The 57,002-nt window shown below is 68.8% G+C and carries 49 protein-coding genes, 2 tRNA genes and 1 riboswitch (1 of these 52 running past the window's edge); of the genes, 30 read left to right on the top strand and 21 right to left on the bottom strand.

Annotated features, from left to right (window positions below; all coding sequences use genetic code 11):
- From MCHT01_RS02765 to MCHT01_RS02750, 4 genes are all read right to left on the bottom strand, one after another.
- Positions 1-876, bottom strand: partial view of a 2-hydroxyacid dehydrogenase gene (locus MCHT01_RS02765; RefSeq protein ID WP_067062085.1) — the 5' portion only. It extends 108 nt beyond the left edge of the window; the window shows 876 of its 984 coding nt (coding positions 1-876); the start codon lies at positions 874-876; its stop codon lies off the left edge, out of view.
- A 207-nt stretch (positions 877-1,083) separates the two neighbouring features.
- The gene (locus MCHT01_RS02760) at positions 1,084-1,536 is read right to left on the bottom strand and encodes an acyl-CoA thioesterase (protein ID WP_067062082.1); all 453 of its coding nucleotides are present in this window, start codon (positions 1,534-1,536) and stop codon (positions 1,084-1,086) included.
- Positions 1,537-1,726: 190 nt separating this feature from the next.
- On the bottom strand, positions 1,727-4,033 hold the full coding sequence (locus MCHT01_RS02755; RefSeq protein ID WP_067062079.1) for an ATP-binding protein: 2,307 nt from the start codon (positions 4,031-4,033) through the stop codon (positions 1,727-1,729).
- A gap of 418 nt (positions 4,034-4,451) precedes the next feature.
- Positions 4,452-5,444: a histone deacetylase family protein gene (locus MCHT01_RS02750; protein WP_067062076.1), complete on the bottom strand. Its 993-nt coding sequence runs from the start codon at positions 5,442-5,444 to the stop codon at positions 4,452-4,454.
- Between the two features lie 301 nt (positions 5,445-5,745).
- Here MCHT01_RS02750 and phaP point away from each other — a divergent pair, with 301 nt between their 5' ends.
- Positions 5,746-6,300 carry a TIGR01841 family phasin gene (gene phaP, locus MCHT01_RS02745; protein ID WP_067062074.1) on the top strand — a complete coding sequence of 185 codons (555 nt, stop codon included), beginning with the start codon at positions 5,746-5,748 and terminating at the stop codon, positions 6,298-6,300.
- 257 nt (positions 6,301-6,557) lie between these two features.
- Here phaP and MCHT01_RS02740 read toward each other — a convergent pair whose 3' ends face one another.
- Positions 6,558-7,289, bottom strand: a complete 732-nt coding sequence (locus MCHT01_RS02740; RefSeq protein ID WP_084451696.1) for a TetR/AcrR family transcriptional regulator — start codon at positions 7,287-7,289, stop codon at positions 6,558-6,560.
- Positions 7,290-7,514: 225 nt separating this feature from the next.
- Here MCHT01_RS02740 and MCHT01_RS02735 point away from each other — a divergent pair, with 225 nt between their 5' ends.
- Complete coding sequence (locus tag MCHT01_RS02735; protein WP_067062068.1) at positions 7,515-9,053, top strand: methyl-accepting chemotaxis protein; 1,539 nt, start codon at positions 7,515-7,517, stop codon at positions 9,051-9,053.
- 127 nt (positions 9,054-9,180) lie between these two features.
- A complete protein-coding gene (locus MCHT01_RS02730; protein WP_067062066.1) occupies positions 9,181-9,750 on the top strand; it encodes a YdeI/OmpD-associated family protein in 570 nt (189 codons plus the stop codon).
- Between the two features lie 57 nt (positions 9,751-9,807).
- Here the strand turns inward: MCHT01_RS02730 and MCHT01_RS02725 are convergent, their stop codons facing one another.
- Positions 9,808-10,767: a patatin-like phospholipase family protein gene (locus tag MCHT01_RS02725; protein WP_245643138.1), complete on the bottom strand. Its 960-nt coding sequence runs from the start codon at positions 10,765-10,767 to the stop codon at positions 9,808-9,810.
- A 113-nt stretch (positions 10,768-10,880) separates the two neighbouring features.
- Here MCHT01_RS02725 and MCHT01_RS02720 point away from each other — a divergent pair, with 113 nt between their 5' ends.
- Positions 10,881-13,304 carry a penicillin acylase family protein gene (locus MCHT01_RS02720; RefSeq protein WP_067062063.1) on the top strand — a complete coding sequence of 808 codons (2,424 nt, stop codon included), beginning with the start codon at positions 10,881-10,883 and terminating at the stop codon, positions 13,302-13,304.
- A gap of 207 nt (positions 13,305-13,511) precedes the next feature.
- On the opposite strand, the gene pncB is transcribed toward MCHT01_RS02720, so the two are convergent.
- Complete coding sequence (gene pncB / locus MCHT01_RS02715) at positions 13,512-14,726, bottom strand: nicotinate phosphoribosyltransferase (RefSeq protein ID WP_067062061.1); 1,215 nt, start codon at positions 14,724-14,726, stop codon at positions 13,512-13,514.
- Between the two features lie 222 nt (positions 14,727-14,948).
- Here pncB and MCHT01_RS02710 point away from each other — a divergent pair, with 222 nt between their 5' ends.
- Entirely contained in the window at positions 14,949-15,704 is a 756-nt protein-coding gene (locus MCHT01_RS02710; RefSeq protein ID WP_148661354.1) for a hypothetical protein, read from the top strand.
- 62 nt (positions 15,705-15,766) lie between these two features.
- Here MCHT01_RS02710 and MCHT01_RS02705 read toward each other — a convergent pair whose 3' ends face one another.
- A complete protein-coding gene (locus tag MCHT01_RS02705; RefSeq protein ID WP_067062054.1) occupies positions 15,767-16,192 on the bottom strand; it encodes an Lrp/AsnC family transcriptional regulator in 426 nt (141 codons plus the stop codon).
- A gap of 242 nt (positions 16,193-16,434) precedes the next feature.
- On the opposite strand from MCHT01_RS02705, the gene ocd reads away from it, so the two are divergent.
- From ocd to MCHT01_RS02635, 14 genes are all read left to right on the top strand, one after another.
- Positions 16,435-17,502 carry an ornithine cyclodeaminase gene (gene ocd / locus MCHT01_RS02700; RefSeq protein ID WP_067062052.1) on the top strand — a complete coding sequence of 356 codons (1,068 nt, stop codon included), beginning with the start codon at positions 16,435-16,437 and terminating at the stop codon, positions 17,500-17,502.
- A gap of 169 nt (positions 17,503-17,671) precedes the next feature.
- Positions 17,672-18,229 (top strand): outer membrane beta-barrel protein, encoded by a 558-nt coding sequence (locus MCHT01_RS02695; protein WP_067062050.1) that lies wholly within the window; start codon positions 17,672-17,674, stop codon positions 18,227-18,229.
- A gap of 212 nt (positions 18,230-18,441) precedes the next feature.
- The gene (locus MCHT01_RS02690; protein WP_067062047.1) at positions 18,442-18,996 is read left to right on the top strand and encodes an outer membrane beta-barrel protein; all 555 of its coding nucleotides are present in this window, start codon (positions 18,442-18,444) and stop codon (positions 18,994-18,996) included.
- Positions 18,997-19,056: 60 nt separating this feature from the next.
- Positions 19,057-19,989: a DNA-binding protein YbiB gene (ybiB, locus tag MCHT01_RS02685; protein ID WP_067062044.1), complete on the top strand. Its 933-nt coding sequence runs from the start codon at positions 19,057-19,059 to the stop codon at positions 19,987-19,989.
- A gap of 323 nt (positions 19,990-20,312) precedes the next feature.
- The gene (locus MCHT01_RS02680) at positions 20,313-22,004 is read left to right on the top strand and encodes a nitrite/sulfite reductase (RefSeq protein WP_067062040.1); all 1,692 of its coding nucleotides are present in this window, start codon (positions 20,313-20,315) and stop codon (positions 22,002-22,004) included.
- Complete coding sequence (locus tag MCHT01_RS02675; protein WP_245643137.1) at positions 22,001-22,519, top strand: DUF934 domain-containing protein; 519 nt, start codon at positions 22,001-22,003, stop codon at positions 22,517-22,519. The genes MCHT01_RS02680 and MCHT01_RS02675 overlap by 4 nt, the downstream gene beginning before the upstream one ends.
- Positions 22,520-22,521: 2 nt before the next feature.
- Positions 22,522-23,307 carry a phosphoadenylyl-sulfate reductase gene (locus MCHT01_RS02670; RefSeq protein WP_067062036.1) on the top strand — a complete coding sequence of 262 codons (786 nt, stop codon included), beginning with the start codon at positions 22,522-22,524 and terminating at the stop codon, positions 23,305-23,307.
- A complete protein-coding gene (cysD, locus tag MCHT01_RS02665) occupies positions 23,304-24,263 on the top strand; it encodes a sulfate adenylyltransferase subunit CysD (RefSeq protein WP_067062033.1) in 960 nt (319 codons plus the stop codon). The genes MCHT01_RS02670 and cysD overlap by 4 nt, the downstream gene beginning before the upstream one ends.
- On the top strand, positions 24,263-25,555 hold the full coding sequence (locus MCHT01_RS02660; RefSeq protein WP_067062030.1) for a sulfate adenylyltransferase subunit 1: 1,293 nt from the start codon (positions 24,263-24,265) through the stop codon (positions 25,553-25,555). Before cysD ends, MCHT01_RS02660 begins: the two co-directional genes overlap by 1 nt.
- Positions 25,556-25,606: 51 nt before the next feature.
- Positions 25,607-26,464: a uroporphyrinogen-III C-methyltransferase gene (cobA, locus tag MCHT01_RS02655; RefSeq protein WP_084451692.1), complete on the top strand. Its 858-nt coding sequence runs from the start codon at positions 25,607-25,609 to the stop codon at positions 26,462-26,464.
- A gap of 96 nt (positions 26,465-26,560) precedes the next feature.
- Positions 26,561-26,884: a ferredoxin FdxA gene (gene fdxA, locus MCHT01_RS02650; RefSeq protein WP_067062027.1), complete on the top strand. Its 324-nt coding sequence runs from the start codon at positions 26,561-26,563 to the stop codon at positions 26,882-26,884.
- A 37-nt stretch (positions 26,885-26,921) separates the two neighbouring features.
- Positions 26,922-28,013 (top strand): NAD(P)/FAD-dependent oxidoreductase, encoded by a 1,092-nt coding sequence (locus MCHT01_RS02645; protein WP_439956148.1) that lies wholly within the window; start codon positions 26,922-26,924, stop codon positions 28,011-28,013.
- 112 nt (positions 28,014-28,125) lie between these two features.
- Positions 28,126-28,428 carry a DUF4160 domain-containing protein gene (locus MCHT01_RS27920; RefSeq protein WP_084451690.1) on the top strand — a complete coding sequence of 101 codons (303 nt, stop codon included), beginning with the start codon at positions 28,126-28,128 and terminating at the stop codon, positions 28,426-28,428.
- Positions 28,425-28,898, top strand: coding sequence for a DUF2442 domain-containing protein (locus tag MCHT01_RS02635; protein WP_067062020.1), 474 nt, complete (start codon positions 28,425-28,427; stop codon positions 28,896-28,898). The genes MCHT01_RS27920 and MCHT01_RS02635 overlap by 4 nt, the downstream gene beginning before the upstream one ends.
- A 96-nt stretch (positions 28,899-28,994) precedes the next feature.
- Here MCHT01_RS02635 and MCHT01_RS26645 read toward each other — a convergent pair whose 3' ends face one another.
- Positions 28,995-29,147, bottom strand: coding sequence for a hypothetical protein (locus MCHT01_RS26645; protein ID WP_169806087.1), 153 nt, complete (start codon positions 29,145-29,147; stop codon positions 28,995-28,997).
- A 150-nt stretch (positions 29,148-29,297) separates the two neighbouring features.
- On the opposite strand from MCHT01_RS26645, the gene MCHT01_RS02630 reads away from it, so the two are divergent.
- From MCHT01_RS02630 to MCHT01_RS02615, 4 genes are all read left to right on the top strand, one after another.
- Positions 29,298-29,792, top strand: a complete 495-nt coding sequence (locus MCHT01_RS02630) for a hypothetical protein (protein WP_067062018.1) — start codon at positions 29,298-29,300, stop codon at positions 29,790-29,792.
- 37 nt (positions 29,793-29,829) lie between these two features.
- Positions 29,830-29,927, top strand: a riboswitch (TPP riboswitch).
- An 80-nt stretch (positions 29,928-30,007) separates the two neighbouring features.
- Positions 30,008-32,197 (top strand): TonB-dependent siderophore receptor, encoded by a 2,190-nt coding sequence (locus MCHT01_RS02625; protein WP_067062015.1) that lies wholly within the window; start codon positions 30,008-30,010, stop codon positions 32,195-32,197.
- A 36-nt stretch (positions 32,198-32,233) separates the two neighbouring features.
- Positions 32,234-32,309 (top strand) — tRNA-Asn (locus tag MCHT01_RS02620).
- Between the two features lie 103 nt (positions 32,310-32,412).
- A tRNA-Asn gene (locus tag MCHT01_RS02615) sits at positions 32,413-32,488 on the top strand.
- Between the two features lie 81 nt (positions 32,489-32,569).
- Here the strand turns inward: MCHT01_RS02615 and MCHT01_RS02610 are convergent.
- A complete protein-coding gene (locus tag MCHT01_RS02610) occupies positions 32,570-34,525 on the bottom strand; it encodes an oleate hydratase (protein WP_245643136.1) in 1,956 nt (651 codons plus the stop codon).
- A gap of 218 nt (positions 34,526-34,743) precedes the next feature.
- Between MCHT01_RS02610 and MCHT01_RS25395 the strand changes: the two genes are divergently transcribed.
- From MCHT01_RS25395 to MCHT01_RS02600, 3 genes are all read left to right on the top strand, one after another.
- Positions 34,744-34,923, top strand: coding sequence for a hypothetical protein (locus MCHT01_RS25395; RefSeq protein WP_218017850.1), 180 nt, complete (start codon positions 34,744-34,746; stop codon positions 34,921-34,923).
- A 60-nt stretch (positions 34,924-34,983) separates the two neighbouring features.
- Entirely contained in the window at positions 34,984-35,616 is a 633-nt protein-coding gene (locus MCHT01_RS02605) for a DUF4124 domain-containing protein (RefSeq protein WP_084451688.1), read from the top strand.
- Between the two features lie 73 nt (positions 35,617-35,689).
- Positions 35,690-36,466: a hypothetical protein gene (locus tag MCHT01_RS02600; RefSeq protein ID WP_148661353.1), complete on the top strand. Its 777-nt coding sequence runs from the start codon at positions 35,690-35,692 to the stop codon at positions 36,464-36,466.
- An 11-nt stretch (positions 36,467-36,477) separates the two neighbouring features.
- On the opposite strand, the gene MCHT01_RS02595 is transcribed toward MCHT01_RS02600, so the two are convergent.
- From MCHT01_RS02595 to MCHT01_RS02585, 3 genes are read right to left on the bottom strand one after another with little or no spacing between them, the layout of a single operon-like run.
- On the bottom strand, positions 36,478-37,089 hold the full coding sequence (locus MCHT01_RS02595; RefSeq protein WP_067062004.1) for a hypothetical protein: 612 nt from the start codon (positions 37,087-37,089) through the stop codon (positions 36,478-36,480).
- Positions 37,090-37,120: 31 nt separating this feature from the next.
- Positions 37,121-37,882 carry a YoaK family protein gene (locus tag MCHT01_RS02590; protein WP_067062002.1) on the bottom strand — a complete coding sequence of 254 codons (762 nt, stop codon included), beginning with the start codon at positions 37,880-37,882 and terminating at the stop codon, positions 37,121-37,123.
- Positions 37,883-37,910: 28 nt separating this feature from the next.
- Positions 37,911-38,312: an RT0821/Lpp0805 family surface protein gene (locus MCHT01_RS02585; protein WP_067061999.1), complete on the bottom strand. Its 402-nt coding sequence runs from the start codon at positions 38,310-38,312 to the stop codon at positions 37,911-37,913.
- 135 nt (positions 38,313-38,447) lie between these two features.
- Between MCHT01_RS02585 and MCHT01_RS02580 the strand changes: the two genes are divergently transcribed.
- Both MCHT01_RS02580 and MCHT01_RS02575 read left to right on the top strand, forming a co-directional pair.
- Positions 38,448-39,551, top strand: coding sequence for a linear amide C-N hydrolase (locus tag MCHT01_RS02580; protein WP_067061996.1), 1,104 nt, complete (start codon positions 38,448-38,450; stop codon positions 39,549-39,551).
- A gap of 494 nt (positions 39,552-40,045) precedes the next feature.
- On the top strand, positions 40,046-42,418 hold the full coding sequence (locus tag MCHT01_RS02575; protein WP_084451685.1) for a TonB-dependent receptor plug domain-containing protein: 2,373 nt from the start codon (positions 40,046-40,048) through the stop codon (positions 42,416-42,418).
- A gap of 117 nt (positions 42,419-42,535) precedes the next feature.
- Here MCHT01_RS02575 and MCHT01_RS02570 read toward each other — a convergent pair whose 3' ends face one another.
- From MCHT01_RS02570 to MCHT01_RS02535, 8 genes are all read right to left on the bottom strand, one after another.
- Positions 42,536-42,937 (bottom strand): cold-shock protein, encoded by a 402-nt coding sequence (locus tag MCHT01_RS02570; RefSeq protein ID WP_084451683.1) that lies wholly within the window; start codon positions 42,935-42,937, stop codon positions 42,536-42,538.
- A gap of 290 nt (positions 42,938-43,227) precedes the next feature.
- Positions 43,228-45,267, bottom strand: a complete 2,040-nt coding sequence (locus MCHT01_RS02565) for a S9 family peptidase (protein WP_067061989.1) — start codon at positions 45,265-45,267, stop codon at positions 43,228-43,230.
- Positions 45,268-45,373: 106 nt separating this feature from the next.
- Positions 45,374-46,543, bottom strand: a complete 1,170-nt coding sequence (locus MCHT01_RS02560) for a BMP family ABC transporter substrate-binding protein (RefSeq protein ID WP_067061986.1) — start codon at positions 46,541-46,543, stop codon at positions 45,374-45,376.
- 75 nt (positions 46,544-46,618) lie between these two features.
- Entirely contained in the window at positions 46,619-47,539 is a 921-nt protein-coding gene (locus tag MCHT01_RS02555) for an ABC transporter permease (protein WP_067061983.1), read from the bottom strand.
- Positions 47,539-48,621 (bottom strand): ABC transporter permease, encoded by a 1,083-nt coding sequence (locus MCHT01_RS02550; protein WP_067061980.1) that lies wholly within the window; start codon positions 48,619-48,621, stop codon positions 47,539-47,541. The genes MCHT01_RS02555 and MCHT01_RS02550 overlap by 1 nt, the downstream gene beginning before the upstream one ends.
- On the bottom strand, positions 48,608-50,242 hold the full coding sequence (locus MCHT01_RS02545) for an ABC transporter ATP-binding protein (RefSeq protein WP_067061978.1): 1,635 nt from the start codon (positions 50,240-50,242) through the stop codon (positions 48,608-48,610). Before MCHT01_RS02545 ends, MCHT01_RS02550 begins: the two co-directional genes overlap by 14 nt.
- A gap of 16 nt (positions 50,243-50,258) precedes the next feature.
- Positions 50,259-51,572, bottom strand: a complete 1,314-nt coding sequence (guaD, locus tag MCHT01_RS02540; RefSeq protein ID WP_067061975.1) for a guanine deaminase — start codon at positions 51,570-51,572, stop codon at positions 50,259-50,261.
- Positions 51,573-51,689: 117 nt separating this feature from the next.
- On the bottom strand, positions 51,690-52,637 hold the full coding sequence (locus MCHT01_RS02535; protein ID WP_067061973.1) for a LysR family transcriptional regulator: 948 nt from the start codon (positions 52,635-52,637) through the stop codon (positions 51,690-51,692).
- A 212-nt stretch (positions 52,638-52,849) separates the two neighbouring features.
- Between MCHT01_RS02535 and MCHT01_RS02530 the strand changes: the two genes are divergently transcribed.
- Complete coding sequence (locus MCHT01_RS02530) at positions 52,850-54,463, top strand: xanthine dehydrogenase small subunit (protein WP_067062172.1); 1,614 nt, start codon at positions 52,850-52,852, stop codon at positions 54,461-54,463.
- Positions 54,460-56,886, top strand: a complete 2,427-nt coding sequence (gene xdhB / locus MCHT01_RS02525) for a xanthine dehydrogenase molybdopterin binding subunit (RefSeq protein ID WP_169806086.1) — start codon at positions 54,460-54,462, stop codon at positions 56,884-56,886. Before MCHT01_RS02530 ends, xdhB begins: the two co-directional genes overlap by 4 nt.
- Positions 56,887-57,002: the final 116 nt, after the last annotated feature.

Here is a 57,002-nt window from a genome sequence, read left to right as displayed (position 1 = left end):
GGTCGCGCTGGCGATGTGGGGGGTGAGCACCACGTTCTCGCAGTCGAGCAGCGCCGGATGGACCGTGGGCTCGCCCTCGAAGACGTCCAGGCCCGCGGCGGCGATCGTGCCGGCCTGGAGCTCGACCGCGAGGGCCGCGTCGTCGACGACGCCCCCGCGCGCGATGTTGGTCAGCGTCGCGGTCTTCTTCATCAGCCGCAGCTCGCGCTGGCCGATCAGGTGGTGCGAGGACGCGCTGTAGGGCACGACGATGATCAGGTGATCGGCGCGGCGCAGCAGCTCGTCCTTCTCCACCCATTGCGCGCCCAGCGGCGCTTCCTGATCGGCGGGCAGCCGCGAGCGGTTGTGATACAGCACCGGCATGCCGAAGCCCAGGTGGCCGCGCCTGGCGATGGCCGCGCCGATGCGGCCCATGCCCAGCACGCCCAGCGTCGCGCCATGGATGTCCGCCCCGGCGAACATGGTCACCGCCCATTGCTTCCACTCGCCGCGGCGCAGGAAGTGTTCGCTCTCGGTGATGCGGCGCGCGGTGGCCATCATCAGCGCGAAACCGAAGTCGGCGGTCGTCTCGGTCAGCACGTCGGGCGCGTTGGTCACGATCACGCCGCGCGCGGTGCAGGCCGCCACGTCGATGTTGTTGTAGCCCACGGCCATGGTGCTGACGATCTTCAGCTCGGGACAGGCGTCGAGCAGCCTGGCGTCGATCTTGTCGCCGCCGGCGATGTAGACGCCGGTCTTGCCCTGCAGGCGCCGGATGAGCTCGTCCTGCGACCAGCCGTCGTCGCTGCCGTTGGCCTCGACCTCGAAATGGGACCGCAGCCGGTCGACGACGTCGTCGAAGGTCTTGCGGGCCACCAGGACGCGCGGTTTGCTCATCTCGTTCTCCTTCGGGTCAGGGCAATGCTGAGGAATCGCCGACTGTAGGCAGTCACGACCGCCCGGCGCTGTGGGGATCCACAACGGGCGCTCGCCACGGACGCGGATCGCCCGGCGCGTCACGCCGCCGCTGCGCCCCGGTGCAAGCCCTGTCCCTCTCCGCGGCGACAGCGTGACAGGGCGTCGGGGCGACGCGCGCCCTCCCGCTCAGCGCTCCAGCGGCGCGAGCGCCTTCAGATAGGCCTCGGGCAGTTGCGCGACCGGACGATGCGAGTCGCGCTCGACATAGACATGGACGAAGTGGCCGAGCGCCGCGCACAGCGGCTCGCCCTCGGCGAACAGACCGATCTCGTAGCGGACGCTGGAACGCCCGCGTCGCGCCACGCGGATCCCGGCCTCCACCTGCTGCGGGAAGGCCAGCGAGGCGAAGAAGTTGCAATGGGTCTCGACCACCAGGCCGATGACCTCGCCGGCGTGGATGTCCAGCGCGCCCTGCTCGATCAGCCAGCGGTTCACCGCCGTGTCGAAGAGGCTGTAGTAGATGACGTTGTTCAGGTGGCCGTAGATGTCGTTGTCCATCCAGCGCGTTTGCAGGGCCACAAAAATGGGAAAGTCACTACGATTCAACGGCTGAGGGCGATTTTCATTTTCCTGTGTCATGGACTTATCCGTGAGCTAAGTTTTTGATTCTGTTTGATTGCCGATTTGGACACTTGAGAGTCTGTCCAAGAACCTGCCCAAGCGGCGGACTGTCCAAGCCAAGACTCGTCCAAGACCATGCCCCGCAAGCCCTGTTCAATTCCCCGCTCTAGACCTCGCCCTTGTGGTGGCTTTGTTTGTGGCCTAGTTTTCAGACGGCTTCAGCGACTTCTACCATCTCGTCAAAGTGCTTCTTGTCCACCTCTTCAATCCATTGGAAGATGTTGCCCACAACGCTATGACTCTCCCCCGCAAGGTTCTCCGCTGACTCTTCGGTGATTTCAATCACATCACTGTGAGAATATTTGTTGATGAACCGGTAGATCTTCTCCTTGAGTTCCGCCGTGGTAACGGTGCAGCCCGTTAGTCCAGCATCCATTAGAGCACTCACATCGTTCCGCCCCTTGGGGAACTTGAAGGTAAAGAATGACTCCAGCAGCTTTCTGGCGAGGTTCGCGGTTAAGAATGCCTCATCGCGGTCCAAGGTCGTTTTGGCCTTGTAGGCATAGAGCTTCTTGAAGATGTAGTGATACTCGGAGCCATAATTCTTAAGCGACTCGTCCGCATCAACCAGCAGCGAATGACGGGGAGAGCCTGGCGGGGCATCCAGTCTGTAGAAGAATGCGACGGGTGATTTATTCTTCTTTGCCCTATTTTTGTTCGTCGTCGTAAACCAATCCCTCACCAACTTGAAATAGGTGAAGTTGTGAGTAAGGACAAACAGTTGCTTGGAATCAATGCACTGAGTTTTCAGGAACGAATAGGCATGAAAAAGGTGATTGGAGTCAAAGCTTGAAACAGGGTCGTCCACAACAACAATCGTGTCTGCAATATTGTTTCCGCCCTCCCTAAGCTTGGTGATGAAGTAGACGAAGGCAATCGCTGTCTTCTCGCCTTCGCTCAGATTTCCGTCATGCTCGCCCACCCCATTGCGAATGATCTCGTAGCCCTTCTTCTGCTGATTGAAGCTCAGGCAAAGTTCCGAACGACCGATGAAGCGATGCAGGACATCATTGAATTCCTTGGCTCCGACCGTTTCATTGGATAGCTGAGCCTCAAGGTCGTTGACCTTCATTTGCAGTTCATCAATCGCCTTCTTGTCAGTGTCGGCAGCAGCCTGCAACTCCTTGCACTGCTTCTCATTGCCCGCATAGTCAAACTCTTGGATTTCTGCCGCTGCGAAATGAAGCTCAAGTGCCTTCTTGGCTTTTGAGGTCTCCGCACTGAAGTTGTCGGTTTTGTTGTTATGCTTCTGCACGAGAACCACAAGGGAGGACAACACGGCATTGAAAGCCATCACATCACCCTCAACCACATCCGCAATCTGAATGTCGGTTTTTGCTGGGTCCGTGATTTTGGCTTGGAGGGCTTCCCGCCATCCTTCAATCTGCTGGTCGATTTTATCGGCCGCGGCTTTGTACTCGCCTTCCAGCTTGGTGGCGTCGGCTGCAAACTCCTTATAGAAGCTTGTCGCTACGGGCAGTTCATTCGCGGGTGCACCTTGGGATTGCATCCAAGTCGCAGCATCTTTCAATCTCGTTTGGAAGGCAGTAAATTCCTTGCTGAAATGAGCCGCCAAGGCTTCGGCACGAGCCTTCGTGAACGGCTCGCCGCAAAACTCGCACTTTTCCGAATGATGATGCCCATGGACCTCCAAGCCTTTTTGCACCCAATCACGGATGTCAGGATTTTCAGTGAGTCGCTCAATCGCCTGATTAACGGCGGTCGTGGCAATCAGGTCACGGATACGACCAGCCGCCTTCTTGAAGTAGTCTTCGGGAATGACCGTCGCAAGAAAAGTGACGGTGGGCAGATGGTCGGGCTTGGCTGCATTGGTCAACTCTATGACCTTCTCTCCGCTAAGCACCGAATCTTTGTTTACGACCGCTTGTTCGTTCCCCTCAATGAACTTTGACAGCTTGCGGCGGTCATAGTTGAGGTAGTAGCTATCGCTGGTGTCAATCGCCTGAAGACCAATCTTCATCTTCTTCGCGACACCGGTCAGGAATTTATCCTGTGCATCAGTCTTGATCTTTATGTCGTTCAGCTTGGTGCTGTGAGCAGTTCGCTTTCCTCCAAGCTCAAGCTTCATCTTCTCCAAGGCTTGTAGGTCTTCAATCTTCTCCTTCGCAATCAGGAGGATGCTCTTGACCGACTTATCCCAATCAATGTTGTCACGGATGAAGCTTTGATTGAACACGTGAATATTCAACTGAGAAGCCGCCAAGTTGACTTCAGTGATTGAAGAGCCGTCTTCAAGTGTGATGTTGAATTGCCCCCCCAAGAAGCGGGGAATCAGAGAGCGGCTTTCAAGGCAAGAGAACACATGCGACAGGGTTGATTTGCCTGTGCCGTTCCAACCATAGATGAGGTTGAACTTGCCAAATTGTTGAATACCTGAACCGTTGTAGTCGGCAAAGATGCCGAATTGCCGAAGGCGATTGATGCGATGAATCACTTTTAGAGGCTCCCTCAACCATGTCCCCGTCAAGTGCGGGCATTGCCAAGTTGTGACCTCTATATGTAAGCGAGTGCAATGAGTTTGTGGCGACAGGCAGGGCTAACGTAAACCCTAGCTTTCGCGTCCCTCATCCTCAGCCCCAACAACGAGCGGAGAGGACAACTTGCCCACCCTCTTTCGGGTCCTAATAGTGACCCCAGAGCATGGACAAGTTGCCCTGCGGCACCAGGATTTTGACCAAGGGACTTGTCCAAGCACCTCACAAGCTGTTGTTCTATAAAAAATCAACGCTTGTCCATCCAGCGCGTGGGCACGGGGACGAAACGGGCGAAGGCCTCGCGGGGCTCGGGGGCGGGACGGGTCTCGGGGTGGGCGGCGCTCTTCCATCGCGGACGCGGCCTGGCTGTCGCGCGGGCTACGGGTCGAGGGGCTCGCCGCAACCGGCATGGGCGACGGCATCGTCGTCCCCGCCCCGCGCCTGCCAGCGCTGCCAGGACTGGGCGGCGGCCTCGAGCGTGCGCTCCTGGACATCGACGGTCACGCTCAGGTCCTCGCCATAGCCGCCGGCCATGCTGATCGCCACCGGGATGCGGCGCTCGAACAGCGCCTCCAGCACGAGGCGGTCGCGCCGCAGCAGCGCGTCGGCGCTCAGCTTCAGGCGGCCGAGCCGGTCGCCCTCGTGCGGATCGGCGCCGGCCAGGTAGAAGGCCAGTTGCGCCGGCCGGTCCGCCAGACGACGCCAGACCTCCGCCAGCGAGGTCGCCAGCGCATCGAGATACACCCCGTCGCCGCACGCGTCCGGCAGACCGACGTCGAGATCGCCCGACTCCTTGCGGAAGGGGAAGTTCTTCTCCCCGTGGATGGAGAACGTGAACACGCTGTCGTCGCCCTGGAAGATGCGCGCCGTGCCGTTACCCTGGTGCACGTCCAGGTCGATGACGACGATGCGCAGGCCCGGCCGGTCGGGATGCCGGCGGTGCCACTGGGCCTGCATCAGCCGCGCCGCGACGGCCACGTCGTTGAAGACGCAGAAGCCGCTGCCCTTGTCCGCATAGGCGTGGTGCGTGCCGCCCGCGAGCGAGGCGGCCACGCCCTCCTCCAGCGCGGCCCGGGCCGCGGCGACCGTCGCGCCGACCGAGCACAGCGAGCGCCGCGGCAGGCTGGGCGCCCAGGGGAAGCCGATCTCGCGCTGGGCGGCGGCGCTCAGGGTGCCGTGCAGCACCGCGTCGATGTAGTCCGGCGTGTGGACGAGGGCCAGCGCGCCGGGATCCGCCGGCTCGGCCAGGCGCAGGCGCAACAGGCCGGGACGCCCCTCGACGCGTTCACGCAGCATCTGGTACTTGGACTGCGGGAACCGGTGGCCCGGCGGCAGCGCCAGGCTCAGATGGTCGTAGTGGAACGCGAGCATGGCCGCGACCTTACCGCGCCCCGCGTCGCGACAGCGCGCGAGGGCCGTCTTCCGGACGCCGCCCGATCGGCGCCGCGCGTCGCGCCCGGGCAGCGTCCGCGCCCCGCCGGCGAGGTCGCCTGGCGGGCCTGCAAGCCCCGTCCCCAGGGGCTTGCAGGCTTTTTGCTGCATCGCAGCAAAAACCGCTTGCAATCCGATTCGCCAGTCCTATACTTCGATCCATGCTGCACCGCAACAAAGTTCGCAGCCCGGCTCTCAGCCTGCCCTATCTGGCTGATTTCAACTCTCAAGGAGATTTCGCATGCTGACCGCTGAACAACTGATCGCCGCCCAGAAGAGCCAACTGGAAGCCCTGTTCGGGCTGACCAGCAAGGCGTTCGAAGGTGTCGAGAAGCTGGTCGAACTGAACCTGCAAGTGGCCAAGACCGCCCTGGGTGAAGCCGCCGAGACCGCGCAGTCCGCCCTGGCCGTCAAGGACGCTCAAGAGCTGCTGGCCCTGCAGGCCTCGCTGCTGCAACCGTCCGCCGAGAAGGCCGTCGCCTACAGCCGCCACCTGTACGACATCGCCGCCTCCACGTCCTCCGAGTTCACCAAGCTGGCCGAGGCCCAAGTCGCCGACGCGCAGTCCAAGCTGGGCTCCGTGGTCGAGAACGTGACCAAGAACGCCCCGGCTGGCACGGAAAATGCTGTTGCTCTGGTGAAGTCGGCGGTGGCCGCGGCCAACAACGCGTACGAAAGCCTGCACAAGGCCGCCAAGCAAGCCTCCGAAATCGCTGAATCCAACTTCAACGCCGTGACGACCACGGCGGTGAAGGCAACCCAGACCGCCTCGCGCGCCGCCAAGCGCGCCGCCTGAGGCCCGAACGGTTGCACTGACCGGTTGTCTCCTCGGTACCCACGGAAGCACCGCTTCCCAAGTGCCCTTCAAGCCCAGCGTCCCGCTGGGCTTTTTTTTGCCCGGACGGCAGGCGCTGGATCGGACGCGTGGTCCGCCACCGCGAGGTCCGCCCCGGGAGACGGCACCGGCACCAGGGCGGTGCTCCGGCAATCGCCCGGGGGCGCCGAGCGTGTGCGACCGGCCCGCCGAGAGGGGCGGCGCGGTCTCCGGGTCGTCTAGCCGCCGACCGCGGCACCCGGCGCCGACGATGCGGGATCGCCGCCGGCCGGCGTCCCACGCGACGCCTCGTACTCCTCGGTGACGTCGCGCAGCACGCCCTGGACGGTGCGCTCCCGCAGCAGCTCGCGGTCCAGGACCGGATAGCGCGGCAGCCCGACCACCATCATCAGATAGCCCATCTGCCGCACCGACATCAGGTCGCACAGCAGGCGGATGCGCTGCTCGTCGGGCTCGGCGCCGCTGGGCGCGCAGGCGGCCAAGCGCTCCCGCACCAGGCCCAGCAGCCGGTTGTAGACCGGCAGCTGCGACTGGCCGATCTCGTCCAGCGAGGCCGTCTGCGTCGACGACATGTAGATCATCCGGAACTGCTCCGGGTGACGCTCCCAGAAGTCCAGGAAGCAGCGGACATGCGCCTCCAGCACACGTCGCGGGCCGCGCTGGCCCTTGGACGAATCGAGCAGCTCGTCGGTGAGCCCCTCGAACACCTCGATCCACAGCCCGTCCAGCAACGCCTTCTTGCTCTCGAAGTAGCTGTAGATGGCCATCGTCGAGATGCCCAGCTCCTGGGCCAGGCGCCGCATGCTCAGGGCCTCGACGCCCTCTTCCCGGTAGATCCGCCGGGCGCGCTCCAACATCTCCCGCTTCAGGGCCTCCATCTCCGTGGGGCCTCGTCGCAGTCGCGGCGCCCCCCGGCCGCCGTCCAGATCGTCGTCTCGCACTTGTTTCATGATGTTAGAAGTTATCGTTTGTGTACGTTAACTCATAGTGGTAACCACGTTAAATACTCACGAACCCTCGTCGGTGCGGGTTTCGCCGCATTCCGTACAAGTACGACAATTCGAGCAAACGGCATGCCCGTGGGCCATCGCCCGCTCTGACGCCCCGCAAGACCTTGTGCGGTTGCATGTCGACTCCCGCCCTCCCCTGGGTCCACAACCTCCCGAGAGTCCGTCATGCTCGACCGCCTGTCCGTCGGGGCCAAGCTCACGCTGGCCTTCTGTTCCGTCCTCGTCATCACCGCCCTGCTGGGCGTGATCGCCACCTTCCAGTTGAGCCGCGTCAATGACACGGCCAGCGACATGGCCGACAACTGGATGCCGTCCGCGCGCGCCGCGCAGGCCGCCAACCAGGACGTCACCCGCTACCGCACCCGCGAGTACCGCCTGCTGCTGGCCGACAAGGCCGACCGCGCCGCCGAGGTGGCCAAGACCGACGAGCTGCGCCAGACCGTCGAGAAGCGCCTGGACGCCTACGAGAAGCTGGTGTCCTCCCCCGCCGAGGGCGAGAAGCTCAAGCACACCCGCGCGCTGTGGGGCGAGTACGCCGCCAAGAGCGCCCGCATGATGGCCGCCGCCCGCGACGGCGACGACGAAGGCGCCAAGCGCATGCTGGCCGTCGAGAACCTGTCGGCCTACGAGAACGTGGGCAAGGCGCTCAACGACCTGGTCGACCTGAACACCCAGGGCGCCGACGCCGCCAACGACCTGGGCGACCAGATCTACGCCAGCAGCCGCTGGATCGTGGCCGGCATGACGCTGGTGGCGGTCGTGATCGGCGCGGGCCTGGCCTTCGTGATCACCCGCAAGATCGTGCGCCCGCTGGAAGCCTCGGTGGCGCTGGCCGAGGCGGTGGCCGCCGGCGACCTGACCCGCACGCTGACCATCGTCGGCCGCGACGAGGTGGCCCAGCTGCAGACCGCGCTGCTGCGCATGGTCGGCCAGTTGCAGACCGTCGTCTCGCAAGTGCGTGACGGCGTCGAGTCCGTGTCCAGCGCCTCCTCGCAGATCGCCGTCGGCAACGCCGACCTGTCGTCCCGCACCGAGCAGACCGCCTCCAACCTGGAGGAGACCGCCTCCAGCATGGAACAGCTGACCGGCGCCGTCGGCCAGTCCGCCGACACCGCCCGCCAGGCCAACCAGCTGGCAGGCAGCGCCGCCGAGGCCGCCACCCGCGGTGGCCGCGTGGTCGGCCAGGTGGTGAACCGCATGCGCGAGATCTCCGAATCCTCGAGCCGCATCGCCGACATCATCGGCACGATCGACGGGATCGCCTTCCAGACCAACATCCTGGCGCTGAACGCGGCCGTCGAGGCGGCCCGCGCGGGCGAGCAGGGCCGCGGCTTCGCGGTCGTGGCGTCGGAAGTGCGCTCGCTGGCGCAGCGCAGCGCCGAGGCGGCCAAGGAGATCAAGCAGCTGATCACCCGCTCGGTGGAGACGGTGGAAGCCGGCTCCTCGGACGTGGCCGAGGCCGGCCGCGCGATGGACGAGATCGTCAACGGCGTGGGCCGCGTGACCGACCTCATGGGCGAGATCGCCGCCGCCGCCACCGAGCAGCGCGACGGCATCAACCAGGTCAACCAGGCCGTCGCCAACCTGGACCAGATGACGCAGCAGAACGCCGCGCTGGTCGAGGAATCCAGCGCCGCCGCCAGCTCGCTGAGCGAGCAGGCCCAGCGCCTGGCGCAGGTCGTCTCGGTCTTCAAGGTGGCCTGACGACACCGGGCCGGTCGCCCGACCGGCCCGCCCCCGCCGCCCCGGCGCTCGCCGGGGCGCGGTCCCGCGGCCACAGCGCGCCCGCTGCCGCCGTCGGGCCTCGGCCCGCCGGGCATACTCCGGCCCCATGGCCGCCCGCACCCCGATCTTCTTCGCCACCGCCGCGGATTTCCGCGACTGGCTGGACCAGCATGCCGACACGGCGACCGACGTCGTGGTGGGCTTCCACAAGCGCGGCACCGGCACGCCCAGCATCGACTGGCCCGAGTCGGTCGACGAGGCCCTGTGCCACGGCTGGATCGACGGCGTGCGCACGCGCATCGACGACAAGACCTACAAGATCCGCTTCACGCCGCGCAAGGCGGTGTCCGTCTGGAGCGCGGTCAACATCGGCCGCGCCGAGGCGCTGATCCAGGAGGGCCGCATGAAGCCCGCCGGCCAGGCCGCCTTCGAGCGCCGGCAGGAGGAGAAGTCCCGCGTCTACTCCTTCGAGCAGCCCAAGGAGCTCGTCGAGCTCAGCCCCGCGCACGAGGTCGTCTTCCTGCGCCATCCCGAGGCCTGGGCCTTCTTCCAGGCGCAGGCCGACAGCTACCAGCGCACGGCGATCTGGCACATCCTCAGCGCCAAGAAGGCCGAGACCCAGCTGGTCCGGTTGCAGAAGCTGATCGAGGCCAGCGCCCGCGGCGAGCGCCTGTAAGCGTCGCCACCGGAAGCGACGCGCGAGCGGCCGTGAGGCCCGTCGCGCGCCACGCGCTCAGCGCGTCTTCGCCGCGATCTTGCGGCGGATCTCCGGCAGCATCGCCGTGGCCACCTCGCGGCCCAGCGTGATCGCGCGACGTCGCGTGGTGAAGTCCGCGCCGCTGAAGCCGTCGAGCTTGGGCCGCAGCACCACGTCCGCCTCGCGCAGCTCGAACTGGTTGATGGACTTGCCCATGATGGAGAAGGTCTGCATCAGCATGCGCATCGCATCGCCGGGGATCTTGGGATCCGGCGGCTCGCCGATGTCGACGGCGATGACCAGCTCCGCGCCCATCTGCCGCGCGAAGCGCACCGGCACCGGCGCGACCAGGCCGCCGTCCACGTACTCGCGCGTGCCGATCTTGACTGGCTGGAACACCGCCGGCACCGCGCTGGACGCACGCACCGCGGTGCCCACGTCGCCCTGCCGGAACAGGATGGGCGAGCCGTCGCCCAGGTCCGTCGCCACGATGCCCAGCGGCAGCGGCAACTGCTCCAGGCCGCGGCCGCCCGTCATCTGCCGGACGTAGCGGGCCAGGGCCTCGCCGCGGATCAGGCCGCGCATGGGGAAGGTCCAGTCGGTGATGGCGCCCTCGTCCATGGACTCGGCCACCGCCTGCAGCTCCTTGCCGTTGCGGCCGGCCGCGTAGAGCGCGCCCACCAGGCTGCCGGCCGACGTGCCGCAGACCAGGTCGACCTTGATGCCGTTCTCCTCCAGCACCTGGATCACGCCGATGTGGGCGAAGCCGCGCGCCGCGCCGCCGCCCAGCGCCAGTCCGATGCGCGGCGGCTTGGGCACGGGCTTGGGCGTGACGGGGGTGGGGAGCTCGGGCGACGGCGTCTGGACGACGTCCGGCGCCTTGGTGGGCAGCGTGGAACAGGCGCTCAGCGCCGTCAGGGAGAACGCCGCGGCGGCACCGAGCCAGCGTCGGCGCGACGGCATCGACACGCCGTCCTTGGTATGGTCTGGAGACATGGGCGGCGATTCTAGGGAAACGCTGTAGCGGCGCCGTGACGCCGCGCACGCACAATCGCCCGCCCCGGCGGTCTCGTCCCCGTCGGCAAGACCTCGGAGCACAGGGAGTACACATGAATCGAACAAGCGCGCTGCGGCGCTGGACGCTGCGGGGCCTGCTGGCGCTGCTGGTCCTGGTGATCGCGCTGGCCGCCGCGGCCTGGGGCCTGGTGCGGGCCAGCCGGCCCCAGCTGGACGGCGAGATCGCCCTGCCCGGCCTGACCGCCCCGCTGAGCCTGGGCCGCGACGATCGCGGCACGCTGGTGGTGGAAGGCCGCACGCGGCTGGACGTCGCGCGCGGGCTGGGATTCGCCCATGCGCAGGAACGCTTCTTCGAGATGGACCTGGTCCGGCGCTCGGCGGCCGGTGAACTCTCCGCGCTGTTCGGCGAGAAGGCGCTGGAGCGCGACCGTACGCGCCGCGTCCACCGCCTGCGCGCGCGCCTGACCGATCGCTTCGAGCAGTTGTCGGGCGAGGACCGCCTGCTGCTGCTGGCCTACGCGGAAGGGGTCAACGCCGGCCTGCACGCGCTGCCGGTGCGGCCCTGGCAGTACCTGCTGCTGCGCGCCAAGCCCAGCGACTGGACGCCGGTCGATTCGCTGCTGGTGATCAGCGAGATGTACTTCATGCTGCAGTCCGGCTCGATCGAGATGGGCTTCGAGCGCGCGCTGCTGCGCGAGAAGGCCGGCGATGCGGTCTTCGCCTGGCTGAGCCCGCGCGGCGGCCGCTGGGACGCGGCACTGGACGGCAGCGCGGTGTCCGACGCGACGATGCCGACGCCCGACCAGCTCGACCTGCGCGCGCGGCCAGCCGTGCCCGGCACGCCGGTCAGCGCGCCCGCCGCCGGCGCGACCCGCGCTCCGGTGGCGGCGGCTCCGGGCCCGGCCCGCGTGCCGACCGCATCGGGCGCGGTCTCCGAGGAGCCCACCGTCTTCGGCAGCAACAACTGGGCGGTGTCGGGGTCGCGCAGCACGCACGGCGGCGCGATCCTCGCCAACGACATGCACCTGGGACTGGGCGTGCCCAGCATCTGGTATCGCGCGCAGTTCCAGATCGGCAGCGGCCCCGGCATGCTGCGCGCCGCCGGCGTGACGCTGCCCGGCCTGCCCGCGCTGGTGGTGGGCTCCAACGGCACCGTCGCCTGGGGCTTCACCAATGCCTACGGCAAGTGGTTCGACTGGGTGGACGTGCCGGAGAACGCCGCGATCAAGACGCACCAGGAGCCGATCGAGGTCAAGGGCGGCGCGACGCAGCCCCTGGTCGTGGTCGAGATGGACGGCGCGCCCGTCATCACCACCGAGGGCCAGCGGCGCTACGCGCTGCACTGGGTCGCGCACGAGGGCGCGGCCTACAACCTGGAGCTGGACCGCATGCTGCAGGTCCGCCACGTCAGCGAGGCGCTGGCCGTCGCGCAGCGGGCCGGCATGCCGCATCAGAATCTGGTCGCCGCGGACCGCGACGGCCAGATCGGCTGGACCATCGCCGGCCGCTTGTGGTCGCAGCCGGGGCTGGCGTCCTCCTTCGGGCGCTTCACCGCGCCGACGGCGATCCGCCACGACTGGCTGCCGACGGACCGCGCGCCGCAGGTGCTGTCGCCCGCGCAGGGCCAGCTGTGGACGGCCAACAACCGGCAGCTCGGCGGCGACGCGGGCGAGCTGCTGGGCGACGGGGGCTTCGACCTGGGCGCCCGCGCGCAGCAGATCCGCGATCGGCTGAGCGAGAAGCCCAAGCATGACGAGGACAGCATCGGCGCCATCCATCTCGACGACGAGGCGCGCTTCATGAAGACCTGGTCGGCGCGGCTGCTGGCGGCGGCGCGGACCGACGCGGGCACGAATCCGACGCACCGCGCCTTCGTGCAGCTGCTGGAGAACTGGCATGGCCGCGCCGATGCCGACAGCGCGGGCTATCGCCTGGTGCGTCAGGCGCGCCTGCGCGTGCTGGACACGCTGTGGGACGCCTGGACCGCGCCCGCGCTGGGCGAGCGGCAGGCCGATCCCAAGCGTCGCATCCGCTGGCGCAACCAGTTCGAGTACAGCGCCGCCCGCGCGGTGGACGAGCGGCCGGCGCATCTGCTGCCGCCGGCCTTCGCGAGCTGGGACGCGCTGCTGCTGGCGCAACTGGACGCGGCCGCCCGGGACGTCGCGCCGGACGGCAACCTGGGCGGCGCGACCTGGGGCGCGGCCAACGCGAGCCACATCCAGCATGTGCTGTCCAAGGCGATTCCGGCGCTGTCGCGCTGGCTGGACATGCCGTCGGTGCCGCAGGGCGGGGATACCAATCTGCCGCATGTGGCGGGTCCGGCCTTCGGGCAATCGGAGCGGCTGGTCGTGTCACCGGGCCGCGAGGACCGCGGCTGGCTGAGCCTGCCCGGCGGGCAGAGCGGACACCCGATGTCGCCGTACTACGGCGCCGGGCATCAGGATTGGGTCGAGGGGAAGCACACGCCGCTGCTGGCGGGCACCCTGGTCCATCGGATCACGGCGCACCGGGACTGAAGACCCTCACCCCCGCCCTCTCCCGCGGCGCGGGAGAGGGAGTGGACGGGAACCGCGCCTCGCGCTTGGCAGCACGCCATGCGGCCACGTCGGTCGATCAGCGGGCCCCTTCGTCCGCTGGCCGGCGTGGCCCCCTCGCCCGCCGCGCGGGAGAGGGATGGGGTGAGGGTCGCCCGCGGACCTCGGTGCCCCACGCCCCGATCGCAGTCATGTTGGCGTCGGCACCTGGAACACCTGGCGCAGGTAGGCCAGGAAGGTCTGGTCCTCGCACATGGTCTTGCCGGGGCTGTCGGAGAGCTTGGCCACCGGCTGCCCGTTGACGTGGGTCAGCTTCATGACGATGTTCAGCGTCGCCAGGCCCATGTCGTTGCTCAGCTTGGTGCCGATGCCGAAGCCCAGCTGGACGCGGTCCGCGAAGTGCCGGTACAGCGCCAGCGCCTTGGGCATGTCCAGCGCGTCGGAGAACACCAGCCGCTTGCTGTTCGTGTCGATGCGCAGCTTGTCGTAGTGGGCCAGCGCCTTCTCGCCCCATGCGACCGGCTCGCCGCTGTCATGCCGCAGGCCGTTGAAGAGCTTGGCGAAGTACAGGTCGAAGTCGGCCAGGAAGGCGTCCATCGAGATCACGTCGGTGAGCGCGATGCCCAGGTCGCCGCGGTACTCCTGCACCCAGTCCTCCAGCGCCGCCTTCTGGTGGTCGCGCAGGCGCACGCCGGTGGCCTGGTAGGTCTGCAGGTACTCGTGCGCCATGGTGCCGATGGGCACCAGGCCCAGCTCCTTGGCCAGCAGCACGTTGGACGTGCCGCGGAAGGTCTCGGGCAGCTCGTCGCGCAAGGTGCGCAGCACCTCCGCATGCCAGTCGCCGGAGAAACGGCGGCGCAGGCCGAAGTCGAAGAACTGGAAGGGGTGACGACGCGGCGCCTCGTCGCGCGCGAACGCGCGGATCGCGGCCACCTTCTCGGTCAGCCGGCGCCGGCCCTCGGCGATCGCGGGCCCGTGGTCGAAGCGGCGGAAGTAGAGCTCGTTGACCATCGCCAGCACGAAGATCTCGAAGCCCATCACGTGCACCTGCGGCCCGCGCACGACGATGTCCAGCTTGTCGCCGTCGGCGGCCACGTGGATGAAGTCGCGCTGGAAGCGGAAGATGCGCAGCAGGTCGATGAAGTCCGGCCGCATGAAGCGCAGCGAGCGCAGGTAGTCGAGCTCGTCCTTCTGGAAGGTCAGCGAGCACAGGTGGTCCAGCTCGCGCTCCAGGTCCGCGACCAGCTCGGCGAGCGGGTACTGCGGCGTGTTGCGGCAGGCGAAGCGGTACTCGGCCTGCGCCTGCGGATGGCGATGGAGCATCGCCTGCCACATGGTGAACTTGTAGAGATCGGTCTCCAGCAGACTGCGGATCACCGGGGCGTGGGTCGAGGGACGGCTCATGAGGCGGGAACTGTACCCGGGGCGTCCGGAACACAGCGGGCCCTGCGCGTTCATCCCCATCCGGCGCGAGGCCGATGGCCGACGGGCGTCGGCGTCGGCGTCGGCCGTCGGCGATGATCGCCCCCATCCGCTCCGTCCGCCCGCTTCACCGTGATCGACCTGCCCCACTCTCCGCCTTCCCGCCTCCGCCCCGGAGCGCTCGCGCTGGCCACGGTCACCGCCTTGCTGTTGGTCGCGCGCGCCCAGGCGCAGGTCCCCATCGCCATCGACCCGCCGCCCAAGGCCGACGTCGCGATGAAGATGGTCTACGGCGGCAACACCTGGCGCGACGAGCGCGCCGCCGCGTTCTTCGGCGGGCGCGCGCCGACGCTGCGGGCTGAGGTCCGCGAGGTCTTCCGGGCTCGCTATGTCGAGGCCGACGTCGACAAGCTGATGCTGGTCTACCAACTGACGCCGGGCCCGCGCGCGCAGTTCCAGTGCCATGCCTGCATCCCCGCGCTGGGGGCTGCGGTGCTGGCCGCCGATGCGCAGGGCCATTGGCGGCTGCGGGCCCGCGGGCTCCTGCTGATGCCGGGTTCGCCGTTCTCGGGCGACGAGGACCTGCAGATGGTCCAGCTGGCCGACGACCGCTGGCTGCTCCGCAGCCGCGTCTACGACGTGGCCGGTGGCGTCGAGGACCGCCAGGAGCGCCTGGTCCTCGAGCGCGACGGCGAGCTGCAGCTCGCGGCCGAGCTCGGCTTCGAGTCCAAGCCCGGTCCGGGCGCTTGCGGCTCGGGCGCGGCGCCCCAGGCCTCCGCCGTCAATGTGCTGAGCCCGGGGGCCGGCCCGCGCATCGAGATCGTGCTGCGCTTCAACGAAGGCGACTGCCCGTCGCCGCGCGCCGTCGTGCAGCGCACGCGCATGGAACTGCGGGACGGGCGCTTCCATCTGCTCCCCGAGCCCGAGGTCGACACGGACGAGCCGGCCGGCCGGCCGTGAGTCCACGCAGGTCATGACGACCATCGCCGCGACGATCGTCGCGGCGGACAGGGCCCGGGACCTCAGCCCAGCTTGTAGGTCTGCAGATGGATGCTGGTCTCGGTCGCGCCGATGCCCTTGATCAGACGCACGCGCTCGAGGATCTCGGCGAGCTCGCCCAGGTGGCCGGCACGCAGCTCGGCCAGCAGGTCCCAGCGGCCGTTGGTGTCGAACAGCCCGGCCACGCCCGGCTCCCCCAGGAGGATGCCGACGACCTCGCGCGTGCGGTTGCCCTCGACGGCGATGCTCATCCACGCGGTGATGTGCGGCTGCGCCACGTCGGCCCGCAGCCGCACCGTGTAGCCGACGATCTGCCCGCTGTCCTCCAGCCGCGTCAGCCGGTTGGTCACCGTGCCGCGCGACACCTTGAGCTTGTGCGCCAGCGTCGCGACGCTGGCGCGCGCGTCCTGCCGCAGCAGCGCGATCAGTTGCTGGTCGAGCGTGTCCATGTCCCCTCCATTTCCGCCGGCGGTCGCCCGCGCCGGCACGGTCCGGGCGCCGCGCACCACCCTGGCGCATCGTGGGTCCGGACGCGCGCACAGCGCCCGGGTTAACCCGAATCACCTCGCAAAACGTCAGAGAAATCTGACGAAATGATCAAACTGGGTCGATTATTGATCGGTTCATTGGCTTCCTGCTGACAGGCCGGGTCCGAAGAATGGCGTCATCCCCACCACCCGAGAGACTGCCCATGACCCGAATGCTGTTGACCGCCGACGTGGCGCGCATCGTCCGCCACGACGGCCTGGCGACCAGCCTCGCCACCCTCGCGCGGCACATCGCCGACGACTACGTCCGCTGGGACGAGTTCGACAAGAGCGCCCGCGTCGCCAACCACTCCGAGGAGGGCGTGATCGAGCTGATGCCGATCTCGGACAGCGCGCGCTACGGCTTCAAGTACGTCAACGGCCACCCCAAAAACCACCGCGTGGGCCTGCCCACGGTGATGGCTTTCGGCGTGCTCGCCGACGTCGCGACCGGCGTCCCGACCCTGCTCACCGAGCTCACCCTGAGCACCGCGTTGCGCACCGCCGCCACCTCCGCCCTGGCCGCGCAACACCTGGCACGCCGCGGCGCCCGCTCGATGGCGCTGATCGGCAACGGCGCGCAGGCCGAGTTCCAGGCGCTCGCCTTCCACCATCTGCTCGGCATCACGGAGATCCGTCTGTTCGACGTCGATCCGGCCGCGACCGACAAGCTGGTCCGCCACCTGTCGACGATCGAGGGCCTGACCCTGATCCGCTGCGCGAGCACCGCCGAGGCGGTCCGTGGCGCCGACATCGTCACCACGGTCACCGCCGACAAGCGCAACGCGACCATCCTCACCCCGGAGATGGTCGAGCCCGGCATGCACATCAACGGCGTCGGTGGCGACTGCCCCGGCAAGACCGAGCTGCACCGCGGCGTGCTGGAGCGCGCCAGCGTCTTCGTGGAGTACGAGCCCCAATCCCGCATCGAGGGCGACGTGCAGCAGATGCCCGCCGACTTCGCCGTCACCGAGCTGTGGCGCGTGCTGCGCGGCGAGGCCGCGGGCCGCCGGCGCGAGGACGAGGTCACCGTGTTCGACTCGGTCGGCTTCGCGCTGGAGGACTTCGCGACGCTGCGCTGGCTCGCCGAACGCGCGCAGGCACTGGGCCTGGGCCGGGAGCTCGCGCTGGTGCCGGACCTGGCGGATCCCAAGGATCTGTTCGGCGAACTGGGTCTGCGGGCCCGGCCGGGCGTCGAGGCCTTGCCGACGCGGGAACCCGTGTCCGCCTGAACGCCGCGCGGGAGACGCGCCCAGCACCTCTGGGGATGGGTTCGCTCATCCGAGTCAGTCCCGCGGCAAGCGATCACCACTTGTTGGTATCGCCAGCAGAGGGGCCTGTTTTGAGAATGCCCCGTCCAGCGCCCGCTGGGCGGATTTTCTCGACACAAGGCATTCCCTCATGAAGTTCCTCGCTCCCCTCTCCATCCTGACGCTGGCCCTCGCGGCCGGCAGCGCCCAGGCGCAGGTCTACCTCGAAGGTCAGGCCAGCCTCGGCAAGGCCCCGAAGTCCCTGTGCAACGGCTTGAGCAGCTGCAAGACCACCAGCCTGGACGGTCGCGTCACGCTGGGCTACATGGTGGGCAACGGCCTGGGTCTGGAAGCCGGCTTCGCCGGGTACGGCGCGGTGAAGGCCGGCAACGACACCACGGGCCTCAAGCGCCGGGTCGGTGGCGGCCAGCTCGGCATCAGCTACCGGTACCCGCTGGGCAACGATCTGAACCTCGACGCGCGCGTCGGCCTGACCCGGGCACGCGTGGCCACCGAGTCGTGGACCAACAAGACCAAGGCCGATGACAAGAACCTCGACAGCACCGGCCCCTACCTGGGACTCGGCCTGAGCTACAAGCTGTCGGAGGGGCTCAGCGTCGGCGGGATGCTGGACCTGGTCCGCCTGAAGGCCGACAACGGCCAGCGGGTCTACACCAATCTCGGCGTCACGCTGCGCAAGACCTTCTGATCGCGGCCCCTCGGCGGCCCACTCGACACCGGCTTCGCGCCGGTGTCGTCGTTTCCGGGCGGCCCGCCATCGCCCCAGGGAAGCACCGGCACGGATGTGTCATGTCCCGTTCGACGTCCCGCCGATCGGAGTCATTCCCGCCCGCCCACGCCCTTCCCAGAATCCGCTCGCCAGCGCCCGCTGGCGTTTCTCTTTCCAGAAGGCGATCCCGCATGAAGCGACTCTCACTCCCTCTCCTGGCGACCCTCGCGCTGCTCGGCGCGGCCGCCCAGGCCCAGGTCTACAGCGACGGCACCGTCGGCATCGGCCAGGTCAACGGCTCATGCCGGGGCCGGACCCCGTGCGACGCCAGCACCACGGACGCGCGCATCAGCATCGGCTACCAGTTCAACGAGCGCCTCGGCGTCGAGCTCAGCTGGCTGGACCTCGGGCGCGTGCGGGGCGGCGACGACGCCACCGGCATGACGACGAAGTTCCACGGCATCGCGGTCGGTCCCGCCTACCGCTATCCGCTGGCGCCGAAGCTCGACCTCAACCTGCGCGCCGGCATGGCCTGGAACCGGGTCACCGACACGAGCTGGAAAGCCGCGGCCCCGGCGGTCACGCTGCGCCAGCGCAGCGTGCAGCCCTATGCCGGCATCGGGGCGACCTATCTGGTGGGCCGGGACTTCAGCCTGGGACTGGGGCTCGACCTGACGCGGGCCCGGATCCAGGACCGGACCTCCCTCCTGCGCTCGATCAACCTCGTCGTGCGGCAGGACTTCTGAACCAGGCGCGCTGATTAAGATGCGACGCTTCAATCGCCTCCCGCCTCAGCGCGCCCTGCCGTGGACTCCGCCCCTTACGCCCCCCTCCTGAAGGAAATCGGCCGCGGCGCGCGCGGCGCCCGGGACCTGACCCGCGATCAGGCGCGAACGCTGTTCTCCCAGCTCCTGGACGGCACGGTCCCCGACCTCGAGCGCGGCGCGATCCTGATCGCGATGCGCATCAAGGGCGAGAGCCAGGAGGAACTGCTCGGCTTCGTCGAGGCCATGCAGGACGGGGCGGCCCGGGTCCAGGCCCCGGCCGACGCGCCCCGCACCGTGGTGCTGCCGACCTTCAACGGCGCGCGCAAGCAAGCCAACCTCATGCCGCTGGTGGCGCTGTTGCTGGCCCGCGAAGGCATCCCGGTGCTGATCCACGGTCGCCACGACTTCGACAGCCGCGTCAGCCCCTTCGAGCTCTTCGAGGCGCTGGGGCTGGCGGTGTCTCCCGATGTCGAGGACGCCTCGCGCCGTCTGGCCGGCGAGCGCCTCGCGATCCTGCCGACGGGCGTCCTCCATCCGGGCCTGGACGCGATGATGGCGCTGCGTCCGCGCCTGGGTCTGCGCAACAGCAGCCACAGCGTGGCCAAGCTGCTGGATCCGTTGCCCGGCCGCAGCGTGCGGGTGGTGGCGGTGACGCATCCCGAGTACGTCGACAGCATGGGGCAGGCCCTGCCCGTCCTGAGCGCCGACGGCGGCCGCGCGCTGCTGATGCGCGCCAGCGAGGGCGAGGCTTATCTGCATCTGCGGCGCAAGGCGCACCTGCAAGGCTTCGCGGACGGACAAGCGATCGATCTCAATCCAGGAAGCAACGAGGATCTGGACTGGCCGCTGTCGACCGCGTGCGAGCCGGCGGAGAACGCGGCCTTGATCCGGGCGATCCTGGCCGGTGCGGAACCGATTCCTCCCCGCATCGCCGATCAGCTGGCGGCGCTGCGGCGGCTGGCGATGGGTTGAAAGCGCGGGCTCTGGCAGCTGGAAGACCCTCTCCCCTGCCCTCTCCCGCAAGCGGGAGAGGGAGTTCGACCGGCTCCGGGCCGCGTTGTGCGCGCTTGCTGGGGTGGCTCCCTCGCCCGCTCGCGGGAGAGGGCGGGGGTGAGGGTCTTCCTATTGCAGGCCCATTCATATGCTTATCCAGCCATAAGCAATCTACGAATTTGTAGTTCTCATATATATAAAGCGTTCATAGAGTCCAGTCTCCCGGCCAGCCCAGGGTGCCAGCCGCGGTGTCAGATGACGCGGCGGGCCCCACACGAAACCCGGCCGGATCAGCTGACGCCATGTACGCCTATACCGATTTCGACCGCCAGTTCGTTCACGCCCGCGCGGCGCAGTTCCGAGACCAGCTCGAGCGCCATCTGGCGGGACAGCTGCCCGACGACGACTTCCGCGCCCTGCGCCTGCAGAACGGCTGGTACATCCAGCGCCACGCGCCCATGCTGCGCGTCGCCGTCCCGTACGGGGTGCTGTCCTCCAAGCAACTGCGCCAGCTCGGCCGCATCGCCCGCGAGCACGACCGCGGCTACGGCCACTTCACCACGCGCCAGAACCTGCAGTTCAACTGGATCCCGCTGACGCAGTCGGCCGACGTGATGGACCTGCTGGCCGACGTGGACATGCACGGCATCCAGACCAGCGGCAACTGCATCCGCAACATCACCAGCGACGTCACCGCCGGCGTGGCCGCCGACGAGCTCATCGACCCGCGTCCCTACGCCGAGGTCCTGCGCCAGTGGTCGACGCTGCACCCCGAATTCGCCTTCCTGCCGCGCAAGTTCAAGATCGCCATCTCCGGCGCCGCCGAGGACCGCGCCGCCATCGGCTGGCACGACATCGGCCTGCAGCTGCGCAAGAACGACGCGGGCGAGATCGGCTTCCAGGTCCTGGTGGGTGGCGGCATGGGCCGCACCCCCATCGTCGGCCAGGAGATCAATCCCTTCGTCCCCTGGCAGCACATCCTGCTGTACCTCGAGGCGATCGTGCGGACCTACAACCGCTTCGGCCGCCGCGACAACATGTACAAGGCGCGCATCAAGATCCTGGTCAAGGCCGAGGGCCAGGCCTACTTCGACGCCGTCAACGCCGAGTACCAGTCCATCCTCAGCGACGACGCCGGCAGCCACGAGCAGATCATTCCGGAAGCGGAACTGGCGCGCGTCGCCGCCAGCTTCGTCGAGCCGCAAGGCCTGACCCCGGTCGCGTCCATCGACATCTTCGAGGGCGCCACCCCGGCCTATCGCCGCTGGCTGGAACGCAACGTCCATGCGCACCGCGTCAGCGGCTACCGCTCGGTGACGCTGTCGCTCAAGCGCGTGGGCCTGCCGCCCGGCGACATCACCGACGGCCAGATGGACGCCGCCGCCGATCTGTCCGACCGCTACAGCCACGGCGAGCTGCGCGTCTCCCACGACCAGAACCTGCTGCTGCCCTGGGTGCGCGAGGCCGACCTGCCCGCGCTCTTCGAGGCCGCCAAGCAGCACGGTTTCGCCACGCCCAACATCGGCCTGCTGACCGACATGATCGTCTGCCCCGGCGGCGACTTCTGCGCGCTGGCCAACGCCCGCTCCATCCCGGTCGCGGCCGAGATCACCGAGCGCTTCCAGGACCTGGACGAGCTCTGGGACATCGGCGACATCGACCTGCACATCAGCGGCTGCATCAACAGCTGCGGCCACCACCACAGCGGCCACATTGGCGTGCTGGGCGTCGACAAGGACGGCAGCGAGTGGTACCAGATCACGCTGGGCGGCTCGGACGGTTCCACGCTGTCGGGCGCCGCGGTGCCGGGCAAGGTCATCGGCCCGTCCTTCGCCGCCGATGAAGCGGCCGACGCCGTCGAGGCCGTGATCGCGACCTACCGCCGTGAACGCGCCGCCAGCGAGCGCTTCATCGAGACGGTCCGCCGTATCGGCCTGGACGCCTTCAAGCAGTCGACCAACGCCATCCGCCGCACCACCGCGGCCAAACCATGAGCGCCGCCGCCATCATGAAGTTCGTCTCCAAGGCTCAAGATCCCTGGCACACCTGCGCCGGCGAGGACGGCCCCCAGCCGCATCCCGCCGCCGCCGACCACAAGCTGCTGACGCTGGAACAGTGGCACGCCGTGCGCGACACCTGGCCCGAGGGCCTGGCCACCGGCGTGATCCTGCCCAACGACGTGGACGTGCTGGACCTCCGGTCCGACCTGCCGCGCCTGGCGCTGGTGGTGCTGCAGTTCCCGAAGTGGGTGGACGGCCGCGCCTACAGCCAGGCCCATGTGCTGCGCTCACGCCTGCGTTTCGCGGGCGAGGTGCGCGCCATCGGCGAGGTGCTGGTCGACATGCTGCCGCTGCTTCAGCGTTGCGGCGTCGATGCGGTCCAGCTCCGCGGTGATCAGAGCGTCGAGGCGGCGCGGCGCGCGCTGGGCTTCTTCGCCGGCCACTACCAGGCCGACGTCAACGAGACCCGCCCGCTGTTCGCCCGCGCGGGCGGCAAGGCCGAGGCCTGACCATGGGCGCGATCGACCTTTACGCCCGCAAGACCGCCGGCTTCGACGAGCGCCTGGCGCGCACCGTCGAGGTCCTGCGGCAGGCCGCCGCCGACTTCGGTCCGGGCGCGCTGCAATCGACCTCGCTGGGCGTCGAGGACATGGTCATCACCGACCTGATCGCGCGCCACCAGTTGCCCATCGCGCTGGCGACGCTGGACACCGGCAAGCTGCACGCACAGACGCTGGCGCTGATCCCGCGCATCGAGCAGCGCTACGGCCTCGAGGTCGAGGTCTTCGCCCCGGTGAACGAGCAGGTCGTGCACTTCGTCCGCGCCAACGGCGAGGAGCCGATGTATCGCAGCGTCGAGCTGCGCAAGGCCTGCTGCGGCGTGCGCAAGCTCGAGCCGCTGGCGCGCATGCTGACCGGGCGTACCGCCTGGATCACCGGCCTGCGCCGCGAGCAGAGCAGCAACCGCGCCGAGGTCCCGTTCCGCGAGGACGACGGCCAGGGCCGCGTCAAGGTGAACCCGCTGGCCGAGTGGACCTGGGCCGACGTCTGGCACTACGTCCAGGCCAACGACGTGCCCTACAACCCGCTGCATGACGAGTTCATGCCCAGCATCGGCTGCGCGCCCTGCACCCGCGCGATCGCGGTGGGCGAGGACTTCCGCTCCGGCCGCTGGTGGTGGGAGGACTCGTCCAAGGAATGCGGCCTGCACGCGACCCACGCCGAGCCCAGTGCCGGCGAATCTGAATCCCAAGCGTCTCCCCTGACGTTCAACGCGACCACCGGAGCCCCGGCATGAACGCCCCCGTGAACCTCGAACAACTGCTGCCGCTGGCGGACCACCGCCATCTGGACCACCTCGAAGAGGAAGCGATCTTCATCCTGCGCGAGGTCGCCGCGGCGTTTGAGCGCCCCGCCCTGCTGTTCTCCGGCGGCAAGGATTCCTGCGTCGTGCTGCGCCTGGCCGAGAAGGCCTTCAAGCGCCGCATCGCCGGCAACGAGTTCGCCGGCAAGCTGCCCTTCCCGCTGGTCCACGTGGACACTGGCCACAACTTCCCCGAGGTCATCGAGTTCCGCGACCGCCGCGTCGCCGAGATGGACGAGCGCCTGGTCGTCGGCCATCTGGAGGACTCGATCAAGAAGGGCACGATCCGGCTGTCGCATCCGCTGGAGTCGCGCAACGGCCACCAGACGGTGACGTTGCTGGAGACCATCGAGGAGCACCGCTTCGACGTGCTCATCGGCGGCGCCCGCCGCGACGAGGAGAAGGCGCGCGCCAAGGAGCGCATCTTCAGCCACCGCGACAGCTTCGGCCAATGGCAGCCCAAGGAACAACGTCCCGAGCTGTGGAACCTGTTCAACACCCGCATCCGTCCGGGCGAGCACTTCCGCGCCTTCCCGATCAGCAACTGGACCGAGCTGGACGTGTGGCTCTACATCGCCCGCGAGAACATCCCGCTGCCCTCGCTGTATTACGCGCATGACCGCCAGGTCATCCGCCGCAAGGGCCTGCTGGTGCCGCTGACCGACGTGACCCCGCCGGAAGCGGGCGAGACCGTCGAGACCGCGCAGGTGCGCTTCCGCACCGTCGGCGACATGACCTGCACCTGCCCGGTGGAGAGCCCGGCCGCCAATGCCGCCGACATCGTGGCCGAGACCCTGACCGTGACCGTCTCCGAGCGCGGCGCCACCCGCATGGACGACCGCACCTCCGACGCCTCGATGGAGCGTCGCAAGAAGGAGGGCTATTTCTGATGAACGCCGTGAACAAGATCCACCAGTCCGACGTCGACACCACGCACCGCGCGCTGCGCTTCCTGACCGCCGGCAGCGTCGACGACGGCAAGAGCACGCTGATCGGGCGCCTGCTCTACGACAGCCGCGCCATCCTGGCCGACCAGCTGGACACGCTGGCCAAGCGCGCCGCCGGCCAGCCCATCGATCTGAGCCTGCTCACCGACGGCCTGGAAGCCGAGCGCGAGCAAGGCATCACCATCGACGTCGCCTACCGCTACTTCGCGACCAAGCAGCGCAAGTTCATCATCGCGGACGCCCCGGGCCACGAGCAGTACACCCGCAACATGGTCACCGCCGCCGCCGGCAGCGATGCCGCCGTGGTGCTGGTCGACGTGACCAAGCTGGACCTGTCGGCGGACGACGTCCCGTTGCTGCCGCAGACGCGCCGCCACAGCCTGCTGGCCCACCTGCTGCGCGTGCCCAGCATCGTCTTCGCGATCAACAAGATCGACGCCGCCGCGAGTCCTGGCGACGCCTTCCGCAAGGTCTCGGCCGCGCTGGAGAAGTTCGCCTCGGCGGCCGGTATCCGCGTGACCGCGGTGGTCCCCGTCTCCGCGCTGCGCGGCGACAACGTCACCCAGCCGCTGGAAGCCGACTGGTACGACGGCCCCTCGCTGCTGCAGGTGCTGGAATCGCTGCCCACCGTGCAGGAAACCGTGGAAGCGCCGCTGGCGCTCCCCATCCAGTACGTGGCCAAGGACGGCGACGGCACCGGCAACAACCCGCGCGTGCTGTGGGGCCGGATCGCGCAAGGCCAGGTGCAGGTCGGCGACGAGATCCAGATCCTGCCCAGCGGCCAGACCGCGATCGTGGCCGAGCTGCGCCGCGCCGGCGAAGCCGTCACCACCAGCGTGGCCGGCGAATCGGCCGGCCTGCTGCTGGACCGCCAGATCGACGTCTCGCGCGGCGACTGGATCGTGGCGCCCGGCGCCGCCCAGCCGCGTCGCAGCTTCGAGGCCACGCTGGCCTGGCTGGACACCGAGCCCGCCGTCATCGGCCGCAAGTACTGGGTCCGTCACGGCAACCGCTGGGTCCAGGCCCGCATCGCGGCCGTCGATCACCGCCTGGACATCCAGACCCTGGCCGAGACCGAGGCCCATGAACTTTCCGTCAACGAGATCGGCCACGTCACCGTGGAGCTGCAGGCCGAGCTGCCGCTGCAGCCCTACGCGGACAATCGCGTCGGCGGCGCACTGATCGTCGTGGACCCCACCAGCAACCGCACCAGCGGCGCGCTGCTGGTCCGCTGAGCGCGCGTCGCGCAAGCCCCGCAGCCCTCAGGCCATCAACAGGAAAACGACATGGGACGCGTCCTCTTCGTCAGCGCCGGCCCCGGCGCCGCCGACCTGATCACGCTGCGCGGCGCGCGCGCGCTCGGGCAGGCGGACGTCGTGCTCTTCGACGCCCTGACCGATCCCGCGCTGCGCGAGCTCGCGCCCGAGGCGCGCTGGGTCGACGTGGGCAAGCGCGGCTTCTGCCACTCGACCAAGCAGACCGCGATCAACGCGGCGCTGGTGCGCGAGGCGCTCGCCCATGACGTCGTCGTCCGTCTGAAGGGCGGCGACGCCAGCGTCTTTGGCCGCCTGGAGGAAGAGCTGATCGCGCTGGCCGAGGCCGGCATCCCGTACGAGATCGTGCCCGGCGTCACCGCCGCGATCGCCGCCGCGGCGCAGACCGGCCGTCCGCTGACGCGGCGCGGCGCGGGCCGCAGCGTCGCGCTGACGACCGCCATGACCCGCGAGGGCGAGCTCCAGGCCGGCAAATCCGCCGACACCGAGGTCTTCTACATGGCCGGGCAGCAGCTGGCCGCCCTCTCCCGCCGGCTGATCGCCGCGGGCTGGGCGCCGGACACGCCGGTGAGCGTGGTGTCCCGCGCGGGCTGCGCCGATGCGCTGTCCAGCGAGCACGACATCGCCGCGCTGGGCGCCGCCTCCATGCTGCACAAGGGTCGGCCGACGGTCGTGATCGTGGGCGCCGGCGCCGCGCCGCTGGCCGGGGCCGCCGACGCTGTGGCCGAGCCGACGGTCGTGTCGACCGCCCCGACCCCGTCAATCGCCGCGCCTGCCGAGGCCGATTTGGGCGAATACGCGACCAAAGCCCGGAGCCAGACCCTTGGCGTCGGGGGGCCGGGTTGGTCGGCACAAACCCTGAACGATTAAAATCCGCCGTTTTCCGTCAGCGCCCACCAAGCTTCAGCCAGGGCAACGCTGATTTCCGAGGGCCCATTCGCCGGCCCCGCCACTAGAAGAGCCGCTATGACCCACGTCGTCACCGAAGCCTGCATTCGCTGCAAGTACACCGATTGCGTCGATGTCTGTCCCGTCGATTGCTTCCGCGAAGGCCCCAACTTCCTGACCATCGACCCCGATGAATGCATCGACTGCGCGGTCTGCATCCCCGAGTGCCCGGTGAACGCGATCATGCCGGAGGAGGACGTCCCCGGCGATCAGCAGATCATGATCAAGCTGAACGCGGACCTGGCGAAGAAATGGCCCAGCATCACCAAGCGCAAGGCCGCGCTCCCCGACGCCGAGGAGTGGAAAGACAAGACCGGCAAGCTCGATCAGCTGCAACGCTGACCGCCGTCGGTCTCTCATCTCAAGAATGGAAACGCAAGTGACTGAAGCGACCTCCGCCCCGCACGCGGGCGTGATCGAAACCGATGCCGTCATCGTCGGCGCCGGCCCGGTGGGCCTGTTCCAGGTGTTCGAACTGGGCCTGCTGGAAATCAAGGCCCACATCATCGACTCGCTCGCCTACCCGGGCGGCCAGTGCATCGAGCTCTATCCCGACAAGCCCATCTACGACATCCCGGCGCTGCCGGTGGTGACGGGCAAGGAGCTGACCGACAACCTGATGAAGCAGATCGAGCCCTTCGGCGCGACCTTCCATCTGGGCCAGGAGGTCACCACCGTCGAGAAGCAGGACGACGGCCGCTTCTTCGTCGCGACCAGCAAGGGCACGCAGTTCCTGACCAAGACCATCTTCATCGCCGGCGGCGTGGGCTCGTTCCAGCCGCGCACGCTGAAGGTCGAGGGCATCGACAAGTACGAGGGCTCGCAGGTCCATTACCGCGTGCGCAACCCCGCGCAGTTCGCCGGCAAGAACCTGGTGATCATCGGCGGCGGCGACTCGGCGCTGGACTGGGCGCTGAACTTCTGCGGCGGCAACGCCGACGGCAACCCGCACAAGGCGGAGAGCGTCATCCTGGTCCACCGCCGCGACGGCTTCCGCGCCGCGCCGGCGTCGGTGGCCAAGATGAAGGAGCTCTGCGACCAGTACGAGATGCAGTTCATCGTCGGCCAGGTCGCGGACCTGGACGAGGGCGAGGACGCGCTCAAGGGTCTGAAGATCACCGGTGGCGACGGCGTCACGCGCGTGGTCCCGGCCGACCAGGTGCTGGTGTTCTTCGGTCTGTCGCCCAAGCTGGGCCCGATCGCCGAATGGGGTCTGGCGCTGGAGAAGAAGCAGATCCAGGTCGACACCGAGAAGTTCCAGACCAGCGTGCCCGGCATCTTCGCGGTGGGTGACATCAACACCTACCCGGGCAAGAAGAAGCTGATCCTGTCGGGCTTCCACGAAGCCGCCCTGGCCGCTTTCGGCGCGATGCCCATCATCAACCCCGAGAAGCGCGTCCACCTGCAGTACACGACCACCAGCCCCAAGCTGCACAAGGTGCTGGGCGTGGAGTCGCCGAACTTCGACTGAGCGGCCCGCCGCTCCGACGCGAAACCCGCCTGGCGAGAGCCGGCGGGTTTTTTCATGGGCGGCGCGGGTGCCCATGAGACTCCGGGACGTTTGATCAGGATCAAGGCGAGAAATGCGGGACTCGCGGACAGTGACCGTCCCGCCGGAAGGCGCTTGCCGCAGTGCAACCATTGCACCAGAATCCATGCCGACACTCGCCCGTCTACCGAAGTCTCGCTTGGTCATGCATCGCCGCGATCATCCTCCCCCACACCTTCACATCTACGCCAACGACGGGGACGAGGCCATCATGGACATACGGACCTTGCACCTGATCGGAGGCGCCGTTCGCCCGGCCACCCTGCAAGAGGCCAGGGTGTGGGCGAGCCAGAACCAAGCGCTGTTGATGTCCACCTGGAGGGCCATGCACCAATGAAATCGCCGCACTTCATCCTGACGCGCGTGACCCCGACCTCACGGGCGAGCCTTGAACTCGAGTACGCGGACGGCGCCAGGTTCGACGTGAGCCTTGTGGATCTGATCCGCTCGACACCCTGGATGTCCGCGCTCAAGGACCAGGCGGTGTTCGCGACGGTTCGCATCGGGGAGTTCGGACGTACCGTCGAGTGGCCGGGGCACGACGATCTGGAACTCGCCGCGGACAACCTGCGCGCGTGGGGTGTCGAGCAGGCGGGGGACATCTCGCACGAGTTCATCTGGCGCTGGATGTACGAGAACAATCTGAGTCTCGACGCCGCCGCGGCGGCGCTCGGCATGTCGCGCCGGATGCTGGCGTACTACCGCAGCGGCACGAAGCCCGTACCGCGCACCGTGGCCCTGGCCTGCCTGGGATGGGTGGCGCTGAAGAAGCAGCGTGAGCCCAAGCTGTTGCCACTCGCTGCCTGAACAACTCTCCCGGAAACGACACCGCCCCGCGGTCGCGAGGCGATCCGCGGGGCGGTTGGGTCGCGGCGGTTCGGGAGAACCGCGCGAAGCCGGGGGTCAGCCCGGCTTGTTCTTCAGCTTGCCCTTGGGCATCACGGCCGTCGTCGGGGCGACGGGACGGTCGGAGACGAAGGACGATTCCTTGGAATTGCCGCTGTCCTTCTTCGGCTTCATCTTGGCCTTGTCGTTGCGCTGCTCGCCTTTTGCCATCTTGGGCTCCTCTTCAAATGCGTCCGATGTGATTCGACCATCGCCGCGCGTGGCGGCGATTGCCGCGGACTCTACTACTGCCCGGGGCTGTCATACATCAGGCGACGCTTAAGATCGCCGAGCCCCGCGATGCGACAAGCCAATTTCGCGATGAACCTCCTGCTTGATTCGTCTTCCGCCGTTCCCTATTTCACCGACGTCGACGCCACCTTGCGCGCGATGGGCGTTTCGGCCTCCGAGTTCGATTGGTACCTCAGCGATGTCGAGACCAACTTCGATCCTGCGGGGTTCTCCTGGTCGGATCGCTGGATGACAGGCCCCGAGTTGGCGGAGGTGCTGTCGCACGCCAACTTCCAGTTCATCTGGGCTGTTTTCAGCGCCTTCCCGCGCGGAGCACGCGTCGAGATCGACGAAGCTCCCTTTGCCGACGGGAATCGCGCTTTCTGGGTCGACGACGGCACGCTTCGTCCGCAATTGGCAGGCGCGTCGTTCGAGTTGGTCTGCTGGGACAGCAGCGCCACGATATTGATCGGGATCTCGGAATCTCAAGCCGACCAGTTCGGTCTGGCCTACCCGGAGGCGAAACCGCTGCAATCGGTCGCTCGTCCTGGCTCTCCCCCGCATGGAGAAACGGGTTCGGCATGAGCCGCTAGAATTCCACCCACTCGCCGGCCCGTCCGGCGAGTTTCGCTAGGGGTGCTGGTCGTCGAGACCGGCTGAGAAAGTCCCTTTGAACCTGATTGAGGTAATCCTCGCGCAGGGAAGCATGCCTTCAGACACCTCCGTGTCGCCCACGCCGCCGTCTCATCGGCGTGTCCGGTCTGCCCACCTGCCATCGCATCTCTGGCTCCGGCACATCGATGGCACGCTCGTCCACTCCCTTCTCCCTCCACCGTCTCGCCGTCGCGCTCGTCTCCTGCGGCCTCGGCCTGCACGCGGCCGCGCAATCGGCCAACCCGTCCGACTCGCCCCCCTCCAGCACCGCCCTGCCCGGCGTCGTCGTCAAGGGCGCGTCCGAAGCACCGCTCTCCGTCGGCGGCTTCGGCGACACGCCCATCGCCAAGCTCCCGCTGCAGGCCAGCATCGTCAGCGCCGAGCGCATGACCGATCGCGGCCTCATCAGCCTCGCGGGCCTGACCTCGCTGGATGCCAGCGTCGGCGACTCCTACAACTCGGCCGGCTACGTCTCCTATCTGAAGGTCCGCGGGTTCGACCTCGACAACCGCTTCAACTACCGCCGCGACGGGCTGCCCATCAACGCCGAGGCCGCGATCTCGCTCTCGAACAAGGGCAGCCTCGAGGTGCTCAAGGGCACCAGCGGCATCCAGGCCGGCACCAGCGCCCCGGGCGGCCTGGTCAACCTCGTCGTGAAGCGCCCCACGCTCGAGCTCACCAGCGTCACGCTGGCCGTGAGCGAGCGAGGCACCATCGACACCGCGATGGACTGGAGCCGCCGCTTCTCCGACGGCCACGGCAATGACAAGGCCTTCGGCCTGCGCGTCAACGTCGAGGCCGCCAAGCTCCGACCCGAGCTGCGCGACGCCGACGGCAACCGCTGGCTGCTGTCCGCCGCCGGCGACTGGCGCGTCAGCCGCGACACGCTGGTCGAGGCCGAGGTCGAGCTCAGCCGCCAGAGCCAGCCCAGCCAGCCCGGCTTCAGCCTGCTCGGCAGCACCCTGCCCGATGCGAAGTCCATCGACCCGCGCATCAACCTGAACAACCAGTCCTGGAGCCAGCCGGTCGTCTTCGAGGGCAAGACCGCGTCGCTGCGCGTCACGCATCAGCTCAACGCCGACTGGAAGCTGCAGGCGCATGGCGCCATCCAGCGCCTGGTCAATGATGACCGCCTCGCCTACCCCTTCGGCTGCACCGCGAGCGACGGCACCTACTACGCGAGCAGCTACTGCCCCGACGGCACCTTCGACCAGTACGACTTCCGCAGCGAGAACGAGCACCGCGACACCGACGCGCTGGACCTGTCCGCGCAAGGCAAGCTGGACATCGGCGGCATGCGCCACGACCTGTCGACGGGGGTGCTGTTCTCGCGCTTCCGCAGCCGGCTGCAGGGTCAGGCCTACAACTTCGCGGGCACGGGCAACATCTGGGGCACGCTGCCGACGGTCGCCGATCCCTCGCTGACCGGCACCAACACCGACCGCACCGAGCGAAGCACCGAGTTCTACCTGCGCGACGCCGTGCAGCTGAGCGAGCGCTGGCAAGGCTGGCTGGGTCTGCGCCACACGCGCCTGCACCGCGAGAGCTGGCAAGTGAACGCCGCGCCCGGCGCCGAGCAGCCCACCCGCTACAGCCAGTCGCTGACCACGCCCTGGCTGGGTGCGAGCTATGCGATCGATCCGCAGCTGATGGCCTACGGGAGCTGGGGCGAAGGCGTGCAGTCCGATGTCGCCCCGAACCGCGCGGAGTACGTCAACAAGGGCCGCGCCCTGCCCGCGCTGCGCAGCAAGCAATGGGAGTTCGGCCTGAAGTCGGGCAGCCGCTCGGTGGACTGGTCGATCAACTACTTCGACATCCGCCAAGCGGCGGCGCGCGACGTCGACGCGGGCGGCGGTCTGGTCGAGCGCGTGCTGGACGGCACGCAGCATCACCGCGGCATCGAGGCGCAGGCCGACCTGAAGTGGACGGGCGGCGGCGTGGTCGCCAGCGCGATGAAGCTGCGCGCCCGCATCGAGGGCAGCAGCGATGCGAGCCTCAACGGCCTGAAGCCGGCCAACGTGCCCGAGACGACGCTGAAGCTGCAGGCGCACCAGAACGCTTTCCTCACCGGACTGGAGCTGCAGGCGGGCCTGGTCTACGAGGGCAAGCGCATGGTGCTGCCGGACAACTCGGTGGCGATCCCGGGCTGGACGCGCCTGGACCTGGGCGCGAAGTACGAGCAGAACGTGGGCCGCCAGCTGCTGATCTGGCGCGTGGGCGTGGACAACGTGACGGACCGCCGCGCGTGGCGCGAGTCGCCTTACCAGTACGGTCACGCCTACCTGTATCCGCTCGCCAATCGCACATGGCGTGCTTCGGTGGAGTGGGTCTTGTAAGGCGCTAGTTTTTCTGTGTATACTCTTAGGCTGTGATCCCCGATAGCTCAGTCGGTAGAGCGCCGGACTGTTAATCCGTAGGTCCCTGGTTCGAGCCCAGGTCGGGGAGCCAAGATCAGATGACGAAGGTCTTCGGACCTTCTTCTTTTTCAGCCAGAGTCCCACCGAAGGCCCTGGCCCAAGAATTCAGATCGATTGGATCTGGAAACGACAATTCCTCGATAGCTCAGTCGGTAGAGCGCCGGACTGTTAATCCGTAGGTCCCTGGTTCGAGCCCAGGTCGAGGAGCCAAATCAAAGCCCCGTCGCAGCAACGCGTCGGGGCTTTTTCTTTGGTGCTCTCCGCTTGGAGCGCACCCTGCGCATGGGCGAACTAGCCCGCCTTCCCTCCGAGGCCGGCCTTCACCCGATCCAACCACCCCGACACCGCCCCCACCGCCTGACTCCCCTTCCCCAGCAAGGAATGGAGTTCCGCCTCCGCGCGCTCCGCGAGGGATTCCTCCTTCTCCGGCAACGGCGGCAGGATGTGCGCGAAGTAGGTATGTCCCAGCAGGCGATGCAGCAATCGCTCGCCCGGGAAGGGCTCGTTGTTGTTGAGCGCGCGGGCGCCCTTGAGGATGTTCCGGATGTCGTATTGCGTCGGGCTGATGTCCGGCACGACCTTCGGCAATCCCAGCAAGGTGTAGACCCCGATCCGCGCCGTCCTCACCGAGCTCTCCATCGTGAAGATGATGTCGTTGCTGGTCTCGACGAACTGACCCACCAGCGCGAGATTCGTGCAGCCCTCCGGCACCACATGCGGCCGATCACCAGCAGCGCGCGGCATGAACTGCGCGGTGATGTAAGGCATCAGCGCCGTGCGGACCTTGGTATTCGCCGCGATCTCGTCGATGCGGTCCACGATGCCGAGGTGATAACTGAGCTCCTCCAGAATCTCCCGGCCCGTGCACGCCGGCATGGCCTTGCGAACGTAGTTGCCCTCCTTGTCCATCAAGAGCGCATAGACCCACAGCACCAGCACGTCATCCGGCTGCGTCGGGAAATGCGGCTGCCGATTGCAGGTGAAGCTCAGCACCCAGTTGGAATCGGTGAAGGTGATGATCCCGCCCGTCACCGTTTTGCCCGAATACGGGTCGTTGACCGACAACTCCTTCAATCGATCCACCAGTGGCGAGGGCTTGCAGGTCAGGGTCGCGGATTCCCACATCGAGCCCGCGACATTCCCGTAGAACTTCTCCGGTCGGCCGAAGACCGGCGATCGCTTCGCCAGGTTCTTCCACAAGGTCCAATCGCTGTCCTCGCCCGGCTCCTCATTCCCTCGGGCAAGGACTGGCACCGTGTTCATGTCGCCATAGGCCGTGCCCTCGGTCATCGAGCCGGTCAGCGCGAACACGACGTCCCGCGCGCCGACGGTGATCACGTCATCCTGCCCGCCTGACCTGCAGCGGAGCGCCGTCACCGTGCGCTCGCCGTTCGATTCAGCGAAATCGAGATCCCGCACGCGCGTGTCGAATCGGACCTGGACGCCCTTCTCCTTCAGATGCCGCGTCAGCGGCACGACGAAGCTGTCGTACTGGTTGTACTTGGGGAAGACGAGCGCCGACATGTCGGTCAGGCCATCGATGGCATCGAGGAATCGATGCATGTAGAGCTTCACCTCGAGCAGGCTCTGCCAGTTCTCGAAGGCGAACATCGAGCGCCAGAGGTACCAGAAGTTGGTCTCGAGAAAGCCCGGGCTGAAGTACTCCTCGATGGTGACGTCGTCGAGCTCCTCCTTGCGCTTGAGCAGCAGCTTGATGACCTCCCACTGCTGCGACTTGCTCAGCCCCAGCGTCGAGAAATCGCGAATCTGGCCCTGCTTGTGCATGAGCCGCGCCTTCGACCAGTTGGGGTCGTTGTCATTCACGAGCCGGTATTCATCGAGAACGCTGTATCCCTCCGGCAGCTCCAGCGCCTGCACGTCCTGGAAGACGTCCCAGAAGTTGTCGTAGTTCCAATTCATTTCCCGGCCGCCGCGGACGACGTAGCCGTCCTCGGCATTGCCGGCACCGTCCAGCGATCCGCCGGTGATGTTCAGCGTGTCGAGGATGGTGATGTCCTCGCCCTTCATGCCGCCGTCGCGGATCATGTAGAAGGCCGCAGCCAGGCCGGCGATGCCGCCGCCGATGATCCAGGCCTTGCGGCCCTCGACCGGCTCGGTGGGCACGGGTCGGTGCCGCATGTAGTTGCCGGTCATGTCCGATGGCGGCAGCGTGTCGGTCGGCCCCTTGCGCCAGAAGCGCTCTCCGACATGGGCTTCGACCGGCGTCGACAGCGATGGGGATTGCATTGCGCGATCACGCTCATTCGTCATGACTGTCCCTTTCATATCGCCGGACTTCGGCGAGTGCGAGGTCCAATGTATCGATCGGATTCCCCATGGCGATTGACATTGGTCAGGTCGCCACGAATGGTGGGCGAGCAGAGGCTGAGCCTGTCCCATTCTTTTGGCCGGATCCGGCGCCCGTGGTCTGATGGGCGCTGTCTAACCTATGTCGAGGACAGGTCATGCCTCTCACCTTCCGCGCTGTCCGGGCTACTACGCGCGCTTTCGGATTCAAGCCGGAGCCCGGCCTGGTCTTGCCCGATGTCCCACCGGAGTACTTCATGGCCTTGTCATTCGACGGCAACTCGCCCCGCGGCATCGTGAGCTATCACGAGGCCTTCAATCCGGCGGGACCGCAGTAGGTCGCGGTAAACGGTCATCGCGTCTCGCGCGTTCGACCTAGCTTCAGGGAGATCAAACACATGAGAGTTCCATTGCTTCCCGTCCTGATGCTGTCGATGGGCATGAGCTTCGGCATCGGGGCCCAGGCCGAAGTCTGGAAATGCGTCGTCGATGGCAAGGTCCATTACTCCGACGTCCCGTGTCCCAGCAAGGGCGAGGCCATGCCCTCGCGCACGCTGCAGGGCAACTCGGTCGACGCCTCCACCGATCGCGCCCGCGTCGCGGCGATGGCCGCCGAAGCCGACGCCGCGGCGGAAGCCGAGCGGCCATCGGCCATGAATCGCTCGCCCGTGGCGCCCACCACGCCCACCAATGTCTGCCCCTCCGATCGCGACATCGCGGGCATGGAGACCAAGGCCAGCTCCATCTCGCTGAGCGCGGAGGCGAAACGATTCGTCCAGGACGAGATCCGCCGCGCCCGGCAATGCCAGAAGGGGCGCGGTCAGTACACCGCGTCGGACTGGAACGTCAGCAAGCAGGCGGTCGACGCGCAGAGCAGCCTGACCGGCGGCGCCGATGCGCGACGCCGCGCGGAGGCGATGCACAGCGCGGCCGACGCCGCGGAAGCGGATCGCATCGCGCGCCAGCAGGAAGCGGAGCGGCGCGAGGCCGCGCGCAAGGCGCAGTGGCAGCAGCAGCGCCGCGATCGCTGAGCACCACCTTCGGACACACCAGTCACCGTCGTCAGATTCGGATTCGGAAATTCATTGCTCTGGGAGGGGCCCCATGTATCGGAAGGCGATCGTTTCGTTCCTTGATGTTCTTGGAACAAAGGCAAATCGGGACTTCGAAGCCAAGCTTCGAGTGCATCGCGCATTTCATGAGTCCATGCGCGACTTCGCGCTCAGGGAACGCGCCGAGGCCGCCTACTTCCGAAAGGCCTTCGCGTTCTCGGACTGCGTTTATCTCGTGCACGCTCATCGGAGCGACGATTCCCAGTCCCTCGAAAGAGATGACGCCCTGATTCAGACCGCGCTGTTCAATACGACGCTCACTACCCTTCGATTGCTCAACGAAGGGCACTTCGTCAGAGGAGGGATCGCGTTCGGCGATGTCTTCATGGATGAGCTGGGATTCTTCGGGCCTGCCTTTGAGAAGGCATATCAACTTGAGTGCGAAGCGGGCGGCATGCCACGGCTGGTCGTTGAACCAGAACTCGGTGAACGCGCTCGAGCCTATTCGATTCGCAGCCACATCGCGATCAATGAGCAGTTGCCGGCGTCAATGCGGCGCACCACGCTGCCTGAGCTGGTCAAAGTGGACGGGGAGGTCCGTCATCTGAACCCGCTCTACATCCTTGAGATGGAGGGGCGCATCGACATGAAAGGGCTGGAACTCACCCATGAGGGCCTGGTGAGCGCCCTCCGGGCCAAGGCGACCTCACAGCTGGGTGATGTATCCGAGTCCGTACGCGAGAAGTCGCGATGGATGCTTGAGTTCGTGGACGGGTCCGCCGTCAGTCTCATGCGGGGCGGGCGAAGCCATGCGTGGATACCAACGTAACTTCCCCGCCCTCATCCCACGCAGACCCTCACGGGCTTGCCCTTGAGTCCCGTCTGCTCGGTGATTGCCGGCGCCATTTCGGTGTAGCGCCCCCAGCGCCGCCTGTCCGAGCCATCCGGCGCGCGATCCACGAGCAGGCACAGGTCCCTGTCGATCGCCATCGCCATGCGCTCCATCGAATTGGGCTTGGGCGAATTGGCCCGGGGGTCGACGGCGGCCGGATTCGCGAACGCGCCCTGAATGGCCTCGCGCGACGGCGCCAGCCGTAACGGCGCATGGCTCGTGCCCGGCCCGTCCGACGTCGCGCGACCCGTCGTCGAGCCGCTCGTCGAATCGCCCGCCACAGGCGTGCCGGCCACCGTCCCGTCCACGTCGAACGCCGGAACCTCCGTGATCACGCGGACCGGTGGCACCGCCAGGCGCGGCAGCTCCCACGGGCGCTCGCGTTCACGGGCGCGATCCCGCTCGACCTCCAGCTGCCGCAGGCTCAGCCGGATCGTCGGCGAGTCCTCGAAGGCGGCGTTCCGCCGCGACGCCATCATCCACAGCTGGAGCAGCAGCACATGCGCCAGCATCACGCCGCCCAGGACCATCGTCCGGCGGCGAGCGTCCATCACTCGCATCGCAAGCCTCCCTTCCCGCCCCGCGCGACGTCTATCGATCGCGCTTGAGCAACGCCCGCCACATGGCCCAGTCCCTCGACATCGGCGGCAGCGACAACACGAACAGCAGCGCCGCCAGCGGGATCACGCACACGAAGCCCGCGTGCTTGAAGCCCAGCGCCCCGGCCGTCCCGCCGACCACGAAGGCCGCCAGCAATCCGCCGGCCCGCTTCGCCCGCGCGCGGTCGTGCCGCACCGCCGGCTGCGTCTGCCCGGGATGGCGATTCCAGTACAGCATCTTCCCCAGCTCCATCCCGAGGTCGGTGATGTTGCCCGTCATGTGGGTCGTGCGGATGCTGCCACCCGAGGTCTTGGACCCCACCGCGTTCTGCAGCCCCATGATGAAAGACAGCAGCAGCACCGTCAGCGGCACCGCGAAGGGTGTGTGCCAGGTGAGCGTGATCGCGCCCATCAGGCCGAAGGGGAAAAGCAGCGCCGCCTCCAGCATCAGCGGCAGCGCATAGACGCTGCGCAGGCCCCGCTGCCGCGCCCAGTTGACGAGCATCGCGCACACCGCGGCGCCGCAGACGAAGGCCAGGATCGCGCCCAGCGCGTTGAGCACCAGCGTGCCCTCGCCCAGCACCGCGCCGTCCGCGAGCTGCGACGCGAAGCCGGTCATGTGCGAGGTGTAGCGCTGCAGCACCAGGAAGCCGCCCGCGTTCACCGCGCCGGCGTAGAAGGCGAGCAGCAGGCCGAGCGCCTGGTTGGTCGACGGCGCGCGATGGCGGCTCGTCAAATGAAGCAGCCGTCTCACGGCCGGCGTACCCTCGCCGATCGCATCGTCACTTGCCTGCCGACAGCGCCCATCGGCCTTCCGCGGACTTGCAGGCATTCCAGACGCTGGACTTCTCGGCCCGCTTCTTCGACGACACCCAGACCTGCACGCGCTTGCAGCTGCGGCCGTCGGCCTCGCTGCGGCGCAGCTCCTTGAAGCGGCCGGCGGCGCCCGTCGCCGGGTTGCTCCAGCGGACTTCCTCGGGCGCGCCTTCGGCGGCCAGGGTCTTGTTGGCCGCGTCGAGGAACATGCGCAGGTCCTCGTCGTCGAAGTTCTCCGCGGGCGTGTTCTTCAGCGCGGCGATCCAGCCGGCCGCATGCGCGGGCGTGGTCAGGCCGACCGACACCCACACCCCGAGCACGAGCGCGGACCAGGCCGCGGCGGAGGGAAACGCAAACAGGCGACGCATGGCGAGGACTCCCGGTGGCGATGACAGTGCGGGCCATGATACGGTCGCCTCGACCCGGCCGTCACGCGACCGCTTGGCGTCGCCGGTCGACCGAGTCCCGCATGCCTGTTTCACCGCTCGTCCAGGGAGGACACGATGACGCGATCGATGAGGCTCCTGAACCGGACCCGCCAGGCGCTGTGCGCGCTCGCGGCCGCCACCGCCGTCACGGCATTCACCGCCGCCACGTTCGGCGACGCCGCGCTCGCCTGCACGCGGGTGGTCTACCTCGGCCCCGACGGCAACATCGTCACCGCCCGGTCCATGGACTGGAAGGTCGACGTCGCCACCAACCTCTGGATCTTCCCGCGCGGCATGGCGCGCACGGGAGAGGCCGGACCGAACACCTTGAAGTGGACGTCCCGCTACGGGAGCGTCATCGCCACCGGCTACGACATCTCCACCACCGACGGGGTCAATGAGGCCGGGCTCGCCGCCAACGTGCTGTGGCTGGTGGAGTCGCAGTACCCGAAGTTCGACGGCAGCAAGCCCGGACTCACCATCGCGGCCTGGGCGCAGTACGTGCTCGACCGCTTCGGCAGCGTGCGCGAGGCCGTCGAGGCGCTGCGGCAGGAGCCCTTCACCCCGGTCACCGACAACGTGCCCGGCGAGGACCGGCTGGCCACGCTGCATCTCTCGCTCTCCGATGCCACCGGCGACAGCGCCATCATCGAGTACATCGACGGCAAGCAGGTCATCCACCACGGCCGCCAGTACCAGGTGATGACCAACTCGCCGACCTTCGACCATCAGCTCGCGCTCAACGCGTACTGGAAGCAGATCGGCGGCACCGTGATGCTGCCGGGCACGAACCGCGCGGCCGACCGCTTCGCGCGGGCGAGCTTCTACGTCAACGCCATCCCGCGCTACGAGGATCCGGACCTCGCGCTGGCCGCGATGTTCAGCGTGATCCGCAACGCCTCGGTGCCCTACGGCATCACCACGCCCGACGAGCCCAACATCTCGTCCACGCGCTGGCGCACCGTGGTCGACCACAAGCGCAGGCTCTACTTCTTCGAATCGGCGCTGACACCCAACGCGTTCTGGGTCGACCTGAAGAAGATCGACTTCTCCGAGAAGACAGGCCAGGTCCGCGTGCTGGCCCTGGGCGAGCATCAGAAGAACGTCTTCGCCGGCGAGGTGTCCGCGCAGTTCAAGCCGAGCAAGCCCTTCCGCTTCCTCGGCCTGCCCGGGGTCTGAGCGGCCGAACGCCCCGGCGCGCGGACGCCGCGGGCCCGCGCGCCAATCGCCCATCGCTGGAACTGGGCCGGACTTGCCTTGCTGTTCGTCAAGGCACCGTCACAGAGCGTCGGCAGAATGCAAGGCATCCGAGACAACAACCGGCTGCGACATAGGGCAGAAAGCTGGAACCCGTCACCAGCGTCACGGATACCCTCTTCCGAAGGCCACCCACACGGGTGGCCTTCTTCATTGGCGGCTCGCCTCGCCCCGCAACCCCGCAGCCATGGGCCTGCCGTCGGGGTTTGCCCGCAGTCCCGTCGCGCATCCCCATCACCTCAGGTAAAGAAGGATGAAAGTCGGGCGCGACCTTCGTCACCAAACGTACACCGTGCGATCCTTGCGCCCGCTCGCGCCGTGTCCATCCCGACACGTGCGCCGACGCTCCGTCCACTCCCCGCGCTTCCGTCCTAGCCGTCGCCAGACTGGCCGCGCTTGCCTTGCCATTGACCTCGATGACACGCACCCGCCGCCCTGCCCTGCAGCCTCTTTCGTTCGCCCTGTTGCTGGCCCTCGGCAGCTCCGCCTGGTCCCAGACCGCGCCCCCCGCCGAAGCGCCCCCGCAGAAGGCGCCCACCTCCCCGCCGGCACCGGCCTCCCCGCCGTCGCGCGCCCGCAGCGACGCCGCGCCGGTCAAGCCCGACGCCCGCCTGGATCGCGTCGAGATCCAGGGCACCTCGCGCGACGACGATCAGCGCCGCGCCTCCACCGCCTCGAAGATCATCATCGGCCGCGAGGAGATCGAACGCTACGGCGACAGCACCATCGGTGAAGTCCTCAAGCGCCTGCCCGGCGTCACCACCGGCGGCCGCCCCGGCCGAGGCGGCGAGATCCGCATGCGCGGCATGGGCAGCGGCTACACGCAGATCCTGGTGAACGGCGAGCGCATGCCGCCGGGCTTCTCGCTCGACGAGTTGCCGCCCGAGCAGATCGAGCGCATCGAGGTCATGCGCGCGCCCACCGCCGAGTTCGGCGCCCGCGCCATCGCCGGCACCATCAACGTCGTGCTCCGCGAGGCCCTCCAGCGCCGCCTCAACGAGGTCCGCGTCGCCGCCGCCTTCGAGCGCGACCACGTCACCCCGCACCTGAGCTGGACCCGCAACGACAAGCTGGACGACAACGGCGGCGCCTACAACTTCACCGTCAACGCGATGCAGCACAAGCGCGTCGACGACATCCACTCGACCTCGCTGACCCAGCTCGTCGATCCGCAGGGCAACGTCACCCGCCAGACCCTGCTGACCAACCTCGGCCACGCCGACGACCAGCGCAAGTCGCTCAACATGACGGGCCGCCTGCAGCTGCGCCTGGACGGCGGCGACACCCTCGCCATCCAGCCCTTCGTGATGGTCAACCGCGGCACCAGCGCCAGCCAGTTCAACCAGGACCAGACGCCGGCGCTCCCGACCACCGACCTCGACCACATCCGCTACACCGACGCGTCCACCGACGGCAGCAGCCGCGCCGCCATGGCCCGGCTCAACCTGCAGTGGAACAAGCGCATCGACGAGCACTCGCGCCTGGAGTCCCGCGTCGGCGTCGGCCGGATGACGATGAACAGCGCCTCGCACCGCGAGGAGGACAACGGCCTGGCGTTCTACCGCACGCAGGACGACGACACCCGCAGCCGCGACACCTCCTGGAGCTTCAGCACCAAGCTGACCCACCAGCTCGACAACGAGCACAACCTGGTCGCCGGGCTCGAGGGCGAAGGCACCCGCCGCAACCAGACGCGCACCTGCCTGCAGAGCTATGTCGAGGGCTCGGCCGGCGCGCCCTGCGTCTACCTGGCCGACTTCGGCGACAACGTCAACGCATCGACCCGCCGCTTCGCCGCCTACGCGCAGGACGAGTGGAGCCTGGGCAAGCAATGGGGCTTCTACGCCGGTCTGCGCTGGGAAGGCATCAAGACCGAGAGCACCAGCAACCTGGGTCCGATCAGCAACACCTCCAGCGTGCTGACCCCGCTGCTGCACGCGGTCTACAAGCTCGACGAGAAGAGCAAGGAACAGATCCGCGCCAGCCTGACGCGCAGCTACCGCGCGCCCAACCTGAACGACATCGTCGGCCGCCTGAGCATCAGCAACCGCTACGCCTGCGGCGACCCGACGCAGCCGCCCTGCACCACCAACACCATCGACTCGCCCGACCGCATGGGCAATCCGGGCCTCAAGCCCGAGATGGCCACCGGCGTCGAGATCGGCTACGAGAAGTACCTCAGCAAGGGCGGCCTGCTCAGCGCCAACTTCTTCTACCGCCGCATCACCGACCTGATCCGCAGCCAGGCCATGCTCGAGCCGGTCCCGTACTCGCCGGTCCCCCGCTACGTCGTGCGCCCGCGCAACATCGGCGACGCGACGACCTACGGCGTCGAGCTCGAGGCCAAGTTCCGCCTCGACGAGTACCTGACCGACGCGCTGCCCGTCAACCTGCGCAGCAACCTGTCGCTGTTCCACTCGGCGGTCGACGGCATCCAGGGGCCCAACAACCGGCTGGACCAGCAGCCGCGCTACACGGCCAACCTCGGCGCCGACTACCGCCTGCGCACGCTCCCGCTGACGCTGGGCGCCTCGCTGAACTACACGCCGTCCAACCTGCTGCAGCAGAGCAACCAGGTGCTGGCCGACATCGACAAGAAGCGCGTCATCGACGCCTTCGCGATGTGGACCTTCTCGCCCGCGGTGGCGCTGCGCGTCTCCGCGAGCAACCTGGAGCCGCTGAGCTACGGCAACGGCAGCCTGTCGATCACGCCGGGCCGCATCGTCACCAGCGAGAGCACCGGCCGCAGCTTCACCGTCTGGCAGGTGCGCTTGGAAATGAAGGTCTGAGCGCGCGTCGGACGCAAAAAAGGCTGCCATGACGGCAGCCTGAAGGCGGGGCACGGGAGCCCCGCGAGGGCGACGGGGGCCGCGATTGCCGGCCCCCCAGGAGTCAACTTGTCGGTGTCAGTGCCGCGCGGACGCGGCCTCGCGCGAGGCGACCAGCGCATGGCTGGCGGGCGACCACACGGTGGCGCCCACGCCCAGGGCCAGCAGCGCCAGCACCATCCAGACCAGGGGCGAGGTGCGGCGGCGGCCGATCGGCCGCGGCGGGCGCGAGCCCTGGCGCACCGGGCGCAGCTGCGACGGCAGCTTGTAGGCCGACAGGCGCTGCAGGCGGACCGCCTGTTTGCTGCCGTCACTCTTGGACACAACCTCGAAACTCACGCGTTCGCCTTCCTGAGGCGACTGGCCGTCCAGCGGGAAGGCCGACACGTGCACGAACAGGGCTTCGCCGCCCTGCTCCGGTCGCACCATGCCATGGCCGCGCTCGGCGTACCAGCTATCCAAGGTTCCTTCGAATCGCATCTCTGAATCCCCCAATGCCACCGGCTTGATCCGGTGTGGTCGCCCGTCCCTGCGCCGCGGGCAGGTGGCCCGCAAGGCGCCCTGGCCGGGCGCTTCTCTCTCTGATCGGACATGGCCCGGCAGCGTGGGCCGGGCGTAGGGGATGGATCCTGCCTGGGCCGCGCACGCGCCAGGCAACGACCTGTAAGCCGTGCAACGACTGGGAGAATTCAGACGAATTTCAGAGAACGATCGGCCCGTCGCCCCGATGGCGACGGGCTTCCCGGCGATCAGCGCACCGGGTGCGTGCGCTAGCGCACGCTGGCCGGCGTGGCGGCGTCGGCGCCCGCCGCGGGCGCGGCGGCCGGCGTCGCGGGGGGCGCGGTCGCCTGCACGCCCGGCTTCAGGTAGCGGTCGAGGAAGGCCAGCATCTGGCGGTTGGACACGATCTGGTTCTTCTTCTTCGTGAAACCGTGGCCCTCGTCGTCGAAGACCACGTACTCGACCGGTACGCCGTTCTTCCGGACCGCCTCGACGATCTCGTCGCTCTCCGGCTTGATCACGCGCGGGTCGTTCTTGCCCTGGATCACCATCAGCGGCTTGCGGATCTCCTTGGCATGGAACAGCGGCGAGGTGGCGATCAGCATCTCCTTGTCCTTCACCGGATCGCCGATCTCCTGGTACAGCGCCTGGCGGAAGCTCTCCCAGTAGGGCGGGATCGACTCCAGCGTGCGCAGCCAGTTGGACACGCCGAAGATGTCGATGCCCACCTTGAAGGCCTCGGGCCGGAAGGCCATCGCCGCCAGCGTCATGTAGCCGCCGTAGCTGCCGCCCATGATGCCGATGCGCTCCGGATCGATCACGCCGGTCCCCGCCAGATAGGTCTTGGCCTCGATGCAGTCCCACAGCGGCTCGCGGCCGTGCTTGCCGTCGTCGGCGGTGAAGAAGCTCTTCCCGTAGCCCGAGCTGCCGCGGTTGTTGATGCCCAGCACCGCGTAGCCGTGGTTCACCAGGTACTGGATGGTCGCGTTGTAGCCGCGCATGGTCTGGCCGCCGGGGCCGCCATGCACGTAGAGCACCGCCGGCACCTTGTGCGTCGGCGAGGCCTCCTTGGGCTGGTAGTAGACCGACGGGATCACCATCCCGTCGAAGGAGCGGAAGCGCACGATGCGGCCTTCCACCAGCTCCTCGGGATCGATCTCGCGGGACAGGCTGTGGGTCAGCTGCTTCGCCTGCCTGGTCCCGAAGTCGTAGACGTAAAGGTTGCTCGGCGAGCGGTCCCCGTTCAGGTAGAAGGCCATGCGCTGGCTGCTGCGGGAGAAGCTCACCCCGCGCAGCTCGCCGCCCGGCAGCTTGGGCAGCGCGACCGGCTTGCCGTCGGCGGTGGTGACGATGCGCAGCGTCAGGCTGGCATCGGCGTTGATGCCGGTGACGCGGTAGCGGCCGTCGCGCGAGAACACGCTGTAGACGATGTCCCAGTCCGCCTGCTCCATCTCGCGCGTCCGGCCCGAGGCCAGGTCGTAGGCCTGCAGCCGCGTGAACTCGCGCCCTTCGTTGCTCAGGATCAGCAGCGTCCTGGACTCGGGATCGAAGCTCGCCGCGTTGAACGAGGCCACGCCCTCGTGCGGCGTCAGGTGCTCCGTTTCCTTGCTGCGCGTGTCGTGCAGCAACACGTCGGAGTCGGCCGTCGTGTTGGTCCGCCCCAGCGCGATCCAGCGACCGTCCCCGCTGACGCCGAACACCGCCAGCCCGTCGTCGTTGCGGTAGACCAGCTCGCGCGCATAGCCCTTCGCGTCGTAGCGGTAGACGTCGAGATAGCGGGCGTCGCGCTCGTTGGTGGTCACGTAGAAGCTGTCGCCGTCCTGGCTCCAGCCGATGAAGGCGGCCTTGAGCTTCTCGCCGGGGGTCAGGTCTTTCTCGCTGCCGTCGAGCTCGCGCACGTAGAGGTGGTTGTTCTCGTCGCCGCCCCGATCGCGGGTGTAGAGCACGCGGTCGTCATGGCGGAAATAGCTCACGCCGTAATGCGTGTCGGTCGTGGACCGGGTGAGCGCCACCGGCTCGCCGCCGTCGACGGAGACGCTGTAGACGTTGAACACGCCGGTCACGTTGCTGCTGAACAGGATGCGCTTCTCGTCGGCCGAGAAGGAGGCCCCGGTGATCGAGGTCGTCGCCATGAACTGCTCGATCGTGTAGGGCTTGGCCGCGCGCGGCGCCACCGGCTGCGCGGCGGACTTGGCGGCGGGCGCCTCCGGACGCGGCGCGGCGGCCTGCGCCGCGGCGTTCAGCGCGAGGGCCGCGGCCATCGCCACGCAGCGGGCGCCGACGGCGGCGCGCAAGGTCTGCTCTCTCATCGTGTCTCCCTGAGTTGGATGGAAATACGGTGGGCCGGCCTCGTGGGACCGACCTCGTGGGCCGGGGCGGATGGCCCCGGTCGAACCCGGCGTGCCGGGCGCGGGGTCACTTGCCGGCCGGCACCTGTCCCTCGACGCCCTTCACGTAGAACTTGATGCCCTGCAGGAACTTGTCGTCGGCGACGGCGTCCTTGGCCAGGACCTCCTTGCCGTCCTGTCCGGCGATGGGGCCCTTCCAGATCACGAAGCTGCCGTCCTTCAGACCGGCCTTCACCTGATCCAGCCGCGCCTTCGCCTCCGCCGGCACCGCGGCGTTGAGCGAGACCAGGTCGATCGCGCCCTCCTTGACGCCCCACCAGCTGTGCTTGCCGGGACCGGCGCTCCAGCTGCCGTCCAGCACCGACTTCACGGTCGCGATGTAGTACGGCGCCCAGTTGATCACCGCCGAGCCCAGGTGGGCCTTCGGCCCGTAGCTGCTCATGTCCGAGTCCCAGCCGAAGGCGTACTTGCCGTTCTTCTCGGCGGTCTGCAGCACGGCGCTGGAATCGGTGTTCTGCATCAACACGTCGGCGCCGGCGTTGATCAGCGTCTGCGCGGCGTTGGTCTCCTGCGGGGGGTTGAACCAGTCGTTGACCCACACGACCTTGACCGTGACCTTGGGGTTGCTGCTCTGCGCGCCCAGCGCGAAGCTGTTGATGTTGCGGATGACCTCGGGGATGGGGATGGAGCCCACCACGCCCAGCGTCCCGGTCTTGGTCATCGCGCCCGCGACGACGCCGGCCATGTAGGCGCCCTCGTAGGTGCGGGAATCGTAGGTCCGCAGGTTGGCCGACTGCTTGTAGCCGGTGGCGTGCTCGAACTTCAGCTGCGGGCTGTCGGCCGCGACCTTGAGCATCGGCTCCATGTAGCCGAAGGTCGTGCCGAAGACCAGGGTGTTGCCCTGCTGGACCATGTCGCGGAAGACGCGTTCGGCGTCGGCGGCCTCGGGCACCTTCTCGACGAAGGTGGTCTTGATGCGGGGGCCGAATTCCTTCTCCAGCGCCTTGCGCGCGTTGTCGTGCGCGAAGGTCCAGCCGCCGTCGCCGACCGGGCCGACATAGGCGAAGGCGATGTTCAGCGGCTCGCCGGTGGCGCCGCTGCCCGCGGTGGCGCCGGCCTCGGGCGCGGACGCCGCGCCGGCGGGCGCCTCGTCCTTCTTGCCGCAGCCGGCCAGCAGCAACAGGGCCGCCGCCGTGGCGGCGAGCAGCGGACGACGGGTCAGGGCGCGAGGGGTCATGGGGGCTCCAGAGGATCGGATGAAGGAAGGCTTCGACGAGGACGGCGACGCGGTCCGGCGCGCAGGCCGTCGCGGCTAACCGCCAGGGTGGAAGGGGCGTCCCAGCGAGGCCGGCATGTTGGCGCGGATGAAGCTCTCGTTGCGCGAGATCAGCACCAGCACCACGATCGTGGCCAGGTAGGGCAGCATGCTCAGGAACTGGCTGGCCACCTGCACGCCCTGCCCTTGCAGGTGGAACTGCAGCATGGTCACGCCCCCGAACAGACAGGCGCCGAGCAAGACACGTGCCGGACGCCAGGTCGCGAAGCTGGTCAGCGCCAGCGCGATCCAGCCCTTGCCGGCGATCATGCCCTCCACCCACAGCGGCGTGTACACGACCGAGCAGTAGGCGCCCGCCAGCCCGCACAGCGCGCCGCCCACCACGACCGCGCCGAGCCGGATGCGCCGCACCGGATAGCCCAGCGCATGCGCCGATTCGGGGGACTCGCCCACCGCGCGCAGCACCAGGCCGGTGCGGGTGCGGGCCAGCGCCCAGGCCAGCAGCGCGGTCAGCGCGATCGCGCCGTAGACCAGCGGGTGCTGGCGGAACAACGCCGGACCGATGAACGGGAGGTCGGCAAGACCTGGCACCGCGAAGTGCGGGCGCTCGGTCAGCTTGGCCTGCACGTAGTTCTGGCCGACGAAGGCGGAGAAGCCCGCGCCGAAGAGGCTCAGCGCCAGTCCGGTCGCGTACTGGTTGGTGTTGAGGTAGACCGCGAGCAGGCCGAAGGCCAGCGCCATCAGCGCGCCCGCGCCGATGCCGGCGAGGAAGCCCACGACGTCGCTGCCGCTGTGCACCGCCGCGGCGAAGCCCGCGATCGCGGCGACCAGCATCATCCCCTCGGCCCCGAGGTTCACCACCCCGGCCCGCTCGTTGATCAGCAGCCCCAGCGCGGCCAGGGCGATCAGCGTGCCGGCGTTCAGCGTCGCGGCGATGAGCAGCGCGTAGGTCTCCATCAGCGCGCCTCCTCGGAAGCGCCGAGACCGCGCACGCTGCGGATCCGGTAGTGGATGAGCGTGTCGCAGGCCAGCAGGCTGAACAGCAGCAGGCCCTGGAACACGCCGGTGATGGCTTTGGGCAGGCCCAGCCGCGATTGCGCGAGCTCCCCGCCGATGTAGAACATGCTCATCAGGATCCCCGACAGCACGATGCCCACCGGATGCAGCCGGCCGACGAAGGCCACGATGATGGCCGCGAAGCCGTAGCCCACCGGCACATAGGGCGTGAGCTGCCCCAGCGGTCCCGCCGCCTCCAGCCCGCCCGCCAGTCCCGCCAGCCCGCCCGACAGCGCCATCGCCCCCCACAGCGCGCCGCGCGAGGAGAAGCCCGCATAGCGCGCCGCCATCGGCGCGATGCCGCCGGCCTGCAGCGCGAAGCCCGCCATCGATCGGAACAGCAGCCACCAGCCACCGACGACCGCCGCCAGCGCGATCCACACGCCGATGTGCAGTCGCGTGCCGGGGAACAGCTTGGGCAGCTGCGTCGCGGGCAGGAAGGTGATGGTCTGCGGGAAGTTGTAGCCGGCCGGGTCCTTCCACGGCCCGTAGACCAGGTACTGCAGCAGCAGCTCCGCGACGTAGACCAGCATCAGGCTGACCAGGATCTCGTTCGCGTGGAAGCGGTCGCGCAGGAAGGCCGCGATCGAGGCCCAGGCCATGCCGCCCAGCGCGCCGGCGATCAGGATGGGCAGGACGATCAGCTTCGTGCTGCCGGCGTCCGCCTGCATCGCGACCCAGCCCGCGGCCATCGCGCCGGCGACGAACTGGCCCTCGGCGCCGATGTTCCAGACGTTGGCGCGGAAGGCCACGGCCAGGCCCAGCGCGATCAGCACCAGCGGCGTCGCCTTCAGGCCCAGCTCGCCCAGCGCGTACCCATTGCGCAGCGGCTCCCAGAAGAACATGCGCAGGCCCTGCACCGGGTCCTTGCCCAGCGCGAGGAAGAGCGCGACGCCGATCAGCGTGGTCAGCGCCAGCGCCATCAGCGGCGAGGCCAGCGACATCGCCGTCGACGGCTGCGCGCGCGGTTCAAGCCGCAGCATGGACGTCCTCCTCCCACAGTCCGCTCATCCACAGGCCGACGCGCTGCACGCTGGCCTCGGCCACCGGGATCGCCGGAGAGAGCCGCCCCCGCGCCATCACCATCAGGCGGTCGCTGAGCTCGAAGAGCTCGTCGAGTTCCTCGCTCAGCACCAGGAGCGCGCAGCCCGCCTCGCGCAGCGCGAGCAGCTCCGCGCGGATCTGCGCCGCCGCGCCCACGTCCACGCCCCAGGTCGGCTGCGCGACGATCAGCGCCTGGGGCGCGGCGTCGATCTCGCGGCCCATGATGAACTTCTGCAGATTGCCGCCGGACAGGCTGCGCGCGGCCGCCTGCGGCCCCGCGGCGCGGACGCCGAAGCGCTCGATCAGCCGGCGCGCCAGGGCCGTCGCCTTCGCCGTCGACACATGGCCGAGCACGCCGACCGGCTCGCGCCGCGTCAGCAAGGTGTTCTGCGCCAGCGACATCGCCGGCACCGCGCCGCGCCCGAGGCGCTCCTCCGGCACATGGTGCAACCCCAGCGCGCGGCGGCGACCGGGGCCGAGCGGCCCGAGGTCGACGACGACGCCCGCGTCGCCGCCCCCTCCCGCGGCATGGCGCCGGGCGATGTCGGCGGGCGTGTCGCGGTCCGCCGATGGCGAGGCCGAGCCCCGACGCGCGGTGCGCGGCACATCGTCCACCCAGGTGATCGCGCCGCGCGGCGCTCGCCGGTCCTCGCCGGACAGGGCGCGCAGCAGTTCCTGCTGGCCGTTGCCGGACACGCCGGCCAGGCCGAGGATCTCGCCGCGGCGCAGCTCGAGCGCGATGTCCACCAGCGCCGTGCCATGCGGCGTCTCCGGCGCGAGGCTCAGCCCGCGCACCCGCAGCCGCACCGGCGCGTCGGCATGGGTCGCGCGCGCGGTGAGCCTGGGCGGCTCCGCGCCGATCATCAGCTGCGACAGGCCGGCGTTGGTCTGCTCGCGCGGATCGACCTCGCCGGTCACGCGGCCCGCGCGCATCACCGTGCAGCGATGGCACAGCGCGCGGATCTCGTCGAGCTTGTGGCTGATGTAGAGGATCGCGCAGCCCTGCGCGGCCAGCTGCCGCAGCGTCACGAACAGCGCCTCCACCGCCTGCGGCGTCAGCACCGAGGTGGGCTCGTCCAGGATCAGCAGCCGCGGCGAGGTCATCAGCGCGCGCAGGATCTCGACCCGCTGGCGCTCGCCCACCGACAGCGCATGGACCGGACGTTCGGGGTCCAGCGGCAGGCCGTACTCGGCGGAGAGCTCGCGCACCCGGGCGCGCACCGCGTCCAGCGTGATCGAGCGGTCCAGCCCCAGCCAGATGTTCTGCGCCGCGCTCAGCGAGTCGAACAGCGAGAAGTGCTGGTAGACCATGCTGATGCCCAGCGCCCTCGCCTGCGCGGGCGTGCGCACCGCCTGCGCGACGCCGTCCCACAGCAGCTCGCCGCCGTCGGCCCGCACCGCGCCCGCGATGATCTTCATCAGCGTGGACTTGCCCGCGCCGTTCTCGCCCAGGACCGCGTGGATCTCGCCCGGCGCGACGCGCAGCGAGACCGCGTCATTGGCCCTCACGCCCGGGTACTGCTTGCTGATGCGGCGAAGTTCCAGGCGCGGCGGGGTCATGGGCGGCGGGGGCTCCTCAGGGTCTCCGGTAACGGAGCGCGCCAGCGACATAGCTGGCGACCAGGTTGCGTTCGTCCGACAGCGTCATCCAGGCGAAGGCGCGTTCATGCGGATCGCGGGCCAGGTCCATGCGGGCCTGCGCGACCGGCCCGACGGCCCAGTCCCAGATACAGACGTCGGCCAGTGTAGCCACGCCGAAGTGGCCCAGTTCCTCCGACAAACCCAGGGCCTCGGCCGCGCCGCGCGTGGCCGCGTGCAGGCCCGCCCAGGCGGTCAGGCGCTGGCCGTTGAGCGCCTGCACCTTGTAGCCGTCCGCCAGCGTGCGCTGCGCCGACAGCGAGGTCCCGCCGCCCACGTCGCTGGCCGCGCTGACGCGCACACCGGCGTTGAGCGCGCCGGGCCAGTCGAACAGCCCGCTGCCCAGGAACAGATTGGACGACGGGCAATGCGCGATCTGCGCGCCGCTGCGCAGCAGCACGCGGCGGTCCTCGTCGTCCAGCCAGATGCCGTGCGCCAGCACCGCGCGCGGATGCAGCAGGCCGACGCGGTCGTAGACGTCCAGGTAGCTGCGCGCCTCGGGGAAGAGCTTGGCCACCCACTCGACCTCGCCGCGGTTCTCGGCCACGTGGGTCTGCATGTAGAGGCTGGCATCGGCGCGGCACAGCGCGCCGGCCATGGCCAGCTGCTCGGGCGTGCTGGTGGGAGCGAAGCGCACCGTGACCGCATAGGACAGGCGCTCACGGCCGTGGTGGCGGGCGATCAGGTCCAGGCAGTCGCGCTCGGCCTGGACCACGTCGTCGCGCAGGCCCTCGGGCGCGTGGCGGTCCATCAGCACCTTGCCGGTGATCAGCCGCATGCCGCGTTCGGCGGCCGCGTCGAAGAGCGCGTCGGCCGAGACCTTGTGCACCGTCGGATACACGACGGCCGAGGTCGTGCCGTGCGCCAGCAGCGCGTCCAGGAAGCGGTCCGCGCCGAAGCGCGCGACCTCGGGGTCGATGTAGCGGCCCTCGGCCGGGAAGGTATAGGTGTTGAGCCAGTCCAGCAGCTCGGTCCCGTAGGACGCAATCACGTCCAGCTGCGGGCTGTGCACATGCGTGTCGACGAAGCCCGGCAGGATGAGCCGGCCCGAGTGGTCCTCGCGCTGCCAGCCCTCGCCCGGATCAGCGGCCTGGAGGCCGGCGATGCGGCCGTGCTCGATCAGCAGCCAGTGGTCGGGGAAGAAGCGCACGGCGGGATCGTCCACGCGCGCCCATTGCGGCGCGGCGGCGAAGTCCAGCAGGTCGCCCTTCAGGGCCAGGCGCGCCGGAGCGGCGGAGCGTTCAATCGTCATGCGGGGTCAATCAGGAAAACAGAAGGATAAGGGGACGGACTCGCGCGCGTCGGTCCTGCCGGCTCGGCCCTGTCCCTCGGGCCGGCGAGGCATCTCCGACGCGCGATGCGCCGGGGATCAGGGCACCAGCTCGCGGGCGGTCTCCCGGACCTGCTCGCGCAGCCAGCGCAACGGGGCGCTGTTGTGGCTGACGTCGTGCCAGAGCTGGTAGTAGGTCATCGGCGGGAAGGCCACGGGGCAGCGCAGCACCGTGACCGGCAGTTGATCGAGGAAGCGGTTGCAGAACAGCCGCCCGGTGGTCAGCACGAGCAGGCTGCGCGCCACCATCTGCGGCAGCTGGCTGAAATGCGCGCCGCGCACGGCGATGCGGCGCTCCAGACCCAGCGAGGCCAGGTGCTGCTCGATCACACCGGGCTGGCCCGGGCTGAGCGGCATGGGCGCCAGGTGCTGGCAGGCCAGGTAGCGCTCCTGCGTCCAGGCGCGCGGCGCCATGCGGGCGGCAGGGTGATCCTTGCCGACCAGGCAGACCACCTCGTCCACCAGCAGCCGGCCCAGATGCAGCTCGGCGGGCGGCTCCAGCCAGTTGCCGATCACCAGGTCCACCTCGCCGCGGGCGAGCGAGGCGCGGTAGTCGTATTCGGCCGTGAGCGGCTGCAAGTCGAGCTGCACGCCGGGCGCGAGCCGCTGCAGCCGCGCCACCAGCAGGGGCAGGAACAGCGGATCCAGGTAATCGCTCGCGGCCAGCCGGAAGCGCAGGTCCGCGGTGGCGGGGTCGAAGCCGGTCTTGCGCAGGCGCGTGCCGAAAAGCTCGTCGGCCTCGCGCAGCAGGCGTTCGGCGGGGGCGAGCAACTCCAGCGCGGTCGCGGTGGGCGTCATGCCGGCGCCGCTGCGCACCAGCAGCGGGTCGCCCGTCAGGGTGCGCAGACGCCGCAGCTGCGCGCTCAAGGCGGGCTGCGTGCTGCCGAGCCGCATCGCGGCCCTGGACACACTGCGCTCGGAAATCAAGGTCTGCAGCACCCGCACCAGAAGGAGGTCGATCTTGTCGAAAGGCAGGTCCTGCGGCATAAGCGATGACATATGTAGGCTATACGCCGCATCGTATAACCATTACTCCGGCACAGGAGTACCGTTCCAAGTCATTGCATCCGCGCGCGACATGCGCTTGATGGGCGTTCGACAAACGCTCGATCCGTCTCGGACGCCCGTCCCGGGCGGTGCGGTTCTTGCATTCGTTCCGACGCCATTCATTGCCCGCCTTCGACCCCGGCCAGCCGTTCATGAGCTCTCCTCGTCCGATCCGCTTCTTCCACCAGGGCCGCGTGCAGTCCGTCGAAGGACTGCCGCCGCAGACCACGGTGTTGCAGTACCTGCGCGAGCACGCCCGCTGCGCCGGCACCAAGGAGGGCTGCGCCGAGGGCGACTGCGGCGCCTGCACCGTGCTGGTCGGTGAGCTCGACACCGACGGCGAGGCCGTCTCGCTGCGCGCGGTCAACGCCTGCATCCAGTTCCTGCCGATGCTGGACGGCCAGGCGCTGCTGACGGTCGAGGACCTGGGCGCGAGCACCGACCTCGGTCCGGTGCAGCAGGCGCTGGTGGACTGCCACGGCTCGCAATGCGGCTTCTGCACCCCCGGCTTCGCGATGACCATGCAGGCGGTCTACGAGCGCCATCAGGCCTGCGGCACGCGGCCGACGCGACAGGATCTGGCGGACGACCTCGCCGGCAACCTCTGCCGCTGCACCGGCTACCGGCCGCTGCTGGACGCCGGCGAGCGCATGTTCGAGCAACCCGTCCGCACGCTGGACCGCGCGCCGATCGTCGCCGCGCTGCGCGGGCTGCGGGACGACCCGGCGCTTCACTACGAAGCCCGCTCTCGCGCCGGCACGCCGCAACGCGTCTTCGCGCCGCGCACGCTGGAGGAACTGGCGGCGCTGCGCGAGGCCATGCCGGACGCTCGCCTGGTCGCCGGCGCGACCGACGTGGGCCTGTGGGTCAACAAGCAGCAGCGCGAGCTGGGCGACGTGATCCTCACCGGACGCGTCGAGGACCTGCGCCGCATCGACGTGATCACCGTCCACGGCCAGGGCGCCGCGCCGGGTGTGATGAGCGCCAACGGCCACCTGTCCGCCGGGCCGGCCGTCGCGGCGGCGGCGGTGCCCGCGCCGGCTTCGCGCACGACGCTGCGCATCGGCGCCGCCGTCCCGCTGGAGGAAGCCTGGGCCGCCTTGGCCGAACGCGTCCCGGCGCTGCGCGAGCTCTGGCTGCGCTTCGCCTCGCCGCCGGTGCGCAACGCCGGCACGCTGGGCGGCAACGTCGCCAACGGCTCGCCCATCGGCGACGGCCCGCCCGCGCTGATCGCGCTGGGCGCGCGCCTCGTGCTGCGGCTGGGTGCGACGCGGCGCGCGATGCCGCTCGAGGACTTCTATCTGGACTACATGAAGAACGCCTTGCGGCCCGGCGAGTTCGTCGAGGCCGTCGAGGTGCCCGAGCCGTCCGCCGGCACCCGGCTGCGCGGCTACAAGATCGCCAAGCGCTATGACAGCGACATCTCCGCCGTTTGCGCCGTGCTGAGCCTGCGGCTGGAGGATGGCGTCGCGCGCGACGTGCGCTTCGCCTTCGGCGGCATGGCCGCAACCGTGCGCCGCGCCGCCAAGGCCGAGGCCGCCGTCAGCGGCCGGGCCTGGAACGAAGCGAGCCAGGCGGCCGCCGCGCTGGCGCTGACCGAGGACTTCACGCCGATGACCGACCTGCGCGCGAGCGCCGGCTACCGGCAGCGCGTCGCGGCCAACCTGATCCGGCGCTTCTGGCTGGAGACCCGCGCCGATGCCCCGGTCGCCGCCGCGTCGGCCAGCGTCTGGCAAGCCATCAACCTGCAGCGGAGCGTCGCATGAACAAGCCCGCCGAGCTGCCGATGGATCGCACCGGCGATCCCCGCGTCAATCGCACCGTCGATCCGATCCTCGATCCCGCAGCGGGTCACGCCTCCACCGCCCTGGACTCGGGCCCGACGCCCGAGTCGCGGCCTCAGGTCGGTGTCAGCCGCGCGCACGAGTCCGCCCACCTGCACGTGAGCGGCGAGGCCGTCTACATCGACGACATCGCCGAAGCCCACGGCACGCTGCATGCGGCGCTCGGGCTGTCGCCGATCGCGCGCGGGACGCTGGTGTCCATCGATCTGGAACTCCTGCGCCGCCAACCCGGCGTGGTGGCGGTGCTCACCGCCGCCGACATCCCCGCCGAGAACAACTGCGGTCCCCTGCTCCACGACGACCCCATCCTCGCGGAGGGCGAGCTGCGCTACGTCGGCCAGCCGGTCTTCGCGGTGATCGCCCGTGATCGGGAGCTGGCGCGCCGCGCCGCCGCGCTCGCCAAGCAGGCCATCGTCGCGACGCCCCTGCCCGCGGTGCTGACCGCGCGCGAGGCCCATGCCGTCGGCCAGTACGTGATCCCGCCCATGCACCTGACGCGCGGCGAGCCCGCATCCGCGCTGGCCGCGGCCCCGCATCGCCTGGACGGCGAGTGGGCCGTCGGCGGGCAGGAACAGTTCTATCTGGAAGGTCAGATCAGCTACGCGCTGCCGCAGGAGAACCAGGCGCTGCTGATTCATTGCTCGACGCAGCATCCGTCGGAGATGCAGCAACTGGTCGCGCATGCGATGGGCTGGCAGGCGCATCAGGTCACGGTGCAATGCCGGCGCATGGGCGGCGGCTTCGGCGGCAAGGAGTCGCAATCGGCGCTCTTCGCCTGCGTGGCCGCGATCGCCGCGACCCAGCTGCGCCGGCCGGTGAAGCTGCGCGTCGATCGCGACGACGACTTCCTGGTGACGGGGCGCCGGCATGGCTTCGATTACCGCTGGTCGGTGGGCTTCGACGACGAGGGCCGCATCCTCGCGGCGGAGATCGACCTGATCTCCAACTGCGGCCACAGCGCCGACCTCTCGGCGCCGGTGATGGCGCGGGCGCTGTGCCATTTCGACAATGCCTACTGGCTGCCGAACGTGGCCATGCACGGCTACTGCGCGAAGACGAACACGCAGAGCAACACGGCCTTCCGCGGCTTCGGCGGTCCGCAGGGCGCGCTGGCGATCGAGATGATCGTCGACGGCATCGCGCGGCGGCTGGGCGTGGATGCGCTCACGGTGCGGCAGCGCAACTTCTATCGCGAGGGGCACGAACTGACCCCCTACGGCCAGCAGGTCGAGGACAACCTCCTCCGCCCGCTGACCGACCGGCTGATCGAGACCTCCGGGTATCACGCGCGGCGCGCGGAGATCACGGCGTTCAACGCGGGCAGTCCCGTGCTGAAGAAGGGGCTCGCGCTCACGCCGGTGAAGTTCGGCATCTCGTTCAACGTGGTCCACCTCAACCAGGCGGGCGCGCTGGTGCACGTCTACACCGACGGCTCGGTGCTGGTGAACCACGGCGGGACCGAGATGGGCCAGGGGCTCAACACCAAGGTCGCGCAGGTCGTGGCGCATGAGCTCGGCATCCCCGCGGCGTCGGTGCGCGCCAGCGCCACGGATACCAGCAAGGTGGCCAACACGTCGGCGACGGCGGCGTCCACCGGGTCGGACCTGAACGGCAAGGCGGCGCAGGACGCGGCGCGCAAGATCAGGCAGCGGCTGATGCCGCTGGCGGCGCGGCTGCTCGGCTGCGGCGAGGACGCGCTGGTCTTCGACGGCGGCGAGGTGCGGGGCGGTGGACAGGCGGTCGGGTTCAAGGAGCTGGTCGCGAAGGCCTATCTGGAGCGGATCCAGCTCTGGAGCGACGGCTTCTATGCGACGCCCGGGCTGCATTGGGACCGCGCGAAGCTGCAAGGCAAGCCGTTCTACTACTACGCGTTCGGGGCGGCGGTGGCGGAGGTGCTGGTGGACACGCTGACCGGCGAGACACGGGTCACGCGGGCGGATGTGCTGCACGACGTCGGCCGGTCCTTGAATCCGGCGCTGGACATCGGACAGGTCGCGGGCGCGTTCGTCCAGGGACAGGGATGGCTGACCAGCGAGGAGTTGGTCTGGCATCCGAAGAGCGGGCTGCTGCTCACGCATGCGCCGAGCACGTACAAGATCCCGACGGCGAATGACATGCCGAGGGACTTCCGCGTCGCGCTGTTCGACGCGCCGAATGCGGCGGACAGCATCCACCGGTCGAAGGCGGTCGGGGAACCGCCGCTGCTGCTGCCGTTCTCGGTGCTGCTGGCGATCAAGGATGCGGTGGCGGCGTGCGGGGCCGAGCGGTGCGACCCGCCGCTACGCGCGCCGGCGACGCCGGAGGCGGTGCTGGACGCGATCGAGGCGGTCTCGTCGGCGACCTGACGTGATGTGACGTGAGAGACGCCGCGTTGAGCCCCTCGCCCGCTGCGCGGGAGAGGGGTGGGGGTGAGGGTCGTGGCATGCCAGAGCCTCAACACCCCTGCGATTGACGCTCCGCG

It is taken from the genome of Mitsuaria chitosanitabida ATCC BAA-476 = NBRC 102408 (assembly GCF_001598255.1).
Taxonomy (GTDB): Bacteria; Pseudomonadota; Gammaproteobacteria; order Burkholderiales; family Burkholderiaceae_C; genus Roseateles; species Roseateles chitosanitabidus.
This window is presented reverse-complemented; position numbering and strand designations above follow the sequence as displayed.

Coding starts and splice junctions, on each gene's coding strand:
- MCHT01_RS02705 (WP_067062054.1), bottom strand. CDS start 16,192: ATGGACACGCTCGACCAGCAACTGATCGCGCTGCTGCGGCAGGACGCG.
- MCHT01_RS02675 (WP_245643137.1), top strand. CDS start 22,001: ATGAGCGCCGCCGCCATCATGAAGTTCGTCTCCAAGGCTCAAGATCCC.
- cobA (WP_084451692.1), top strand. CDS start 25,607: ATGGGACGCGTCCTCTTCGTCAGCGCCGGCCCCGGCGCCGCCGACCTG.
- MCHT01_RS02735 (WP_067062068.1), top strand. CDS start 7,515: ATGCTCGACCGCCTGTCCGTCGGGGCCAAGCTCACGCTGGCCTTCTGT.
- MCHT01_RS02690 (WP_067062047.1), top strand. CDS start 18,442: ATGAAGCGACTCTCACTCCCTCTCCTGGCGACCCTCGCGCTGCTCGGC.
- MCHT01_RS02750 (WP_067062076.1), bottom strand. CDS start 5,444: ATGCTCGCGTTCCACTACGACCATCTGAGCCTGGCGCTGCCGCCGGGC.
- MCHT01_RS02670 (WP_067062036.1), top strand. CDS start 22,522: ATGGGCGCGATCGACCTTTACGCCCGCAAGACCGCCGGCTTCGACGAG.
- MCHT01_RS02660 (WP_067062030.1), top strand. CDS start 24,263: ATGAACGCCGTGAACAAGATCCACCAGTCCGACGTCGACACCACGCAC.
- MCHT01_RS02725 (WP_245643138.1), bottom strand. CDS start 10,767: ATGTCTCCAGACCATACCAAGGACGGCGTGTCGATGCCGTCGCGCCGA.
- MCHT01_RS02600 (WP_148661353.1), top strand. CDS start 35,690: ATGTATCGGAAGGCGATCGTTTCGTTCCTTGATGTTCTTGGAACAAAG.
- MCHT01_RS02575 (WP_084451685.1), top strand. CDS start 40,046: ATGACACGCACCCGCCGCCCTGCCCTGCAGCCTCTTTCGTTCGCCCTG.
- MCHT01_RS02740 (WP_084451696.1), bottom strand. CDS start 7,289: ATGAAACAAGTGCGAGACGACGATCTGGACGGCGGCCGGGGGGCGCCG.
- cysD (WP_067062033.1), top strand. CDS start 23,304: ATGAACGCCCCCGTGAACCTCGAACAACTGCTGCCGCTGGCGGACCAC.
- MCHT01_RS02625 (WP_067062015.1), top strand. CDS start 30,008: ATGGCACGCTCGTCCACTCCCTTCTCCCTCCACCGTCTCGCCGTCGCG.
- MCHT01_RS02760 (WP_067062082.1), bottom strand. CDS start 1,536: ATGACACAGGAAAATGAAAATCGCCCTCAGCCGTTGAATCGTAGTGAC.
- MCHT01_RS25395 (WP_218017850.1), top strand. CDS start 34,744: ATGCCTCTCACCTTCCGCGCTGTCCGGGCTACTACGCGCGCTTTCGGA.
- MCHT01_RS26645 (WP_169806087.1), bottom strand. CDS start 29,147: ATGGCAAAAGGCGAGCAGCGCAACGACAAGGCCAAGATGAAGCCGAAG.
- MCHT01_RS27920 (WP_084451690.1), top strand. CDS start 28,126: ATGCGGGACTCGCGGACAGTGACCGTCCCGCCGGAAGGCGCTTGCCGC.
- pncB (WP_067062061.1), bottom strand. CDS start 14,726: ATGAGCCGTCCCTCGACCCACGCCCCGGTGATCCGCAGTCTGCTGGAG.
- guaD (WP_067061975.1), bottom strand. CDS start 51,572: ATGACGATTGAACGCTCCGCCGCTCCGGCGCGCCTGGCCCTGAAGGGC.
- MCHT01_RS02580 (WP_067061996.1), top strand. CDS start 38,448: ATGACGCGATCGATGAGGCTCCTGAACCGGACCCGCCAGGCGCTGTGC.
- MCHT01_RS02530 (WP_067062172.1), top strand. CDS start 52,850: ATGAGCTCTCCTCGTCCGATCCGCTTCTTCCACCAGGGCCGCGTGCAG.
- MCHT01_RS02535 (WP_067061973.1), bottom strand. CDS start 52,637: ATGCCGCAGGACCTGCCTTTCGACAAGATCGACCTCCTTCTGGTGCGG.
- MCHT01_RS02605 (WP_084451688.1), top strand. CDS start 34,984: ATGAGAGTTCCATTGCTTCCCGTCCTGATGCTGTCGATGGGCATGAGC.
- MCHT01_RS02560 (WP_067061986.1), bottom strand. CDS start 46,543: ATGACCCCTCGCGCCCTGACCCGTCGTCCGCTGCTCGCCGCCACGGCG.
- MCHT01_RS02545 (WP_067061978.1), bottom strand. CDS start 50,242: ATGACCCCGCCGCGCCTGGAACTTCGCCGCATCAGCAAGCAGTACCCG.
- MCHT01_RS02695 (WP_067062050.1), top strand. CDS start 17,672: ATGAAGTTCCTCGCTCCCCTCTCCATCCTGACGCTGGCCCTCGCGGCC.
- MCHT01_RS02610 (WP_245643136.1), bottom strand. CDS start 34,525: ATGCAATCCCCATCGCTGTCGACGCCGGTCGAAGCCCATGTCGGAGAG.
- MCHT01_RS02635 (WP_067062020.1), top strand. CDS start 28,425: ATGAAATCGCCGCACTTCATCCTGACGCGCGTGACCCCGACCTCACGG.
- MCHT01_RS02630 (WP_067062018.1), top strand. CDS start 29,298: ATGAACCTCCTGCTTGATTCGTCTTCCGCCGTTCCCTATTTCACCGAC.
- MCHT01_RS02680 (WP_067062040.1), top strand. CDS start 20,313: ATGTACGCCTATACCGATTTCGACCGCCAGTTCGTTCACGCCCGCGCG.
- MCHT01_RS02550 (WP_067061980.1), bottom strand. CDS start 48,621: ATGCTGCGGCTTGAACCGCGCGCGCAGCCGTCGACGGCGATGTCGCTG.
- fdxA (WP_067062027.1), top strand. CDS start 26,561: ATGACCCACGTCGTCACCGAAGCCTGCATTCGCTGCAAGTACACCGAT.
- MCHT01_RS02565 (WP_067061989.1), bottom strand. CDS start 45,267: ATGAGAGAGCAGACCTTGCGCGCCGCCGTCGGCGCCCGCTGCGTGGCG.
- ocd (WP_067062052.1), top strand. CDS start 16,435: ATGACCCGAATGCTGTTGACCGCCGACGTGGCGCGCATCGTCCGCCAC.
- MCHT01_RS02555 (WP_067061983.1), bottom strand. CDS start 47,539: ATGGAGACCTACGCGCTGCTCATCGCCGCGACGCTGAACGCCGGCACG.
- xdhB (WP_169806086.1), top strand. CDS start 54,460: ATGAACAAGCCCGCCGAGCTGCCGATGGATCGCACCGGCGATCCCCGC.
- MCHT01_RS02720 (WP_067062063.1), top strand. CDS start 10,881: ATGAATCGAACAAGCGCGCTGCGGCGCTGGACGCTGCGGGGCCTGCTG.
- phaP (WP_067062074.1), top strand. CDS start 5,746: ATGCTGACCGCTGAACAACTGATCGCCGCCCAGAAGAGCCAACTGGAA.
- MCHT01_RS02730 (WP_067062066.1), top strand. CDS start 9,181: ATGGCCGCCCGCACCCCGATCTTCTTCGCCACCGCCGCGGATTTCCGC.
- MCHT01_RS02595 (WP_067062004.1), bottom strand. CDS start 37,089: ATGCGAGTGATGGACGCTCGCCGCCGGACGATGGTCCTGGGCGGCGTG.
- MCHT01_RS02570 (WP_084451683.1), bottom strand. CDS start 42,937: ATGCGATTCGAAGGAACCTTGGATAGCTGGTACGCCGAGCGCGGCCAT.
- MCHT01_RS02585 (WP_067061999.1), bottom strand. CDS start 38,312: ATGCGTCGCCTGTTTGCGTTTCCCTCCGCCGCGGCCTGGTCCGCGCTC.